The organism is Neobacillus sp. NPDC093127, assembly GCF_044754175.1.
Taxonomy (GTDB): Bacteria; Bacillota; Bacilli; order Bacillales; family Cytobacillaceae; genus Neobacillus.
The window spans coordinates 1-57,671 of record NZ_JBIVOP010000031.1; the positions used below are offsets into that span (position 1 = coordinate 1).

Sequence of the window (57,671 nt, forward strand, 5' to 3'; positions counted from 1 at the left end):
CACACCCGTTCCCATACCGAACACGGAAGTTAAGCTTCTCAGCGCCGATGGTAGTTGGGGCAGGCGCCCCTGTGAGAGTAGGACGCTGCCAGGCACGATAAAAGACAACCTCTAGAGGTTGTCTTTTTCCTTTTTATCTTATAGGACATATACAAAATCAAAAAAAGTACGAATTGTTTTGAAAGAATTCACTTATAGACATACACCCAATCGCTACCAGCGACATATGATATTACAGGATGGGTTTGGAACAAGATAATTCGAAAAATTGTATACAAATTGGTGAATGAGGGCAGAATGGGTGTATGGAGGTGGAGGAATTGAGTTCATTTTTGGCACATAGTCATTATGAGGAAACATGTGTTATTTGCGAAAATTTAAAACCGAAAGGCATACATCTATACACTTCTTTTATTTGTACAGAATGTGAAAATGATTTGATTCAAACAGATACAAATGATCCAAAATATAAATACTTCCTAAAACAGCTTAAAAAAATAACAACTCCGGAAATCTTTTCGTAACAAAGTCCATAACGGGCTTTATTTTTTTGCTTAGAAAAGGGATTTCATTTAAAATGAATAAGACTATTAGAAGGAAGTATGGGAAATGAACTCTCAATTGAAAACACCCTTATTCCAAGCCTTACAGGATCATGCAAACAAACAGCCAATTTCTTTTCATGTTCCTGGACATAAACAGGGCTTGATCAATAAGCCCGAAGCAAATGCTGTATTCAAGCAACTATTACAAATTGACGCAACCGAGCTGTCAGGCTTGGATGATTTACATGCACCGGAAGACGTCATATTAGAAGCAGAAACACTCTTAGCGGAGTTATATCAAACGGAAAAAAGTTTTTTTCTTGTTAATGGTTCCACAGTAGGGAACCTGGCGATGATTATGGCGGCATGTGGGGAAGATGATCTTGTTCTCGTCCAACGGAATTGTCATAAATCCGTCTTGAATGCCTTGAAATTAGCGAAAGCGAGACCTGTTTTTTTAGAGCCGGAATATAATCAGAACTGGAAAGCAGCCGGGGGCATTAAACTTGAAACGGTTAAGGAAGCAATCAACCACTATCCTAATGCAAAAGCGATTATTTTGACCTATCCCAACTACTACGGATTGGTTTATGATTTAGAAGGAATCATTACGGAGGCCCATCTCCATCATATCCCAATACTCGTTGATGAGGCTCACGGGCCGCATTTTATAGTCGGTGGCCCGTTTCCAGCTTCCGCCACCCAAATGGGGGCAGATATCGTGGTACAGTCTGCCCATAAGACATTGCCCGCAATGACAATGGGTTCTTTTTTACATATTAAAAGTCAATTAGTTAATCTGAACAAGGTTAAGGAATACCTGGGAATGTTTCAATCAAGCAGCCCCTCCTATCCGATTATGGCGTCACTAGACATAGCAAGGAATTATTTAGCTGCATATGATGAGAAGGATTTATCTTATCTTTTAACAACGATCACCCACTTTAAGGAGGAATTAAGCAAAATTCCGGCGATTAATGTGTTAGATTTTCCAAATAATCAAGGTGATTCATTAAAGATAACGATTCAATCCCGATGTGGATTGAGCGGTTTTGAGCTCCAAAACAAATTGGAAGAGCAGTCCATCTATCCGGAATTGGCAGACCCATACAATGTGCTGCTTATTCTCCCATTAATAAAAGCAGGACAGAGTTATCCGTTCGAAGCGGCTGCGGAAAAAATAAAACAGGCACTTATTGGTTTACCTATTCAAGAACTAAAGGAAAACATTCATCATGAGGAGAAAAAAATTTCCCACTTAGCTATCCCATATAAAAATATGAATCGGTTTACTGAGAAAGAGGTCCCGATTGAAGAGGCATTAAACCTGGTATGTGCGGAAACCGTCATTCCCTACCCTCCAGGAATACCGCTGCTTTTAAAGGGTGAAACAATTACAATAGACAAGCTTAACCAGCTCAATCGTCTGCTGCAATCCGGGGCCAGGTTTCAAGGAAGTTCTTCGGTTAAAGAGGGCCGGATTATGATTTTTAGCACAACTTAAGATTTTTACAGGTATGGAGGTAATAGTTTAATGACGAGCGGAACATTTATTACATTTGAAGGACCGGATGGGGCGGGAAAGACGACGATCATTCGGATGGTAGCGGAGCAGTTTACTAACGTCCTGCTTACGAGAGAGCCGGGTGGTATTGATATCGCAGAGCAAATCCGCAATGTCATATTGGCGAAAGAGAATACGGCAATGGATCCGCGGACGGAGGCATTACTCTATGCGGCTGCACGAAGGCAGCATTTGATTGAAAAAGTAAAACCAGCGTTAGCTGAGGGGAAGCTCGTCCTCTGTGACCGGTTTGTGGACAGCTCACTTGCCTATCAAGGTTATGCACGCGGGTTAGGGATCGATGAGGTATGGGCAATAAATCAATTCGCGATTGAACAAATGATGCCTGAGTTAACGATCTACTTTGATATTGAACCTGAGCTCGGATTACAACGGATCAACAAAAATAAAGGAAGAGAGATTAACCGGCTGGATTTAGAAGACCTTGAGTTTCACCAGAAGGTTAGACAGGGATATCAGCTAGTAATGGATCGTTTTCCAACGAGAATCATTAAGGTTGATGCATCTGGTTCAGTAAACGAGGTCTATAAGCAAACAATCGAACTGATTAAAAATAAGCTAGCAAAAAAGTAGTAGTCTTCGCTTGAAGGCTGCTTTTTTGCTGTTTATGAAATTATTAATGCTTTTCCAACCTATTACAAATGTAAGCGGGACGATAACCTGTTATAATATAGGGAGTGGTAACTAGATTCGGAAAATTGGAGAGAGGGTGGTTTGATGAAACTCATCATAGCAGTTGTTCAAGATCAGGATAGTAATCGTTTATCAAAGGCATTAGTAGACAATAATTTTAGGGCGACAAAATTAGCGAGTACAGGCGGATTTTTGAAATCGGGGAACACCACTTTTATGATTGGAACTGAAAATATTCGCGTTGATCGTGCCTTGCAGATTATTAAGGATAACTGCAGGTCCAGGGAACAGCTCGTTTCACCGGTTTCTCCAATGGGCGGGAATGCAGATTCCTATGTACCGTATCCGGTCGAAGTCGAGGTTGGCGGAGCAACGGTTTTCGTGCTTCCTATTGAGCAATATTTACAGTTTTAATTGAATTGATATAGTTAGTGAGTGATTAACTTGGTAAAAACATGGGATCAACTAGAAGAATTGCAGCCAGCCGTACTCCGAATGGTAAAAAACAGCTTGGTGAAAAATCGAGTAGCCCATGCGTACCTTTTTGAAGGAATGAAAGGAACTGGGAAAAAGGAAATAGGGTTATTGTTCACGAAGGCTCTATTTTGTGAATCGCTCATTGATGGCTATAAACCTTGTGAGACCTGTCATAATTGCCGCCGAATTACTAGCGGCAATCATCCTGATGTTCATATTGTTGAGCCGGATGGCTTATCCATCAAAGTAGACCAAATCAGAAACCTGCAAGCTGAGTTTTCGAAAAAGGGAGTAGAATCGTTAAAAAAGGTTTACCTGATATCTGGTGCAGATAAAATGAGTGTGAGTGCCTCCAATAGTTTGCTAAAGTTTCTTGAGGAACCGAGTGCAGAAACGGTGGCTATTTTATTATCTGAACAGCCGCAGCAAATGCTGCCAACGATTCTTTCAAGGTGCCAAATTCTAACATTCCAGCCGCTTCCGCCTCAAGTTATGATTAAACAGCTAGTGGAAAACGGCGTTAATCCGGGAAAGGCCCCGCTGCTTGCGGAGCTTACTAATAATATTGAGGAAGCATTGCAATTAAATGTCGATGAATGGTTTGCACAAGCTCAAAAAATAGTGTTAAAATTATATGAGGTGTTGGAGAAGAATTCATTAGAGGCCATGGTAACACTTCAACAAGAATGGTTTCAACACTTCAAAGAGAAAGAACAGCTTCATCGCGGTTTAGAACTTTTTCTTCTTATATTTAAGGATTTACTATATATACAATTAGATAAGCAGGAGCAAATTGTTTTTAAAGCTGATAGTGAGCGCTTAACACAATACGCCTTAAAAACATCCGGACGGCGCTTATCGAATCAAATGTCAGCTATTCTTGATGCAAAACGGAAGCTCGAGAAGAATATGAATCCTCAGCTGATGATGGAACAGCTTGTGTTAAAATTGCAGGAGGGATCTTCATTTGTATGATGTTGTAGGAGTACGCTTTAAAAAGGCGGGGAAGATTTATTATTTTGACCCTGGAGACCTCTCAATTGAAAAGGATGACTTCGTGATTGTCGAAACAGTCCGCGGAGTGGAATATGGCAGAGCTGTTATTGCCCGAAAACAGGTTGAGGAGCATGATGTTGTCCTTCCATTAAAAAAGGTCGTCAGAATTGCCGACCAAAAGGACCGGATGATTGTCGAAGAAAATAAGCAGGCTGCCCAGGAAGCTTATGAAGTTTGTAATGAAAAAGTGAATGAACATCAATTGGATATGAAGCTTGTTGATGTTGAATATACATTTGATCGAAATAAGATTATTTTCTACTTTACGGCGGATGGAAGAGTTGATTTTCGTGAGCTTGTAAAGGATTTAGCAGCGATTTTTCGGACACGGATTGAATTACGCCAGATTGGTGTCCGCGATGAAGCTAAGATGCTTGGCGGTATTGGCCCATGCGGCAGAATGCTCTGCTGTTCAACCTTTTTAGGGGACTTTGACCCGGTTTCAATAAAAATGGCGAAGGACCAAAATTTATCATTAAATCCTACGAAAATATCCGGTCTCTGCGGACGGCTGATGTGCTGTTTAAAATATGAAAATGATGAGTATGAATCTGCGAAAGAAGCGTTACCAGATTTAGGCGAAATCATTGAAACACCCCAGGGTAGAGGGAAAGTAGTAGGATTAAATATTTTAGAACGGGTACTTCAAGTGGAACTTAAGGAACAAGAGCGAGTTCTCGAATATACCTTGGATGAAATCATTAAAGAAGGTGCCTTGTCTATACAATCCACAGATTAATGAGGTGGAAGAAGTGGATAAAAAAGAAATATTTGAGTCGGTAAGTAATATGGAAACACAAATTGGCAGTCTTTATCAGCAGCTTGGGGAATTAAAGCAGCATTTAGCTGAGATACTAGAAGAAAATCATTATTTGAAACTTGAAAATGAGCATTTGAGGCGCCGTTTAGATGTAACCACTGAAGAAAAGAAAAAAACAGAACCTAAAAAGAATGCTGCCAATGCCGAATCCCCTGATGTAAAGCCGTTTGATATTGGGGAAGGATATGATAATCTCGCTCGTCTTTATCAAGAAGGGTTTCATATTTGCAACCTTCATTTCGGGAGCCTGCGGAAGGAAGGCGACTGTTTATTTTGTCTTTCTTTTCTTAATAAGAAATAACCTTAAGGAGGCTGAGAAAATCAGCCTCTCTTTTCATACATTTTTAGCCTAAAGGATGGATTTATGTGGTCAAATTAAAGGAAGATGAACGGCTGGATTATTTACTCGCGGAAGACTTAAGGATAATTCAAAGTCCTTCTGTCTTTGCCTTTTCACTTGATGCCGTTCTCTTGGCACGGTTTGTTTATGTTCCGATCCAGAAAGGAAACTTACTGGATCTCTGCAGTGGGAATGGCGTGATTCCCTTATTTTTGAGTGCAAGAACAAAGGGGCAAATTACAGGTGTCGAAATCCAGGAGCGCCTTTATGATATGGCGGTAAGAAGCATTGCTTATAACGGTCTTGAAAATCGCCTCCAGATGATTCATGGTGATATTAAGGAGATGGCGAAGCGGTTAGGCTATGGAAAGTTTGATGTCATCACCTGTAATCCGCCCTATTTTACGACGCAGGAAGCGGGGGAAATCAATCCAAATGAGCATCTGGCGATTGCCCGCCATGAAATACTTTGTACGCTCGAGGATGCCATCAAGTCCTCTAGTGACTTAGTTAGGCAAGGCGGGAAGGTGGCATTCGTCCACCGCCCGGGCAGGTTAATGGATATCATCACATTGATGCGGAAGTATAGACTCGAGCCAAAGCGGATTCAATTTGTTTACCCGAAAATAGGGAAGGAAGCCAATACCCTCATGATTGAAGCAATAAAGGACGGCAGCCCGGACCTTAAGATTCTTCCGCCTATCATTGTCTATAACGAAAACGATGAATATACAAAAGAAATCAGAGCAATTTTATATGGAGAGTAGCCATCACTATTTTTATGTATTGACATGTTCAGATGACAGCCTTTATGGCGGCTATACGAATAATCTGGAACGGCGGATTAGAATGCACAATGAGGGAAAAGGGGCAAAATATACCCGGGGCCGCGGCCCGGTCCAGTTAACCTACTTTAAAGGCTATCCTAATAAAAGTGACGCCTTAAGGGCGGAATACTATTTTAAGCGATTACCACGGAAAAAAAAGCTTGAGTTTTTATTAAAAGAAAATGGTGATGATCATGTGGCAGCAGAAGAGCTTTGAGAACGAAGAACAGAAAGGAATTCTTTACCTCGTTCCTACACCGATTGGAAATTTAGAGGATATGAGCTTCCGGGCAGTTAGAATCCTAAAAGAGGCAAATCTGATTGCCGCAGAGGATACAAGGAATACGAAAAAGCTGTGCAATTACTTTGACATTGAAACTCCTATCGTCAGCTATCATGAGCACAATAAGGAATCGAGCGGAGAGAAACTGATTCAAAGGGTGAAGGAAGGGTTAAAAATAGCACTTGTTAGTGATGCCGGCATGCCAGCCATCTCTGACCCTGGTTATGAACTAGTGGCAGCTGCGATTGAAGAAAGGGTCCCAGTGGTCCCGTTACCAGGTGCGAACGCGGCTCTAACCTCGTTAATTGCCTCAGGCCTGTCCTGCCAGCCCTTTTATTTCTATGGATTTTTAAACAGGAGCAAGAAAGAGAAGCGGGCGGAATTAGAGGCTTTAAAATGGCAGGCGGCGACGATCATCTTTTATGAGTCCCCGCATCGCCTCAAGGAAACATTGGCCATTATCCAAGAGGTTCTCGGAAATAGGAAGATAGCGATATGCAGGGAGCTAACGAAAAAATATGAGGAATTTATTAGAGGAACGGTTGAAGAAGTAATCGCCTGGGCAAGCCAGGATGAAATACGCGGCGAGTTTTGTTTGATTGTCGAAGGAACGGATGAACAACAGGAGGAAGGGCCAAGCTGGTGGGACGAGTTATCGCTTGCTGAGCATGTCAATCATTATATTTCTGAAAAGGATATTCCTTCGAAAGAGGCGATTAAGCTGACAGCCAAAGACCGGGGCCTTAACAAAAGGGAAGTATATCAGGCCTATCATGTAGAAAATCAAGAGTAAAAAAAGATCCAGCACAAAGTGCTGGATTGTTTTTACTTCGCTACTTCTAAGTTGTTTTGAATTTCTTGAATTAATTGCTCTGCACCTTCACGGCTAAGAATTAATTTACCGCCGGCAAGTGTCATATTATCATCAGAAACTTCACCAGTTACTTGGCAAGTCATATTTGGCTTATATTTTTTTAAGATAATGCGCTCATCATCCACATAAATTTCAAGAGCATCTTTTTCAGCAATACCAAGAGTACGTCTTAATTCAATCGGAATAACCACACGACCTAATTCATCAACTTTACGAACAATACCTGTAGATTTCATTTTTTTCCTATCTCCTCTCGAAACTATAAAGATTATCTATCTATTTTTTATTCGTCATTATTCGACAAATTTTTCATACTTTTATAATACAAGAAATTCCCATATTCGTCAATTATTTTATTTTAAAAAATAAAATATTTTTTTCTTCCGTCCAACCAACTGTTGGTTTACAAGGATAAACGGAATCATTTTGCCAACGGAACCGGTTAATTTAGGTACAGTGGCACTATAAAAATAAACATTTTAAAATTAGTCTTTTCGACAAAATTCTACAATAACCACTCTCTCTATTTATAATGTTTCGCTAGCTCTAACCCCTTTTTGGGTGTATAAGGAAAAATATTTAAATTACTGGAATCCTCTCGGTAACGGTTTCTTGCACAAAAGTTCATTTTTCGGTATATTTTGATGATAGAAGCGGGAAAAAGAGGCAATAATGGTTGAATGGGGTTTGCGCTTTTCCTGTCAGGAGGGAATATAATGGAGGAAAAATTAAAGACTTTTTATCTAACGACACCGATTTACTATCCAAGCGGAAATTTACATATTGGACATGCGTATACGACGGTTGCCGGTGATGCAATGGCGCGTTACAAGCGGCTGCGCGGCTATGACGTTATGTATTTAACGGGTACGGATGAACATGGGCAGAAAATTCAGCGTAAAGCGGAGGAAGCGGGAATTACACCGCAGCAATATGTCGATGGAATTGTGGAAGGCATTAAAGAGCTTTGGAATAAGCTTGATATTTCTTATGACGATTTTATCAGGACTACTGAGGAAAGACATAAGCAAATTGTCGAAAAGATTTTTGCTAGACTGCTCGAACAAGGGGATATTTATCTCGATCAGTATGAAGGCTGGTATTGTACTCCGTGTGAAGCGTTTTATACAGACCGTCAGCTAGTGGATGGGAACTGCCCGGATTGCGGCCGTCCAGTTGAAAAGGTAAAGGAAGAGTCATACTTTTTTAGAATGAGTAAGTATGTCGACCGATTATTACAGCATTATGAGGAGAATCCTGACTTCATACAGCCGGAATCGCGCAAAAATGAAATGATTAATAACTTTATCAAACCAGGCCTCGAGGATTTAGCTGTATCAAGGACAACATTTGACTGGGGCATTAAGGTTCCAGGGGATGCGAAGCATGTTATTTATGTTTGGATTGATGCTTTGTCCAACTATATAACCGCCCTTGGTTATGGAACGGACAATGATTCAAAATACTTGAATTATTGGCCTGCAGATGTCCATCTTGTTGGAAAGGAAATTGTTCGTTTCCATACGATTTATTGGCCGATTATGCTGATGGCCCTTGATGTGCCGCTGCCAAAGAAAGTGTTTGCCCATGGCTGGCTGCTGATGAAGGACGGAAAAATGTCGAAGTCGAAAGGGAACGTCGTTGACCCAGTTACGTTAATTGACCGCTACGGCCTTGATGCACTTCGCTATTACTTATTGAGAGAAGTACCATTTGGCGCCGATGGTGTATTCACACCTGAGGGTTTTGTTGAAAGAATTAACTTTGACTTGGCCAATGACCTTGGAAATCTCCTCAATCGAACGGTTGCAATGATTGAAAAGTATTTTAATGGAGTGATCCCTGATTATGCCGGTTCCGTTGGCGAGTTTGATGAGTCATTGCTCCAAGTAAATCGTGAAACAGTCCTAAAATATGAAGAAGCCATGGAAAAAATGGAATTTTCTGTTGCGTTAACATCGATTTGGCAATTAGTCAGCCGGACAAATAAATATATCGATGAAACGAAGCCGTGGACATTGGCTAAGAATGAGGAAAACAAAGGGGAGCTCGCAAGTGTCATGGTTCACTTGGCAGAATCATTGCGCCGAATCGCGATTCTGTTACAGCCATTTTTAACGCAAACACCAAATGGAGTATTTAATCAATTGGGCATACAGGATGAAAGGTTTAAAGCCTGGGATGGCCTGGATACTTTTGGCGGGATTCCAAGCGGAACAAAGGTTGAAAAGGATGCGCCGCTTTTCCCACGACTTGAAATTGCCGAAGAGGTAGCCTTCATTAAAACAAAAATGCAGGGCGGTGAGGCCGTTCCACAGGCGCCGGCAGCAGAAGAACAGAAAGAGGAAAAGCCGGATGATGTTGCTGAAATCGCGATTGATGATTTCATGAAAATTGATTTGCGGGTGGCGGAAGTTATTCAAGCGGAGCCTGTTAAAAAGACTGATAAACTTCTGAAGCTGCAGCTCGATCTTGGCTATGAAAAACGCCAAGTTGTTTCAGGGATTGCCCAGTATTATAAGCCGGAAGATTTGGTCGGCCGGAAAGTGATTTGTATTACGAACTTGAAGCCAGTGAAGCTGCGCGGTGAATTATCGCAGGGAATGATTCTGGCTGGATCAAAAGACGGCGTATTATCGCTTGCAACCGTTGATCAAACATTGGCAAATGGAGCAAAGGTAAAATAATGTCGAAAATAGAAATGTTCCACGTGTAACAATTTTCGGGACATTTCTATTTTTTTATATGGAAAGGAGTTTAATCTATGTTATTCGACACACATGCACATTTAAATGATAGTCAATATAACGAAGATTTGCTGGAAGTGATTGAAAGGGCGCAACATGAGGGAGTTTCAAATATGGTGATTGTCGGTTTTGATCGGCCGACAATTGAACGGGCCATGCATCTAGCCGAAAGCTATGAATTTATTTACGCCTGCGTTGGCTGGCACCCTGTCGATGCCATTGACATGACCGACGACGATTTAGTATGGATTGAGGAATTGGCTTCCCACCCAAAGGTAGTCGCAATTGGCGAAATGGGCTTGGATTACCAATGGGACAAGTCCCCTAAAGAGATTCAAAAGGAGGTTTTCCGCAAACAAATTCGGCTTGCCAAAAAAGTGAAGCTGCCTATTGTCATTCACAATCGCGAGGCGACCGCAGATATCGTTGAAATCTTGAAGGAAGAAGGGGCAGAGGAGGTAGGCGGCATTATGCACTGCTTTAGCGGCAGCCCAGAAGTCGCAAAGGAATGTGTAAAAATGAACTTTTATATTTCCCTTGGCGGTCCAGTAACCTTTAAAAATGCTAAAAAGCCGAAGGAAGTGGCGGCAGAAATTCCATTAGATAAACTGTTAATCGAAACAGACTGCCCCTATTTAGCCCCGCATCCTTATCGTGGGAAACGGAATGAACCAGGGTATGTGAGGCTAGTAGCTGAGGAAATTGCCGAAATAAAAGGAATGACATTTGCGGAAGTGGCAGAGGCAACGACACGAAATGCTAAAAAAATATTCGCCATAAAGTGATAAAGGAAATTGTCGAAGCGGCAGGAAGCTTGTCTTAATTTTTTCTAATAACAAAAAGTTCTACACGTCTCCTTTTCAACATAGGATAATCATGTCGATAAGTTTCTCTTTGCATTGTTTCCAGTTTTGTGCATAATTAGAAATACATTCACAGGATAAGCAAGGATTGACAGCCGACAACACGATAGTAATAATCTCTCTGAGAAAAAGGAGGCGTTTTTCATCGTATTCAAACACATGAAAAACCTGTTTTCTATGTCTTGGAGCGGGAGATCATTGACCATTGTCTTTGCTAGTTTTATAGTTTTGCTAACAGCGCTCGGGGTTCTTCTGTTTGAAGGATCAAAGAACACTGTTGCAATTACACTTAATGGCGAGCAACAGGTCGTAAAAACACATGCAGAAACCGTCAAAGAATTATTAGATGAACTGGATGTATCACCTCGCTCACAGGACTACTTGTTTCCTAAGACCAATACGAAGGTGAGAGACCACCTTAAGGTTGTATGGAAACAGGCAAACAAGGTTCATATTGTCAAAGACAACGAGGGTAAAACCGTCTGGACGACAGCTGCAACGGTGGCTGAACTCCTAGCAGAGCAGAAAATTGTATTGAAGGAACAGGATCAAATCTCACCTAAACCACAAGCGGCAATAAAAGATAAGATGAATATTGCGATTAAAATCGCTCACCATCTTACTTTTGTGGACGGAGGTAAAGAACAGCAAGTTTGGGCCACTTCGGCTACGGTCGCTGACTTTTTAACGCAGCAGGGCGTCGAGCTAAATGAATTAGACCGAGTTGAACCGTCATTAACAGAAACCATCTCTGAGAATGGTGTTGTTAACGTCATTCGAGTAGAAAAAGTCACCGATGTAGTGGAAGAACCAGTTCAGTTTGCCGTGGTTACCAAAAAGGATGAAAGCTTAGAAAAAGGGAAAGAAAAAATCATAACTCCAGGAAAGCATGGCCGTGTGTCCAAACAATACGAAGTCGTGCTTGAAAATGGCAAAGAAGTTTCTAGGAAACTGATAAGTGAGCAGAATATTGCAGTCAAACAGGATAAAGTGGTGGCTGTTGGAATGAAGGATACGGCCCTGCAGGTATCGCGAGGGGCAGCTGAAACGGGTAAAGAGTTTTACGTGACTGCAACCGCCTATACCGCTTTCTGCAATGGTTGTTCAGGGCGGACGGCAACAGGTCTAAATCTTCGTGCAAATCCAAACATGAAAGTAATTGCTGTCGATCCAAGAGTCATTCCGCTCGGAACAAAGGTGTATGTGGAAGGCTATGGCTATGCTGTAGCGGCTGACACAGGCGGCGTGATTAAAGGGTATAAAATTGATTTATTTATGCCGTCAAATGCGGATTGTTACCGCTGGGGGCGTAAGAAAGTAAAGATAAAAATTTTGGAGTGATTTTTACTCGGATGCAGAGGAGTTAGTTATCCTCTGCATTTTGCTTTTTCACTAAAATTCTTTATACTTACATCGATAGATAATTGATTTTCTTACTTTCATTGTATGAATCAGTTTAATAATATAGACGATGGACATTACAAAAATGTTTCAGTTTTTTTTCAAATTTTTATTTTTTGTTACGGAGGCTTTCGCTTTAACATGAAAATTAAAGAAATTATTGTTGTTGAAGGAAAAGATGATACAACGGCGATCAAAAGGGCTGTTGATGCTGATACCATTGAAACAAATGGGTCTGCAGTAAATGAAGCCACAATTGAAAAGGTTAGGCGGGCCCAGGAAATACGCGGTGTCATCATTTTCACAGACCCGGATTATCCTGGTGAAAAAATTAGAAAGACAATTGCCGCCAGTGTTTCAGGCTGCAAACATGCGTTTTTAGCGAAAGAAGAGGCGATTGCGAAAACAGGTAAGGGTCTTGGCGTTGAACATGCCAGTCCTAAGGCAATCAGAGAGGCCTTGAAGGATGCCCAAATCATGCATGAGTCAATTTCAGAAGAAATATCGCAGGAAGATTTACTGAGCGCAGGTCTTATCGGCGGCGAAGGAGCAAAAGACCGAAGAATCATGCTTGGTAAGCTTTTAAAAATTGGCTATACAAATGGAAAACAACTGCATAAGCGCTTAATGATGTTCCAAATTAGCAGACAGGAATTTGCGGAAGCACTAAGCGTTGTACGTCAGGAGGAAAAAAATGAATAAAGATATCGCTACCCCTGTGAGAACAAGGGCTATTCTCGAAAAGTACGGTTTTTCCTTTAAGAAAAGCCTTGGTCAAAACTTTTTAATTGATACCAATATCTTAAAAAAAATTGTCAGCTTTGCTGATTTGAATGAAAATTCTGGAGCAATTGAAATTGGTCCGGGGATTGGTGCTCTCACCGAACAGCTTGCCCGAACGAGTAAAAAGGTCGTAGCCTTCGAAATTGACCAACGATTATTACCGATTTTAAAGGACACCCTTTCACCGTATCCGAATGTGAACATCATTCATAAAGATGTATTAGAAGCGGATGTCCAAGCTGTATTTGCTGAAGAATTTAGCGGGATTGACGATGTTATGGTCGTAGCCAATTTACCTTATTACGTGACGACGCCCATCATTATGAAGCTTTTGGAGGACAAGCTGCCAATTAGAGGGATTGTTTGTATGCTTCAAAAAGAGGTAGCTGACCGCATTTCAGCCCGGCCTGGGACGAAGGAATACGGCTCGCTTTCCATTGCAATCCAATATTATACAGAAGCAGAAACGGTCATGATTGTCCCGAAAACAGTGTTTGTTCCCCAGCCAAATGTCGATTCTGCGGTAATCAGACTGACAAAACGGGAGCAGCCGGCTGTGACTGTAAAAGATGAAGATTTCTTTTTCCAAATTACAAAATCTTGCTTTGCTCAAAGGAGAAAAACTTTACTCAATAACTTAACAAGTCAGCTGCCTGAAGGGAAACAAAAGAAGGAGGATATCCTCGCTGCACTAAATGTGTGCGGGATTGAACCATCAAGAAGAGGTGAGACCCTTTCCTTAGAGGAATTTGGCCGATTAAGTGATGAATTATACCCTTATTTTCACTAGACCCTATATGGGTCTCAGATTGTCGAGAAAGGGTATACTTGGCAATTATTCATTAATGGATTGTCCCTGCTAACGGGCCTGTTGATTTCCGCTCCGGGCACTCGCTTTCCGCGGGGAGGTCCGGGAGCCTCCTCGGCGCTTTGGCGCCTGCGGGGTCTCCCGTGACCTCTATATCCCGCAGGAGTCGAGTGCCCTCCGCTCCAATCAACAGGGTGGCAAAATAACCTAAAGAATTGCAACACAAAATGGCTCAGTTAACTAAACTGAGCCATTTTTTTATTGACCAACCTCACGGACCCGGATGAGGGAATCAGCATGGTTTGATAAATAAGCGGAGAAATTTCTCTTAATTAGGAAATAGCACTGAAAATAGCTTAAATAGACGGAAAGATTCCGACTATTGACTTGGAAAATGTGAGAATAGGAAATTTTGCTTTGCTTAATCGGAATACCTCCGCTTATATACCCAAGTCCGAGCTCTAATCTGCGCACTAACCGAAAAATCTCCGCTTATTTTAAATATTACTGGTTACTTAATTAAGGTTAACACTTCATCCTAACATATATATCAAATTAATATGTGTTGTGTAGCATTTTTTGTAAGACAAATTGTATACCAAATTGAGGGTAAAATTGTAGGGGGGCGTTATCCTATACAAATTTTTATGTAATTTAGGCACAAATGGCTTTACTCCAATAAAAAATGAGTGTCAATTTCATATGCAAATTGGCACTTTATTTTAACTTACTTTTTTATGTTTGTGATAGGAAACGGAACCCGTTAATCTTCACCACTTTGTTTTTATTATTTTATGTTGAGTGGAAAGTTTAATAATTACCGCACTGTTGATTGGAGCGGAAGGCGGCGAAGACTCCTGCGGGAGTAGTGGGACAGGTGAGACCCCGAAGGCGTTTACGCCGAGGAGGCTCACCGCCCACCCCGCGGAAAGCGAAGCCGCCTGGAGCGGAAATCAACAGTCCCTATCGAACCAGCCAATAAAGCTAAAGAAGAGGGGGCTACCAAAGGTCACTTACCTGAATTTTTGGACAGCCTCATTTTTTTTTCACATGGACACCACTGTTTGCATAGCCTATGAGAGAAACCCTATATGAAAGGCCTTTTTGCTGGTCTTATTGGAGTGACGGCGATGGATATAAACATAAATGATATTGTCGGTAGAAAATCATATAGCTGTGATATTCTATTTCGTGTTATTGATATACGCATAATCAACGGCCAGAAATTTGCCATCCTTTATGGTGAGGATTTCCGCCTGGCAGCAGATGCCCCTTACACTGATTTGGTCGTCATTAATCAAAATGAAAGGGTGAAGCTGAGACAGGAATACAGAACACTTGAGGAACAGTCGTTAAGGCTGTTTACTCAAGATGTGGATTTATTGAAATCCAGGCAGGAATATGATGCCACCAGCGGCTATGTAAAGCCAAGCAGTTATTTCCAAATCCCGGGGAAGGTTCTCCATTTGGACGGGGATCCAGCCTATTTGAAAAAATGTATGGCTTTGTATGAGAAAATTGGCGTTCCTGTTTTGGGCATCCACTGTAATGAAAAGGAAATGGCTGATAAGATTGGTGAATTGATGGACCACTATCGCCCAGATATTATCGTTATCACGGGACATGATGCCTATTCAAAGGCGAAGGGAAAGATGACAGATATTAACGCCTATCGCCATTCGAAACATTTCGTGCAGACGGTCAAGGAGGCACGAAAAAAGGTCCCCCATTTAGATCAACTGGTCATCTTTGCTGGTGCCTGCCAATCCCATTTTGAATCGCTTATTCACGCAGGAGCAAACTTTGCCAGTTCACCATCAAGGATTAATATTCATGCACTCGACCCGGTCTATATCGTCGCAAAAATAAGCTTTACCCCGTTTATGGAGAGAATTAACGTTTGGGATGTCTTACGGAATACTTTAACGGGAGATAAGGGTCTGGGCGGCCTTGAAACAAAAGGAGTGTTACGCACCGGGATGCCCTACCGGCCGATTCAAGAAATGGAGGAATAAGCCTTTAATTACTCAAAGGCTTATTTCTTTTCGGAAGGCCGTGTTAAAGCACATTGTTGATTTTGAGTACAATGTTGATTGGAGTGGAAGGCGCGAGACTCCTGCGGGAGCAGCGGGACAGGTGAGACCCCGCAGGCGCTTTAGCGCCGAGGAGGCTCACCGCCCGCCCCGCGGAAAGCGAAGCGCCTGGAACGGAAATCAACATTCACTTTTAACACAGCATTTTGGAAAAGGGGCGGAGTGTCATGACGATTTGTCAATTTAGCATACATAATCCATTTTAAATAAGGCAACACTAAAAATGTTGAAATTTAGTAGAAAAAGTAGAATAAAAAATGTTGACAATCTTTTTGCAGTACTGATATAATTTATGTTTTTGTTTGACAGAACTATGTCAGTGTGTTATACTTTACATAGTGAGGTGGACCGAATGCCAAAAACCTTAGCCGATATCAAAAAGGCTCTTGACACGAATCTAGGGAAAAGATTATTGCTAAAAGCAAACGGAGGACGCAGGAAGACAATCGAACGTTCCGGTGTTTTAGCAGAAACTTACCCATCTGTTTTTGTTATTGAATTAGATCAAGATGAAAATTCATTCGAGCGTGTTTCTTACAGCTATGCGGATGTATTAACAGAAACAGTGCAAATTACCTTCTACGACGAATCAGCAGCAGGACATGTAGCTTTAAGTTAGTATATAAGCAAAAGGCAGTAAACATAACGTTTACTGCCTTTTGCTATTCTGTAAAAGCCCTTTTATTGGTATGATGAAAATTCCCCTTTATCTCATACTAAGAATGCTGTGGTATGAAAGGGGTTGTTTAGATGGGCAGAAGAAGAGGGATTATGTCCAATCGGTTTAAAGAAGAACTTGCTAAAGAGCTTGGTTTCTATGACGTCGTTCAAAAAGAGGGATGGGGCGGTATCCGGGCAAGGGATGCAGGGAATATGGTAAAGCGTGCCATAGAACTTGCGGAAAAACAGCTGAGCAATCAGAACCCGAAGTAGTAAGTACTAGAAAAGGCACTTCCGCTTTTTATTTAAACAAATCGATACCACAGCTTGGCCAGGGAGATCTCTCTCTGGCCTTAAATTGTTCATTTTTACGCCAATTCACCCCTTTTCCATATGATAAAATAATAAAATTGTTAGGATATATCATATCTAACGTCTTACATTTATCGTTTTGTGGTAAAATAGGACAAAATGTGGATTTTCGGAAATTGGATTATACAGAAGTAGGTGGACGTAGTGAAGCTTTTAGTCAAGGCACCAGCCAAAATAAATTTGGCATTAGATGTTTTACATAAACGTTCCGATGGCTTCCATGAAGTGGAAATGATTATGACCACGATTGATTTGGCAGACCGGGTAGAACTAACCTTATTAAATCAAGATAAAATACATATTCTCTCCCATAATCGCTACGTACCTGATGATCAGCGAAACTTAGCCTATCAAGCGGCACAGCTGTTAAAGAATCGGTTTCAAGTGGAAAAGGGCGTGATGATTTCGATTGAAAAAGTAATTCCTGTTGCTGCAGGGCTTGCCGGTGGCAGCAGTGATGCTGCGGCTACTTTAAGAGGTTTAAATAAGCTTTGGGACCTCGGTTTAACCTTGGACGAATTAGCAGAGCTTGGCTCAGAAATCGGATCGGATGTTTCCTTTTGTGTCTACGGAGGGACAGCGTTGGCAAAGGGGAGAGGGGAACTCATCACTGAGCTGCCTGCACCGCCGACATGCTGGGTGATTCTTGCCAAGCCCTTCATCGGGGTATCGACAGCGGAAGTTTACCGCAGACTTGATATAAATGGTATGAATCATCCGGACATAAAGGAAATGATTGCGGCAATAACTCAACAAAACTATCAAGAGGTTTGCCGAAATCTAGGGAACGTTCTAGAAGATGTCACCTTAAACCTGCACCCGGAAGTTGCGCAAATAAAAGATCAAATGAAGCGCTTTGGAGCAGATGCGGTCCTGATGAGCGGCAGTGGACCAACAGTATTCGGAATTGTCCAGCATGATTCGAGAATGCACCGCATCTATAATGGATTAAGAGGCTTCTGTGATCAAGTATTCGCTGTTCGCTTACTTGGAGAGCGGCACACTCTTGATTAAAGACGTACAATAATGCTACTATCGAGTTAAACATTCGGTTTTGGAGGCCAGATATGAAGTTTCGCCGTAGTGAACGTTTGATTGATATGACGAATTATTTACTGGATCATCCGCGTCAGCTAGTACCGCTTACGGTTTTTGCTGAGCGTTATTCGTCAGCCAAGTCTTCCATTAGCGAAGATTTAGCGATTGTGAAGGAAACCTTTGAACAAAGGGGAATCGGAACCCTGCATACCGTCCCAGGGGCTGCCGGCGGTGTCAAATTCGTCGTTAAAGTAAGCCAAGAAAAGGCAGCACCTTTTGTTGATGAGTTGTGTGAATTAATTGCCAATCCCGAAAGGCTGTTACCTGGCGGCTATTTATATTTAACCGATATTTTAGGAGACCCTCAGGTAGTGCAAAAGGCCGGGCGCATCATTGCCTCCGCCTATGCTGAAGCCAAAATTGATATGGTCATGACCGTGGCGACAAAAGGGATTCCCCTTGCCTATGCGGTCGCAAGTCAACTGAATGTCCCTGTTGTGATTGTGCGGAGGGATAATAAAGTCACCGAGGGGCCAACAGTTAGCATTAATTACGTGTCCGGTTCAGCCAAGAGGATTCAAACGATGGTCCTCTCGAAAAAGAGTATGAAACAGGACTCCCGTGTTCTGATTGTCGATGATTTTATGAAGGCTGGCGGAACGGTAATGGGGATGATCAGCATGCTGGAAGAATTTAATTCCCATTTGGCTGGTATTGCGGTCCTAGTAGAAGATGAAAAAATTCAGGAACGGTTGGTGGATGAATATTTATCGCTCGTTCAGCTGTCAGACATAGATGTAAAAGCGAAGAAGATTAATGTCCAAGCGGGAAATTATCTCAACATTTGGAGGGGTTAATATGAAAGCAATTCAAACAAATCAAGCACCAGCTGCGATTGGGCCTTATTCACAAGGAATCGTAGTGAATAATCTATTTTATAGCTCCGGGCAAATTCCGTTAACAGTTGAAGGAACGATGGCTGCTGGAGATATTAAAGTCCAAACCCATCAGGTTTTTCAAAATTTGCAGGCTGTCCTAAGCGAAGCAGGAGCTTCCTTAGAAACCGTTATAAAAGCAACTGTCTTTATCAAAGATATGAATGATTTTACTGCGGTAAATGAAGTATACGGTGAATATTTCAATGTACATAAACCAGCCCGCTCCTGTGTAGAGGTCGCCCGACTGCCAAAAGATGCGTTAGTTGAAATTGAAGTTGTTGCATTAGTAAAGTAAACAGACATCTTTAATCTAAAGGCTGTGTTAAAGCACATTGTTGATTTTGAGCACATGTTGATTGGAGTGGAAGGCGCCCGCCCCGCGGAAAGCGAAGCGCCTGGAACGGAAATCAACATTCACTTTTATCACAGCCAATCTGAAAAACAAGGACTATTCTACCTAATCTTGTCAGTGAAATGCCGTTTTTTACAAAAGTTCACTAATTTGTCGTAATTTTTCTAAAATATTTTGAATATAAAGAAGGATTCCTGAGTAAAATGTTGAATTTAATTATTTAGCATTTTATCTAACAATAAAGGGTGTGAGCACATGGAAGTAACTGACGTAAGATTACGCCGGGTTAACACGGATGGAAGGATGAGAGCGATTGCATCCATTACATTAGACAATGAATTTGTTGTCCATGACATTCGTGTTATCGACGGAAACAACGGTTTATTTGTAGCTATGCCAAGTAAACGTACTCCAGATGGAGAATTTCGTGACATTGCGCATCCAATCAATTCAGGAACACGCGGCAAAATCCAAGAAGCTGTTTTGGCGGAGTACCATCGTTTAGGTGAATTGGAAGTAGAATTTGAAGAAGCCGGAGCTTCCTGAGGATTTTAACAACTAGGGCCTTTCTTCTCCAGAAGGCTCTTTTTTATTTTTGAAAAAACCTCTATGACACACTATGTTGTTTCCTTTCGCTTTTCCCCCTAAATCTACATAATATTATAAAATTAACCACTTGTTGTTCATTCCTTGAAAAGAGGAGCTATTTACGTTAATATTTTTAATGGATAAAAAGGTTAAATTGGAGGACTGAACATGCATAATCGTTATGCTGTGATTTTGGCTGCAGGACAAGGGACGCGGATGAAATCTAAGTTGTATAAAGTATTACACCCAGTTTGCGGCAAACCAATGGTTCAGCATGTCGTTGATCAAATAGGGAAGCTTACAATTCAAGAAACGGTAACCATTATTGGCCATGGGGCTGAAATGGTGCAAGCCCAATTGGGCTCAAGCAGTCACTATGCATTACAGGAAAAACAGCTGGGCACGGCTCATGCGGTCATGCAGGCTGCGGTCATGCTTGAAGAAAAAGAAGGCGTAACCATTGTTGTTTGCGGGGATACTCCTTTAATAACAGCGGATACGATGGAAGCCCTTTTTAAACATCACGAAGAATTAAAGGCAAAAGCTACCATCCTTACTTCAACACTAGATGATCCGACAGGCTATGGCCGAATCATTCGCAATGAAAATGGTCTTGTTGAAAAAATTGTTGAGCATAAAGATGCAACAGATGCAGAACGGAAGATAAATGAAATCAATACCGGAACCTATTGCTTTGATAACCAAGCTTTATTTCAGGCATTAAGAAATGTTTCTAATGATAATGTTCAAGGCGAATACTATTTACCGGATGTTATTGAAATTCTCAAAAAACAAGGTGAAGTGGTCACAGCCTTCCAAACAAAAGATTTTGCAGAAACATTAGGAATCAATGACAGGGTGGCCTTGGCGGAAGCAGAGCGAATCATGCGGAACCGGACGAATGAAGCCCATATGCGTAATGGGGTGACCATTATTGACCCCCAAAACACATACATAGACACCGATGTTGAAATTGGACAGGATACCGTTATCTATCCGGGAACAATGATAAAAGGTAAAACAATGATTGGTTCCGACTGTAAAATTGGTCCTAACTCAGAAATTGATTCTTGTGAAATTGGCAATGAAACGGTTGTCCGGCAATCGGTAGTCCATAAAAGCTTAATTGGCGCCCATGTCAACATCGGGCCATTCGCCCACATCAGACCGGATTCAACCATTCATGATGAGGTGAAAATTGGCAACTTCGTTGAAATCAAGAAGGCTGTGTTCGGAAACGGAAGTAAAGCCTCACATCTAAGTTATATTGGTGACGCTGAGGTTGGCAGTGATGTCAACATCGGCTGCGGTTCCATTACAGTGAATTACGACGGTAAAAATAAATTCTTAACAAAAATTGAAGATGGTGTCTTTATCGGCTGTAACTCCAATCTAGTTGCCCCTGTTACAATTGGGAAGGGATCATATGTGGCTGCTGGTTCTACAATTACAAAGAATGTACCAAGCGAAGCTTTGTCTATTGCCCGTGCACAGCAAGTCAATAAGGAAAATTACGTTCAAAAGCTTAATTTAAAGAAATAAGCAAAGATAATTGGAGGGCACACATGTCTAATCAATATTTAGATCCGAACTTAAAGGTATTCAGTTTAAATTCGAATATTCCTCTTGCACAAGAAATTGCTAAGTTTATCGGCGTGGAACTTGGAAAATGTTCCGTCTCAAAGTTTAGCGATGGAGAAATCCAGATTAATATTGAAGAAAGTATCCGCGGCTGTGACGTGTATGTGATTCAATCGACCAGCTTACCTGTAAATGACAATATTATGGAATTGTTAATCATGATTGATGCCTTAAAAAGAGCCTCTGCGAAAACAATTAACATTGTTATGCCTTACTATGGCTATGCCCGTCAGGACCGTAAGGCACGTGCCCGTGAACCGATTACGGCTAAATTGATGGCAAACCTGCTTGAGACTGCCGGGGCAACCCGTGTAATCTGTCTAGATTTGCATGCGCCGCAAATTCAAGGATTCTTTGATATTCCAATTGATCACCTGATGGGTGTGCCAATTTTATCGGAGTATTTTAAAAACAAAGAATTGAATGGTGATATTGTGATTGTTTCTCCAGATCATGGCGGGGTAACAAGAGCAAGGAAAATGGCAGAACGCTTAAAAGCACCCATTGCGATAATTGACAAACGCCGTCCAAGACCGAATGTGGCGGAAGTGATGAATATCGTTGGTAACATTGAAGGAAAAGTAGCCATCCTGATTGATGATATTATCGATACGGCAGGAACGATTACACTTGCTGCCAATGCCTTAGTAGAAAATGGGGCGGCAGAAGTATATGCTTGCTGTACACATCCAGTATTATCAGGTCCAGCGATAGAAAGAATTCAAAACTCAAAAATAAAAGAATTAGTTGTCACGAACTCTATTCAACTTCCGGAAGAGAAAAAGACGGATAAAATTATTCATTTATCGGTCGCACCATTAATTGGCGAAGCGATTATCCGCGTCCACGAAGAACAGTCAGTAAGTACGTTATTTGATTAAAAAAATGTTTAGACCTTCCTGTTTTAGGGCAATTTTATATTGATAGTTTAAATAGGAAGGTGACTAAACAGATGAGTACGGTTTTACAAGCAAAGGAGCGGAAGGAATTACGTCGTTCCGCGTTAAAGAAAATCAGAGACAACGGCGGTATTCCTGCCGTAATTTATGGTGCAACGGTTGACAGCAAGCCAGTGTTTGTCAGTTCAATCGATTTAACAAAGACGATAAGGGATGTCGGAAGAAATGGTGTCATTTCCCTTGATGTTGATGGGAACAAGCAAGATGTGGTACTGACTGATTTTCAAGAGGATTTTATCAAAAAGGAAATCATTCATGTTGATTTTCTGGCGGTAAACAAATCCTCGAAGATTAATGTCAATGTCCGGCTTGTCCTCGTTGGTGAGGCTGCCGGGGTTAAAGACGGCGGCGTCCTGCAACAGCCCGTTCACGAGCTATCGATTACTTCTACCCCGGACAATATTCCGCAGCAAATCGAAGCGGATATATCGAACTTGCAGGTTGGAGAAACACTAACCATTGCAGATATACTTTATCAAGGTTCTTTTACCATCAACCATGAGGAAGAGGAAGTTGTTGCATCGATTCTTCCGCCAAGACAGGAAGAGGAAATTAACTCAGGGGAACAACAGGAAGAAGGCCACCCTGATAATGAAGAAGGCAGAGAAACAACTCCAGTTGGGTGAATAGAAAGCGGACGTAACCTACTTAAGGTTACGTCTTTTAGCGCATTGCCAGCTGGATTACTTTTAATAATGGGAGAAAAACAATGTTTCGAAAAATCTTTAACAGGGCGGTTAAACCACATGAGGCAGGGGGAGCTGGAATGAAATTAATCGTTGGATTAGGCAACCCCGGAAAACAATATGAACAGACGCGGCACAACATCGGTTTTGCCGTCATTGACGCCTTAGCAAGCCGATGGAGCATTCCGCTTACACAGTCTAAATTTAAGGGCTTGTATGGGGTTGGTGTTTACAACGGAGAAAAGGTGCTGTTGCTGAAGCCGCTCACGTACATGAATTTATCTGGGGAATCCATCAGAGCAGTTATGGATTATTATCAAATCGATATGGAAGATTTACTTGTTATTTATGATGATCTGGATCTGCCGGTCGGGAAAATCAGGCTCCGGCAAAAAGGAAGTCCTGGCGGCCATAATGGAATCAAGTCAACTGTTGCTCATCTTGGCACCCAGCAATTTAACCGAATTAGGATTGGCATTGACCGCCCGGCGCCGGGGACGATAAGCGTACCTGATTATGTTCTTGGACGGTTTCGCAAAGAGGAAGGGGTTCTCACACAGGAAGCTGTAAGTAAGAGTGCTGAGGCCTGCACAGTCTGGCTGGAGAAACCATTCCTGCAAGTAATGAATGAATATAATCAGTAATTGTTCATGATACAAGCATTTCTTTCATACAATAAAGAAAAACTAAATGGTAGGATTCAAACGATGAAGCAGGTAAAATTAGGTGAATAACTTCTTCCGCTATGGTTAATACTAGTAAGGAATCATAGATTAGGGAGGGATAGTCGTGGCCATCCATTACCATTGTCGACATTGTGGTACGAACCTTGGTTCCATTGATAAAGCATCCATCCATTCAGAAACCCTTGGTCTTCATAAACTAACCGACCAAGAAAGACAAGAAATGGTGGCGTATGACGCAGCCGGCGACATCCACATTACCGCCATTTGCGAAGACTGCCAGGAGGCGTTAGAACGGAATCCCGAATACCACCAATATGATTTCCTTATTCATTAACCAACCAGCTTTGGACTGAACTCCAAAGCGTTTTTCTATTTACATTATACTTAACTAATTGTCTAGCTTCAGGATTTGAATAAGGAGCTTACATATTGCGTTTGAGGAAGGAGGATAAAGGTTGAATGGTTTAAAGTCATTATTTTTAATGCAGGAAGATGTTCACTCCATTATTGCGGGAGTGGAAGAAGGGTTAAAGGAACAGCTGATTGCCGGCTTATCCGGTTCGTCTAGGACGGTGTTAATTGCTTCTATTTACGAACAAATGAAACGGCCAATCATCCTGGTTACCCACAATCTATTACAAGCTCAAAAACTCTATGATGATATTGTCAATCTATTAAGTGACAAGGAAGTTTTTCTTTTTCCAGCTAATGAATTAATTGCAGCTGAGCTAAGTATTGCAAGTCCGGAATTAAAGGCACAAAGAATCGAGGCTTTAAACCACTGGAGTAAGCAAAAACAAGGGATTTTAATTGTTCCGATTGCCGGTTTAAAGAAAATTATTCCTCCTAAGTCCCTGTGGAAACAATACCAGCTGCCGTTAACAGTAGGGGAAGATATCGATATTGATAAAACCTTATATACATTTGTCAAAATGGGCTACGTACGGTCAGAGATGGTCACAACTCCGGGGGAATTTAGTGTCAGGGGCGGAATTATCGATATTTATCCGCTAACGGAGGCTAATCCGCTAAGAATTGAATTATTTGACACAGAGGTTGAATCGATTCGTTATTTCTCTCTCGATGACCAGCGTTCCAAAGAAAAGATTACTAAGATTTCGATTGGACCAGCAACCGAAATCCTCTTGGAAGATGAGAATTATAGCCGGATCATTGGGAAACTTGAAGATGGCTTAGCAAATAGTCTTCGAAAATTAAAGGATGAGAAGGCAAAAATACTGCTGACGCAAAATATCAGCCATGAGCTTGAGCAGTTGAAAAATGGCCAAAAGCCTGACCAGGTCTACAAATACTTATCCTTGGCCTACGACCGGCCTCATAGTTTACTAGACTATCTGCCGAGTAATGGTCTCGTGTTTATTGACGAAATCAGCAGGGTTCAAGAGATGAATGATTCGCTTGTTAAAGAGGAAGCAGAATGGTATACAAGTTTACTTGGCGGCGGAGAAATCATTCATGACCTCCATATTTCCCATGACCTGCCAATGCTCTTGCAAAAAAGAGAATTTCCGCTTCTTTATATGTCCTTGTTTCTACGGCATGTCGCCAATACAAGTCCACAAAATATTATTAATATTTCTTGTAAGCAAATGCAAAACTTCCACGGACAAATGCATCTTTTAAAGGCCGAAATTGACAGGTGGAAGAAGGGCAATTATTCTATTTTATTTTTAGGACCGGACGAAGATCGGGTAAAAAAGTTAGAACGTGTCCTAGAGGACTATGAAATCGACAGCAGTATTTTAAAGGGCGGCCAGCAGCTTTTACCCGGTAAAGTTCAGATTATGAAAGGCAGTCTGCATACGGGCTTCGAACTTTCCATCCAAAAAATAGCTGTCATCACTGAGGAAGAATTATTTAGTAAACGTATGAAAAAGCCTGCCAGCCGGCAGAAGCTATCAAATGCGGAACGAATTAAGAGCTACTCGGAGCTGCGGATAGGCGATCATGTTGTTCACGTCAATCATGGAATTGGAAAATATCTAGGGATTGAAACCCTTGTCATTAACGGAGTCCATAAAGATTATCTCCATATCCGTTATCAGGGTACAGATAAACTGTATGTTCCTGTTGAACAAATTGACCTTGTGATGAAGTATGTTGGTTCAGAAGGAAAAGAGCCAAAGGTTTATAAACTTGGCGGTACTGATTGGAAAAAGGTGAAGAAGAAGGTCGAATCATCCGTTCAGGATATTGCTGACGATTTAATCAAATTGTATGCCGAGCGTGAATCAGCCACAGGCTTTGCCTATTCTCCTGATGGGGATATGCAAAGGGAGTTTGAAACCTCCTTTGCCTACCAGGAAACGGACGACCAGCTTCGCTCCATCCACGAAATTAAAAAGGATATGGAACGGCCTCGGCCAATGGACCGACTGCTCTGTGGCGATGTTGGTTATGGAAAGACAGAGGTCGCGATTCGGGCTGCCTTCAAGGCGATTGCGGACGGAAAGCAGGTAGCGCTTCTAGTACCGACAACCATTTTGGCCCAGCAGCATTATGAAACACTAAGGGAGAGATTCCAAGACTATCCGATTAATATTGGCCTGTTAAGCCGCTTCCGTTCAAAGAAGCAGCAAACAGAAACAACCAAAGGCTTAAAAGCAGGGACGGTCGATATTGTAGTGGGGACACACCGCTTACTCTCGAAGGATATTGTTTACCGCGATTTAGGACTATTGATTGTCGATGAAGAGCAGCGGTTCGGGGTTACCCATAAGGAAAAAATAAAAAAATTAAAGACGAATGTAGATGTCCTAACCTTAACGGCAACACCAATCCCAAGAACACTTCATATGTCGATGCTTGGTGTCCGCGATTTATCGGTTATCGAGACGCCGCCAGAGAATCGTTTTCCGGTGCAGACGTATGTGATGGAATACAATGGATCTTTGGTGCGGGAAGCGATTGAGCGGGAGCTTGCCCGCGACGGACAAGTCTACTTTTTATATAATAGGGTAGAAGATATTGAACGCAAAGCAGAGGAAATTTCCATGCTCGTCCCCGATGCCCGCGTGATCTGCGCCCATGGGCAGATGTCTGAAAATGAATTGGAATCGGTCATGATTAGCTTCCTGGCCGGAGAATATGATGTTCTCGTAAGCACAACGATTATTGAAACCGGTGTCGATATTCCGAACGTTAATACATTGATTGTTTTTGATGCGGACCGTATGGGACTATCCCAGCTTTATCAGCTCCGCGGCCGTGTAGGAAGGTCAAATCGTGTCGCTTACGCCTATTTCACCTACCGCAAGGACAAAGTGTTAACAGAGGTCGCTGAAAAACGTCTGCAGGCGATTAAAGAGTTTACTGAATTAGGTTCTGGATTTAAGATTGCGATGCGTGATTTGTCAATCCGCGGAGCAGGAAATTTATTAGGCGCCCAGCAGCATGGCTTTATTGACTCTGTCGGTTTTGACCTTTATTCGCAAATGCTTAAAGAAGCGATTGAAGAACGAAAAGGAGACCTCGGAGTTGCTGTAGTGAAAAAGTCGGTTGAAATTGACCTTGAGATTGATGCTTATATCCCCGACACCTATATTAAGGACGGACATCAAAAAATTGAGATGTATAAGCGGTTTAGGGGCGCGGTTTCACTCGAGGATATTGCCGAGCTGCAGTCGGAAATGCAGGACCGTTTTGGCGAGTATCCTGACGAAGTTTCTTATTTGTTCCAGATTGCCGAAATGAAAGTGTATGCACTAACTAATGGTGTAGAACAAATTAAGCAGGTTAAACAAGAGGTTACTATTTTTATCAGTGAAGAAGTGACGAAGACCATTGATGGCAGCAAAATCTTCCGCCTCGGCAGTCAATTTGGCCGGAATGTAAATCCGGGAATGGAAGGGTCAAGGCTCAAAATTGTGATTAATAATAAGGAGTACCGGACAACACAATGGCTCCATATTGTTCTTGAAATGATTAAAGGAATCCCGCTGGCTAAAAGGGATAAGGAAAATTCCGTGAAATAAAAGATGATTATTTTTAAACAGTGGGCTTTCTTCCATTTGTTAGACTATTTACTTTATTTGTGAAAAAATATTCCGAATGTGTATAGAACTTTCCAGTTGAAAGATACTAAGTTCAAAGTTGGTGGTTATTTCATTATTAGGAAACAAAGTCAACCACCAAGTTGAAAAATCATCAGATGAAAGTGAGGCAACATTGGATGAAAGCAACTGGAATAGTTCGTCGAATTGATGATTTGGGTCGCGTTGTCATTCCCAAAGAAATACGCAGAACACTGCGTATCCGCGAAGGGGATCCGTTAGAGATTTTTGTTGATCGAGACGGGGAAGTCATTTTAAAGAAGTATTCACCAATAAGCGAATTAAGCGATTTTGCCAAGGAGTATGCGGAAGCCCTATTTGACAGCCTCGGAAACCCGGTATTAATTTGTGATCGAGATACGTATATTGCTTTAGCAGGCAGTTCTAAGAAGGATTATTTAAATAAAAGTATCAGCGATTTAGTGGAAAAAACAATGGAAGAACGGAACTCGGTTCTCCATACCCAGCAGGCAGATATTGCTTTAGCCGATGGAAATGATGAGAGTGTATCTTCCTATACCATTGGGCCGATTATTGCAAATGGCGACCCAATCGGAGCTGTAATTATCTATTCTAAAGAAGGAACCCTAGGTGAAGTAGAACAAAAAGCGGTAGAAACAGCCGCGGGGTTCCTAGCACGACAAATGGAATCATAACTAAAAAAGACAGCCGCGGCTGTCTTTTTTTGTTTAAAGGAAGAGGGTTGGTTCTTTTAAGTCCTTTGGATTTTCCAATAAATGTCTAATTAGCCAAAACCCCTTGAAAAATAGCCAAAACCCCCTGAAAAGTAGCCAAAACCACCTCAAAAGTAGCCAAAGGATTTTTTCGAAGTTGGATAGTCAATAAAAAACCAAAAAAAACGGCCTCTTACTGGCCGTTAATTTTGGAAAAACCAATTCTCCACTAAAAAATCCTTATTCCGATGTAAACTCCAAATCCCTTTTTTAAATCTTAGTCCCATAGTCTATAAATCGCTTAATTTTAGGAAACAGCTTTACCGCATTATTAAAAAACAGGTCTTCATGCGCTTCCCTGGGAATGAGCTCCTTCATCAAATCAATATAGGGCTGCACTTGAACTAATGGCCAGTCCGTACCAAACAGAAACTTCGAGTAATCATCGGTAAAGGCCAGCGCATGTTTCAGATGGTTAAAGAAATAAGGTGACTCCAGCTTTTTCTGCAAATCGTCCCTTGTACCGACAAGGAGCCCAGATAAGTCTGCATACATATTGCGATTCTTATATAAAACCTCAGCACCATCAAGGACCCACGGGTCGCCAAAGTGCGCCATCATGAAATTAATCTCGCGATATTTTACCGCAACTTCATCAAGGGTTAGCGGGTGGGCGTATTTCAGCAGGCCGCGTTCGGAATACGTATCGCCCGTATGAAACACAACCGGCAGTCCATATTTAATCGCCAGCTCATAAACGGGACTGTAGACCTCGTCATAAGCATAGAACGGATAGTAGCCAAGATAAATTTTTATCCCGACGACCTCCGGTTTCACAAGCAGCTCCTCAAGTGCCGCCAATTCTTGAGCGCCTAATCTATACGGGTTAATCCCAGGACAATAACAGATGTTTGCGGGAAGCTGAGCATCTAAATCAAGGCCCATCGGCGTTGCCGTCTCATAATCGGGGAAGCCGTCCGCTTTGGTTTCTGTTAATCCCATGGCAATTCCAAGCACAACGTCCGCATCGCGATACTCCTGCCATAAACCTTCGGATGAATAATCCAGCTTCGATAAATTACTGGCAGTCTCCTTAAAGCTTGAAATATTGGAAAAATGCATATGGGCATCAATAATTCGCATCACTCACACGTCTCCTTTCAATTGCCAGCACCGTTAAAGCGAATATTTTTTATATCTTGGAGCGCATCTTCAGGAACCTTCTCACCATTAAAGAGATAGAAGATCGGTGCCGTCCAATAAGTTTCCCCATGTTGTAAAGACAGCTTTGAAAAGACCGTATGATGGGCTACTTCTTTATTTAGATAAAGTTCCGATTTCCTGGCCTGATAATCAGAGATGACCTGCAGTTTTTCTGGAGCAGCTTCATGGCCAATGATGAAGCTTTGTTTCACATCGATTTCCATCTCACCTTTTCCAAAATACGCTTTCTGACTTGGATAATACTCGACCCAGCTATTTTCCACATTTTTAAAAGCAGCTTGGCTATACCAGCCTTCATTCTTAAAATACTGATTGGTATCTTGCAGAATTTCGGTTGTATGGCACATCACTGGTGCACCCGGCTGCAGTAAATAATATTGATTGTAGATAAGTCCTTTAAAGGATTCATGCTGTAAAATTTGAACCTGGAGCTTAATACCCGTCCAGCGATTTCCTTTGTTATCGGTGATGGTAACAAACCCCGCCGACCGTTCCTCTTTTACAAGGGAATTGCTGGATATGTTTAATAATGCATTGCGAATTCCGCCGGCCCAAGGATTCCACCACGATTTAGGCATAAGTGCAGGGAAGGACGTATCGAGCCACTCGTGCCCCTTATAGGTTAACGAATAGAGGGCAGGGAAAAAGTCCGGAGCCGCTTTAATGCTGACAAGCCCATTATCAACCTCATACACGGGGACCCCATCTTGGACATATTGCTCAGTTTGAATCGCCGTATTGTCTGTGCAAATGATAAGAGAGCGCAGCGAAGATTGCTCCAATTTCAGGTCGGCATTGAGCTTGAGCAGCTTTACCCTTGACCCGCCCTCGAAGTGAAGTGGAAAAACGGCTTCCCTTTTTGCATCTTTTTCGGAAAGATGTTGTTTCTGTTCGGATTCCTGGCCATCCACTTGAATGCTGACTTCTCCGTCCAAATGAGCCAGCCTTACATCTTTATAATGAACTGATGTCTGCCCTTGAACAAACGGATTATGATTCTCTGGGTAAAATTGTGCCGGTTGAGCGGTTGCCGTCTCAACAGCATGAACTTTTTTAAGTGCAAACCTCCTGAAAGCCTCCCAGGTCGGAAATGCGCCCATTGAAAGATAAGTCGGTTGTGTCTTTGCCACCCCCTTGGCCGGAATCACCCCAAGTTTGTGTTCAAAGAATAAGAACCAATGTTCAAATTGAACTTTTGTCTCACTGCTCCAGCAAATCCCGCTAGGAAGAGCAGAATCGCGCTTGAAAATCCAATTCTCATCCAGTTTTTCACTTTGCCAATACTGAATCATTCCGTCCTTCAATTCATTGACTTCAATCATCTGTCCATCATAAGGAAAAACGGAACCGTACATGGACTGGACGAAATTATGACTGTCATTCAGCCAAATTTCCTGCATCAAAGCCGCATCGGCAAGATTATGAATTTGATAATGATGCTCCATCAATCCTTCGGCATACACCTTGGCAATCGAGTGCAGCTGCAGGTCCGGGAATGACTGCGAATGATACACAGCCTTCAGACAAAGCGCCCCTTTTTCTTCAAAAAATTCAATGTGATCGGGCCGCTTTTTCGAGAATTCGCTCGAAAAAGGTTTACCAAGCTTCGGATAGAAAAAGAAAGGTATTTCCTCTTCAGCGGACCCGGCGCGTCCAAAATAAAGGCGGTTATCAAATTTACTTAAGTACACATGAGCGAGTCCGTTATAAGCATGCCAATAGTCGTCACATTCTCCGGTCAATTTGGCGCTCATCCCGTAAAACGCTAAGCCAATTTTTTTGGAAAAATAAATCGTTTCACCTGATTTTTTTACTGCTTTTATTTGAAGTGGCTGCTGATAAAAGCCGTATTCCGTTAAGCGGTAAGGAATCGGGAGAAGTTTCCGTTCTTTTGCTCCCAGCATAATTTGAACCTGCTCATCTGCGAAATCAATAAAGTGCGCTTTTGGCCACGTAAACGAGAATTGCACTTCTTCATTGAAGTGATTCTCCAACTCTAAATAGAGCTCTGAGTCGCTCTCAAGAAAGGGCAGTTCATTTGGAATTTTCGCCGTTACCTTGGCGGGGTATTTGCTATTAATACCAAGCTTGAAGGTCGCTTCTTTCCCATTGATTGTCACTTTAGCGGCCACGGTTGGGTGGGTGCGCCAAATATTTTGTTCTTCCGTAATTTCACCAACAAAGAATCTGCCTTCAACAATCTCTGAGTCCATCACTGTCAGCTGCTTCCCAAAATCAAAGTGGATATTTTGATCGTCGAACCCTTCAATCGCAATAGTTAATGGCTCATTTGTTTTGTTTTCTATCTTGAATTGAATCGGGTATTCTGCACCGAAGATCAGGTCCTGCTGTTCAATTGAGGCAGAGATTAAATATTCGTCAGTCTCAATCAATCTTAGCCCACGGCCTTTTCGTTCATATTCCATCCGCAGCCGCTGCCCATCCTTCTCCCACTTATACTCATAGAAATCAAAGCCGCTTTCTTTCCTGCCATCGGGCTTCACTTCAATTTCCATTTTGCGGTCATGGTACCAATCCGCTTTTTCAAAAAAGCCTTGGACTGCCTCTGTGGTGAGGACCGAGGGGATAAAGTTCATTAGATGAACGGTGTCATCGCGGTTCTCCCAGAAGAATCCGCATTTTTTATACAAGGGAACGGCCTTTATATTGCCACCCCAAGTATAGAGGTCGAGTCTCTGCCAGCCCAGCTCAATGGTTCGTTCGACTGCCTTCAGCACCAGCTGCTTGCCAATCTTTTTCCCTTGGTATTCTTCGCGTACGTTAAGCAATGGGATGTAGAGCGCACCGCTATCCTCACGGTACTCACTGACACCGCAATATCCGGCGACACCATTTTCATCCATTGCTAAATAAGTATTTAGATTAATTGAATTTTCTTCCTGCTGCCGGACACTCTCAGCGGTCGAAATATCATTTCCGCCGCCCCATCCTTCACGGCTATGATTCCACATATCGGCGACCTTTTCAGCTAAATCATGACGATACTCTACGATTTTCATTTGTTAACTCCTCATCCATTTCGTATTTTTTCACTAACCATCCTCGATTACCTCAACGTTTGAAAAATTAGTTAACTGAAAAATGATCATGCTAAAAACCCCCTTTCGTAATTTAGGAAAAGGCTGTGTTAAAGGTGAATGTTGATTTCCGTTCCAGGCGCTTCGCTTTCTGCGGGGCGGGCGGTGAGCCTCCTCGGCGAATTGCGCGCCTGCGGGGTCTCACCTGTCCCGCTGCTCCCGCAGGAGTCTCGCGCCTTCCACTCCAATCAACATTGTGGTCAAATTCAACAATGTTCTTTAACACAGCTTAGGAAAAAATAAAAGACCCTGCAGCTACAAGGTCTTTTGGTCACAAAGCGGCTATTTACCGTTTCGTTAGGAATAGAATGGTAGACTTGTAGGAATGTACAGGTTATTGATCATTAAAATAAGCGCTGACTTTTTCGAAAACATCCTGTACCCCTCCTCCAAAAGGTAATTCTTACCACAGAGATAATTATATAATAAAATATTTGGAAAAGTAAATTAATTTTACAAAATGGATCAAAGGGATGAATTGATATAACAAATTCCTAGTAGCTAGGAAAACTTTGTTGATTCTCCCGGAAAAAGCACTCATTCTGTCCTCATGATTGGCCCATGAGTATAACCATAAGAGCAGTTCATAAAGCCCTTTTCGAAGGAAATCAAGTCATAATGGTTCATGAGAGCAGTTCATAAAGCCTTTTTGAAGGAAATTAAAGTCATAACGGTTCATGAGAGTGATTTATAAAGCCCTTTTGAAAGGAAATCAAGTCATAACGGTTCATAAGAGTGGTTCATAATGCCCTTTTCGAAGGAAATCAAGTCATAATGGTTCATGAGAGTGATTTATAAAGCCCTTTTGAAAGGAAATCAAGTCCCAACGGTTCATAAGAGTGGTTCATAATGCCTTTTTCGAAGGAAATCAAGTCATAACGGTTGATAAGAGAAAGTCTAAAATTTTGTAATTAAATTATTTACAAAAAGTAATGGACATTCCCGATAAAAATACAGTGAAATGGTCCATTGTGTCTTATTGGAGCCCGCTCCGCCTGAAAACACGGGTAAAAGGTATCCAATCACCCTTATTGGAGCCCGTTTCGCCCGAAAACACGGGTAAAAGGTATCCAATCACCCTTATTGGAGCCCTTTCCGCCTGAAAACTCGGAGAAAAGGTATCCAACCGGTCTTATTGGAGCCCGCTCCGCCCAAAAAATTGGAGAAAAGGTATCCAATCATCCATATTAGAGCCCGTTTTGCCCGTTCTCCATTATCCATTAAAACCCCCACTATGCTATAATTACCTCTAGTTTAGTTAGTAGGTGAAGCAATGAAATCCGTGAATCATTCAACTGCGTTGTTCAAAGGCGCGTTTATTTTAACAATTGCCGCACTTCTTACGAAAATATTAAGTGCGTTTTATCGTATTCCTTTTCAAAACATCGTAGGGGATATTGGTTTTTATATATATCAGCAAGTATATCCGTTCTATGGGTTGGCGATTGTCCTGTCGACCACAGGCTTCCCAGTGGTGATTTCGAAGCTATACGCAGAACAAAAGGAGAACGGGGATGATGAAAAATCCCGCCTGCTTCTTTTCGTATCCTTTGTTTATTTACAGATTATCGGCATCCTGTGTTTCCTCATTCTCTATGGCGGTGCTGGACAAATTGCAGGCTGGATGAAGGACCCGCAATTGGCGATATTATTAAGGGTTGTTTCAATTGTATTTTTAATCTTTCCGTTTGTTGCCCTACTTAGAGGGTATTACCAAGCGATAGGCGAAATGGCCCCGACGGCGTTATCACAAGTCGGGGAACAAATCATTCGTGTCTTGACGATTATTTTTCTAGCTTCGCTTTTCATGGAAAAAGGCTATTCCCTTTATTTTGTCGGCGGCGGGGCGATGGTTGGCTCGATTACCGGGAGTATGATTGCCAGCCTCATTTTGTTTATGTTCGTCCGGAAACGTAAAGAATGGAATGTAATGGCTCCAAGCAGGGGGATGTTGCAAAATAACTCGTTGGAAGTGAAACGGATTGTAAAAATGCTCACTTTTCAAGGACTGTTCATTTGTTTAAGCGGAATGCTAATGATCTTTATGCAGCTAGTGGATTCGTTAAATTTATACTCCTTACTTGTAGCAAACGGTACGGAACAGGATCTCGCTAAAAGTTTAAAGGGGGTATTCGACCGCGGCCAGCCATTAATCCAATTAGGAACAGTTGCTGCAGCCTCGATGTCATTAACGCTTGTACCGCTCATAAGCCGCGAGCGATTAGCGGCAAAACCGGAATTCTTAAATCATAAAATTCAAGTAGCGGTTAAGGTAAGCATCGTGATTGGACTTGGAGCTTCAGCGGGTTTATGGGCGATTATCGAGCCTACCAATGTGATGCTGTTCGAAAATGTCAACGGTTCAGCGGTATTAGGGGTCCTTGGTTTTGTTATTCTATTTACCTCGATAATTGCAACAATCATCGCGATTATGCAGGGACTCGGAAGTCTGCTTTATCCTGCAGTAGCAGTGGTAATCACCTTTCCGTTGAAATATTTTTTTAACATGGTCTTCATTCCATTATTCGGAACGATGGGGGCGGCGATATCTTCGCTTCTTGCATTAGGATTGGTCACAGTTTTTCTATTGCTAAAATTTAAAAAAATAATCGCAATCCCGCTGTTTCCATCCCGTTTTTTAAGGATAGTCCTAACAGCGGCGATCACGATGGTTTTGTTTTTAAAAGGCTATTTATTTTTAACGAATCATCTTGTTGCCACAATTGGGTCAGAGCGGCTAGGAGCGGCGGTGCAATCGTTAACTGCTGTTTCGCTCGGCGGCGTCATCTTTTTAGTAATTATCATCAGGGGGAACGTATTTCTTGAAGAAGAATTGGGGCTTTTCCCATTTGGAAGCAAATTACTTCATTTACTCCCACGAAAGGACAGAGATTAAATTATGGTGAAAAAAATCGAAATCGTCGGGTTAGGAGCAGGCGACCTTGAGCAGCTCCCGGTTGGCATTTATAAGAAATTGCTTCACGCGCCGCAACTGTTTTTAAGAACGAAAGAACATCCGGTCATTTCTGAACTCGAAAAAGAAGGACTATCCTATACCTCTTTTGACAGCGTGTATGAAAAATACGATCAATTTGAAGCCGTATATGAGGAAATCGCCCAAACATTATTGAAACTAGCCCAAACGGAAGCGGTGATTTACGCTGTTCCGGGACACCCACTCGTTGCCGAGCAGACAGTGCAGCTCCTTTTGGAATACGGACCAAAGGAAGATGTGGAAATTATCATTGGCGGCGGGCAAAGCTTTCTTGATGCCCTGTTTGCTTCATTGAAAATCGACCCGGTTGAAGGGTTTCAATTGCTCGATGGCACAGCGCTCACAGCCTCCCAGCTGCAAATCGACCAGCATATCATCATTAGCCAGGTATACGACCAGTTCGTGGCATCAAACGTAAAGCTAACGTTAATGGAGAAATTACCGGATGATTATCAGGTGTATATCGTAACGGCAGCAGGAAGTAAACAGGAGCACATCGAAAAACTGCCATTGTATGAATTGGACCGGAATGTTTCAATCAATAACCTTACTTCGGTCTTTGTCCCGCCAGTGACAGAAGAAGAAATTTTATTGAAAAATTTTTCGAAGCTGCGCGCGATTATCGCTGAATTAAGGGGTCCAAACGGCTGCCCGTGGGATAAGGAACAAACCCATGAGTCATTAAAAAAGTACTTAATCGAAGAAACGTACGAAGTCATTGACGCGATTGACAGTGAAGATATTGATCACTTAATTGAAGAACTGGGAGATGTCCTGCTTCAGGTGCTGCTTCATGCGCAAATTGGCGAAGATGATGGGTATTTTTCCATTGATGATGTGATTGAAGGTGTGTCGGCAAAAATGATTCGCAGGCATCCCCATGTGTTCGGAAATGTTATTGCCGCGAATAGTGAAGAAGTCTTGCAAAATTGGCAGGAAATTAAGAAACAGGAAAAAGGAGAAGCACCTTCAGCCATCCTTGAAGGAGTATCAAAGTCGTTACCGAATTTGATAAGGGCCTATGAATTGCAAAGATTAGCGGCAAAGGTTGGCTTTGATTGGCAGGAGATTACCCCTGCTTTGGCGAAAGTGAAAGAAGAGCTCAATGAATTTACCGCTGAATTGGATGGTACTGCAGAAGGCTTCGAGCGTGCAAAAAAAGAATTTGGTGATTTATTATTTGCCTTTGTGAATGTGGCCCGATTCTTAAAAATCCATCCCGAAGAAGCACTTTATGAAACAAATGAAAAGTTTATGCGCCGGTTCCAATACATCGAGGAAAATGTAAAAGCAAGCGGCAGACCGTTTGAGGACTATACGCTTGAAGAGCTCGATCAGTACTGGGACGAAGCAAAACGAAAAGGATTGTAGAAAAGAGGGGAAATCATCATGCGTTTAGATAAGTTTTTAAAGGTTTCAAGATTAATTAAGCGGAGAACATTAGCCAAAGAAGTATCCGATCAAGGCAGAATTGAAATTAATGGGAAAGAGGCAAAGGCCAGTTCCACCGTTAAAGTCGGCGATGAATTAACGATTCGCCTTGGACAGAGAAGGGTTACAGCAAGAATTGACCGAATTCAAGAAACATCCCGCAAAGATGAAGCAGCGGAGATGTATACCATCTTGAAGGAAGAAAAGCTTGGGTCATCAGAGAATCCATTAAGTTAGGCAAGTTCTATTTCCTGCATCCTTCACATACATTTTACATAAAGGTTGTACAAATGATTGTGAGGGATGAAAATGAGCCAATATTATGAAAGTAATACCACAAAAAGCAGTGTTCCGGATCATGATGTCATTATGAGAGGAAGGAAGCTTCTCGATATTACCGGCGTTAAACAGGTGGAGAGCTTTGATAATGAGGAATTCTTATTGGAAACGGTAATGGGATTTTTAGCAATCAAAGGACAAAACCTGCAGATGAAGAATTTGGATGTCGAAAAGGGGATTGTCTCCATCAAAGGGAAGATCTTTGACCTGGAATACTTGGATGAACAGCACGGGGAGAAAGCTAAAGGTTTCTTTAGCAAGTTATTCCGATGACCCTTTCGACACAATTTCTCACGATGCTTTCGATGATTGGAATGGGGTCGTTGTTTGGCGCCATGTTTGATACGTACCAACGGTTTTTAAATCGGCCAAAACGAAAAACATGGATTGTCTTCTGCAATGACCTATTATTTTGGATCATTCAAGCTGTGCTTATTTTTTACACTTTATTTATTATTAATAATGGAGAAATAAGGTTTTATATATTTATAGCGCTTATATGCGGGTTTGCAGCCTACCAGGGCCTGTTTAAAGGGATTTATCTGCAGTTATTGGAGATGGTAATCGAGACGATCATTGCCGTTACTAAGTTTTTGAAAAAAACCTTTCAACTACTCATTTATAAACCTATCCTTGGTCTAATCCAACTGGTTATTACCATCATTCTCGTACTTGGCAGGGGTCTTTATACCCTTGTCAAATTTGTTTTTAAAGTTTTACTATTACTATTAAAAATTATCGTATACCCATTGCAAAAAATAGTATTAATTTTTTGGAAACTTTTGCCGAAAGGTCTTAAAAAAGCCGTCGAGAAGTTATATAATAAAATAGCAGGAAATTTTCAGGGAATCAGGAATACTATTATTAAGTGGATTGATAGATGGAAAAAACGAAAAGAGTGAGGAGGTTACGGGAAATGGGAGCGGAACGAAAAAGAAATGTGTCAAAAATGCAGACAACCTATGTCGCGCAGCAGGAATATGCAGAAATTGCATCAGCCAGGAAAAGGAAATTATTACTTAGACGCCTATCGCTCTTTGTGGTGTTTGCAGGCTTTCTGTCGTATCTGATGATTTCCAGTTATCTTTCCCAAACCACTAAACTTGATGCAAAAATTGCTCAAAAGAAACAGCTTGACACCCAGCTGACTAAATTAAAACAGCAGCAGGAAGTCCTCAATGAAGATATCATTAAATTAAATGATGATGAATACATTGCCAAGCTTGCGAGAAAAGAAATTTTTTTCTCTGGGGAAAATGAAATTATCTTTAATATTCCGGAAACAAAGAAGGAAAAATGAACCATTGTTTAGTCATATTGACACTGAATTTTTACTTTCTGTATAATATAGAGTAAGATTGATTTTTTATTATTTTAAGGAGGAACATTCTTTTTATGTCAATTGAAGTAGGCAGCAAGTTACAGGGAAAGGTAACAGGGATTACAAATTTCGGAGCGTTCGTGGAGCTGCCGGAGGGCTCAACAGGACTCGTCCACATCAGTGAGGTTGCTGACAACTATGTCAAGGATATTAACGATCATCTTAAGGTTGGCGACCAAGTTGAGGTTAAAGTCATCAATGTTGAGAAGGACGGGAAAATTGGCCTATCCATTAAAAAGGCAAAGGATAGACCCGAAGCCCCGCAAAGATCCCACTCACAACGCCCACGTCAAGGCAGGTCAAACGATCGCAATAATCCTAGACCAGAAAACTTTGAATCAAAAATGGCTAAATTTTTAAAAGATAGTGAAGATCGTTTATCTTCCTTAAAGCGCAACACAGAGTCCAAGCGTGGAGGAAGAGGAGCTAGACGGGGTTAACTTGCTGCTTAATTGTTGTCGGATAAAGCAGGTTTCACTAAATATCTTATAGTAAGACAGGTCCTTAGCGGGCTTGTCTTTTTTGTCGTTTCCAAAGCACCAAAATCGACATAAATAAATGTAGTTATGATTATTTGAATGATTATAGTGAAAAGCGTCGAACGATTATTTTAACTTGTTCACTATTTTGACAAACTTTTAAGTCTTTTAATTTTATAATGATCAACAATGATGAATAATAGGGAGTGTGATTATGGAAAAGACAAATGCAAGTTTCATAGAACCGGTTGGGAAAGTTAACCTTCATTCTTCGAAATCGGCCTTGGGGAGTGGACTCGGGAAATTCCATGCGCTGCTCGAGTCCTTTTTTATAAAAAAGGGTTATCTTTTGTTATTCGTGGGATTTTTACTGGGACGAGCCTTAATCCTGGCAAAGCTGACCCCGTTCTGCCTTCCTTTTTTTGCCTCTGTCTATTTAATCAGAAGAGAGCGGGCACCGCTAGCCCTAATCGGACTAGTTGTCGGAGCAGCAACCTTGTCACTTGCAAATGCCGCCTTTACGTTCTCAATTACAATTTTCTTTTTGGTCATTTTCCGGATCAGTCAAAAGTGGCTGACAAATGAAATGAGAGCACTGCCTTTTTTTGTCGGGATTATCCTCGGTATTGGAAAACTGGGTGAAGCGTTTATTCTATCACAGCAATTGGTTCTATATGATTTATTAATGGTCGGTGTCCAGGCAAGCCTTGCCTTCATTTTGACGCTAATTTTTTTACAAAGTATTCCTTTATTAACCTTGAATAAGCGCAGACAGCTGTTAAAAACAGAAGAAATCGTCTGCCTAATCATTATGCTCGCTTCGATTATGACGGGCACCATTGGCTGGCAAGTGTATGATTTGTCGCTTGAACATATTATGTCGCGCTACTTAGTGTTGGTATTTGCCTTTATTGCCGGAGCAACAGTCGGCTCTACTGTAGGAGTGGTGACTGGGTTGATTTTCAGCCTTGCAAGCGTATCAAGCTTCTACCATATGAGTTTACTAGCCTTCTCAGGTGTCCTCGGCGGATTACTGAAGGAAGGGAAGAAAGTCGGTGTTTCCATTGGCCTATTTATTGCCACCCTCCTCATCGGAATGTATGGGGAAGGGGGAGGCTCGTTATTGAAAACTGTATTAGAGTCAACTGCTGCTGTTTTCTTATTCCTCTTAACACCACAAGCTCTTACCTCTAGACTAGCAAAGTATATACCTGGTACACCGGAATACACAGCCGAGCAGCAAAAATATATGAGGAAAATGCGTGACGTAACGGCACAACGGGTTTCGCAATTTTCAAGTGTGTTTCATGCCCTTTCAAAAAGCTTTTCCAAAATGGAAGTCATCCCGGATGAAGCTGAAAATGACCGGGAAATGGATTACTTTATGAGTAATGTAACGGAAAAAACGTGCCAAACATGCTTTAAGAAGGAACAATGCTGGGCAAAGAATTTTAATACAACCTATGCCTATATGGAGGAAATTATTCACGAAATGGATCAAAATGATGGTACAGTCTCTACTAAATTATCAAGAGACTGGGAAAAGCTTTGTACACGTTCGAAAAAAGTATATGAAACGATAGGCCAGCAATTAACCTTTTTCCAGGCCAATCAAAAATTAAAGAAACAGGTTCAGGAGAGCCGGAGGCTTGTTGCTGATCAATTATTAGGAGTTTCTGAAGTAATGGATAATTTCGCGAAGGAGATTCAACGGGAAAGGGAAAATCATCACAAACAGGAGGAGCAAATTATCGAGGCGGTGCAAGGGTTTGGGATTCATATTGAACAGGTGGAAATTTATAGTCTTGATCAGGGAAATGTCGATATTGAGATGTCGGTGCCATTTTGTAATGGCCATGGGGAATGTGAGAAATTAATTGCCCCGATGCTGTCTGACATCCTTGGGGAAACAATTGTAGTTAACAAGGAGGAATGCGCAACCTTTCCGAATGCTTTTTGTCACGTCACCTTCCGATCATCGAAGGCGTTTACGGTGGAAACGGGGGCAGCCCATGCGGCTAAAGATGGAGGTTTGGTTTCGGGTGACAGCTATTCAACCATTGAACTTGGTTTGGGCAAGTATGCGATTGCCATTAGTGATGGCATGGGAAACGGCGAAAGAGCCCATTATGAAAGTAATGAAACACTAATGCTTTTACAAAAAATACTCCAATCAGGGATTGAAGAGCGGACAGCGATTAAATCAATAAATTCTATTCTTTCCCTTCGAACAACAGATGAAATTTTTTCTACGTTAGATTTGGCAATGATTGATTTGAAAAATGCTTCGGCAAAATTCCTGAAAATTGGTTCAACACCAAGCTTCATTAAACGAGGTAAAAAGATCATTAAAATCCAAGCCAGCAACCTGCCAATCGGGATTCTTCAGGAATTTGAAGTCGATGTCGTCAGCGAACAATTAAAAGCCGGCGATCTTTTAGTCATGATGAGTGATGGGGTGTTTGAGGGGCCAAACCATGTGGAGAATTATGATTTATGGATGAAGCGGAAATTATTAGAATTAGAAACAGATGACCCACAGGAAATTGCTGATTTAATCTTAGAGGAGGTCATTCGTTCGAAATCGGATATTATTGATGACGATATGACTGTAACGGTGGCAAAAATAAAACATAATACCCCGAAATGGGCGTCAATCCCTGTCAATAAATTAAAGCGTAATGCGTAACTGCTTATATTGGACGAAACCATCTTAATATATGTATAAATCACTTTAATCCCGTCGAAAATGGTAGCAATACGTTACGTGGAGGGAGAAGGTTATGTATACAGGGAAAATTCGGCAAATCTTATTGATAACAGATGGCTGTTCGAATCAAGGAGAAGATCCAATTGCTATGGCTGCACTCGCGAAGGAACAGGGAATTACGGTCAATGTTATTGGTGTCACTGAGAAGGATATTATAGATGAAAAGGGAATGACGGAAATAGAAGGGATTGCCATGTCCGGCGGCGGTGTCAGTCAGATTGTTTATGCTGAAGCACTCTCGCAAACGGTGCAAATGGTAACTCGGAAAGCGATGAACCAAACGATTCAAGGTGTGGTAAATAGTCAATTACAGCAAATTTTAGGACGTTCGCAAACGATGGAAGACCTGCCGCCAGACAAACGCGGCGAAGTCATGGAGGTTGTCGATGAATTAGGGGAAACTGTCGAATTAGAAGTGTTGATTCTTGTCGATACGAGTGCAAGCATGAAACATAAGCTTCCCACCGTTAAGGAGGCACTGCTTGACCTCTCTCTAAGCTTAAACGCCCGAAGCGGAGAGAACCAATTTTCAGTTTACGTATTTCCCGGGAAAAAGAATGATGTCGAAAAATTGCTGGATTGGACCCCGAAGCTACAATCTTTGACAAGTATCTTTTCGCAGCTGTCGACTGGGGGAATTACCCCAACAGGGCCGGCATTACGGACGGCGCTTTCCTCATTCAGCCAAAAACAATCAATAAGGAGCCTGCTTTCACGTGATGATGAATCATACTTTGAAGAATCAATATAATCTTCGTCCTGGGACCATCATTTCTGGAAAATGGCATGGAAATAACTATACGATTGTAAAAGAACTAGGGTATGGGGCAAACGGGGTGGTGTACCTTGCCAAACACAAGCATTCTCAAGTAGCATTGAAAATGAGTGATAATGGGATGTCCATCACCTCAGAGGTAAATGTTCTGAAATCCTTTGCAAAGGTCCAGGGGTCCCAAACCCTCGGACCTTCTTTGCTTGATGTCGATGATTGGCAATGTAAACAGGGGGGACCGCTTATTTCCTTCTATGTCATGGAATATATTCAGGGCCCTGACTTCCTTTCCTTTTTACATCAAAGGGGAAAATCCTGGACGCTCGTGTTATTTTTGCAGCTGCTTAGTGATCTAGAGGTGCTCCATGAAAACGGCTGGGTTTTTGGTGATTTAAAGCCTGAGAACTTAATTGTCACAGGACCGCCGCCGAAAATCAGATGTATTGATGTCGGAGGAACAACGATGCAGGGAAGGGCGATTAAGGAATTCACTGAGTTTTATGACCGCGGCTATTGGGGGTTAGGTTCACGAAAGGCAGAGCCGTCCTATGATTTATTTGCTGCTGCCATGATCATGATTAACTCTGCCTATCCAAAACGATTTAAGAAAACTTCCGGGGGTATGTTACAGTTAAAAGAAGCAATTCGGCAAAAGCCGGAACTATTGAAATTTGAAAAGGCAATCGTAAAAGCCCTAAAGGGACATTACAGCAATGCAAAGCAAATGAGGGCTGAATTATTAGACGTAATGGTGGATAAACCAATTTCAGGCCCTTCTTTACAGCCCAAAACTGCTGACAGCGGCTCCTCAGTAAAAGGGCAAGTAAAAGTTTCGAAGGCTGGCAAGCCAATGACAAGGCAGACCTACCGAAAAAAGAAGAAAAAGAGCGGCTGGACAGAATTTTTCATTATAGCTTTGGTTCTAGGCATTTTATATGCCTTGTATACTTTTAATAAATTGCTTTAATTCGTGAAACTATTTATTACTTTGTCCGTATATAAAAGATGAAAATGAAAAAATTTCTAGTTCATTAAGCATGCCAATATTTTGATAGCTAATTGGGGTTAGTGGTAAGCTATTGGTATTCTAAAATTTTTTAGGTAAATACTTATGTTTAAGGAACGTGTAATCATATGTTGGAAACAAAGGTTGAGGCCCTTTTAAAGCACCACTCATTTCTGCTTGATAATAAGAAAATTGTCGTTGGAGTTTCAGGAGGACCGGATTCTTTAGCACTGCTTTACTATCTGCAGGGGGAAAAAGTTAAAAGGAATCTATCCATTATTGCTGCCCATGTGGACCATATGTTTCGCGGTCAGGAGTCTTATGAGGATGCCATGTTTGTCAAAGATATTTGTGAACAGCTTGATATTCCCTTTGAAATGGTGCGGGTCAACGTACCTGAAATATTGGAAACAACCGGGAAAAGTTCGCAAATTGCAGCACGAGAGGTAAGATATCAATTTTACCAGAAAGTAATGGAAAAGTATGACTGCCGCTACTTAGCTCTTGGCCATCATGGTGACGATCAAATTGAGACCATTCTCATGAGGTTAACGAGAGGAAGCAGTGGAAAAGCGAGAGCAGGAATCCCATTTTCCCGCCCTTTTTATACAGGTGTTATTTTCCGCCCATTTTTAAGTTTGACAAAGGATGAGCTACAGCAATATTGTCGACACCACCATCTTAGCCCAAGAATAGACCCAAGCAATGAGAAGAATATTTATAGTAGAAATCGATTTCGCAAACAGGTTCTCCCTTTTTTAAAAATGGAAAACAGCCGTGTTCACGAGCATTTTCAACGGTTTAGCGAAGAGCTCCAGACCGATGAGGACTTTCTACATGAGTTAACTGAAAAGCGAATGGAAACAGTAATGATAAAAAGAGAAGAGAGTAAAATTACTCTTGACATTAAAAGATTTCTTGAAATGCCTTTACCTTTACAAAGGAGAGGGATTCAACTAATATTAAACTATCTTTACAAAGAAAAACCTTCTTCTCTTTCGGCGATACATATTGATCAAGTATTTTTCTTAATTCATCATCGTGAACCTTCAGGTGAACTTGATTTTCCCAATGGTTTAAAAGTTATTCGCTCCTATTCACAGCTGTCTTTCCTTTTTACTTCCACTGTGGGGGAAAAATACCTTTTTGAAATAAACGAGCCAGGGAGTATTGTCTTGCCAACAGGAGGGAGTATCCGAATCGATTATTTAGATAAGGAAATCCCTGATACACACCAATACACAGCCTTGTTTAAGGCTTGCAGTATTCAGTGGCCGATTATCATTCGTACAAGGAATAAAGGCGATCGAATGACATTGAAGGGGATGCAAGGGTCGAAAAAGTTAAAGGATATTTTTATTGATCAGAAGGTTCCTGTTCAGGACCGAGATCAATGGCCTGTTATTACGGACAAAACGGATTGCATTATTTGGCTTCCAGGTTTAAAAAAATCTTCTTTTGAAGGTATTGATACATCCACAGAACAATATATACTACTTACTTATGATAAGTAACAATCTTCTAGGAGGCACATTTATGATGAAGCAGGATATTGAAAAGGTGTTAGTTTCAGAAGAGGAAATTCAAGAGAAGATAAAAGTGTTAGCAGCTGAGTTAACAGAAGAATACAAAGATCGCTTTCCGCTTGCCATTGGCGTGCTAAAAGGCGCGATGCCCTTTATGGCCGATTTATTAAAACGGATGGATTGCTATCTTGAAATGGATTTTATGGATGTTTCCAGCTACGGCACCGGGTTTGTATCATCAGGAGAGGTGAAAATCCTCAAGGACCTGGATACATCAGTAGAAGGAAGGGACATATTAATTATCGAGGATATAATTGACAGCGGTCTGACGCTCAGTTATTTAGTCGATTTATTCCGTTACCGGAAGGCAAAATCCATCAAGATTGTTACCTTACTTGATAAGCCTACCGGAAGAAAGAGTGGAATTAAAGCAGATTATGTTGGATTCATCGTCCCAGATGAGTTTGTTGTCGGTTATGGATTGGATTATATCGAGAAATACCGAAACCTCCCATATATTGGTGTTTTAAAACCTGAGGTTTATAGCAATAATCAATAAGGAATAGCTAAATGGATTGGTTTTCCCTTCGATTTGTATAAGCAAACGAATGATGCCAATAATTGAGAGCAATTCCTTGAATTAGTAAGATTTTCTATGATACTATTTAATATAGTTTTTACCCGCGGGAGGAGGTAAGAGATGAATCGGATTTTCCGTAATACCATCTTTTATTTATTAATATTTTTAGTTATTATTGGCGTGGTTAGTTTCTTTAATGGGAGTAATGAACCGACCGATCACATTTCCTATGATAAGTTCGTTAAGCAATTAGAAAATGGTGAAGTGAAAACATTTTCGATGCAGCCTGAACGAGGAGTGTATGAAGTTCGCGGTGAGCTCAATGCAAAAGACAAGAAATTTATAACCTATATTCCAAACAGCGAGAAAATTCTTGCACGAATTGATGCAGCTGATTCAAAAGTGGAAGTAATGCCAGCAAAGGAAACTAGCGGCTGGGTAACGTTCTTTACTTCAATTATTCCGTTCGTGATTATCTTTATTTTATTCTTCTTCTTATTAAACCAAGCTCAAGGCGGCGGCAGCCGTGTGATGAACTTTGGTAAATCGAAGGCAAAGCTTTATAACGATGATAAGAAAAAGGTTCGTTTTAGAGATGTTGCCGGTGCGGATGAGGAAAAGGCTGAATTAGTTGAGGTCGTTGAGTTCCTTAAAGACCCTCGTAAATTCGCTGAATTAGGTGCCCGTATTCCAAAGGGAGTTCTCTTAGTGGGACCTCCAGGGACTGGTAAAACATTACTTGCCCGGGCAACAGCAGGTGAAGCGGGAGTTCCTTTCTTCTCAATAAGCGGTTCTGACTTTGTCGAAATGTTTGTTGGGGTCGGTGCTTCGCGTGTTCGTGATTTATTTGAAAATGCAAAGAAAAATGCACCATGTATTATTTTTATTGATGAAATTGATGCTGTCGGACGTCAGCGCGGAGCCGGACTCGGCGGCGGACACGATGAGCGTGAACAAACGTTGAATCAACTTTTAGTTGAGATGGATGGTTTTGGTGCGAATGAGGGAATCATTATCATTGCAGCAACGAACCGTGCAGATATTCTTGACCCTGCATTATTACGTCCTGGCCGTTTTGACCGTCAAATTACCGTTGATCGTCCAGATGTAATTGGGCGTGAGGCAGTACTAAAAGTCCATGCGCGCAATAAACCGTTAGATGAATCAGTAAATTTAAAAAATATTGCGATGCGTACACCTGGTTTCTCAGGTGCTGATCTAGAGAATTTATTGAATGAGGCCGCACTTGTTGCAGCCCGAAGCAGTAAGAAGAAAATCGATATGGAAGATATCGATGAAGCAACAGACCGCGTCATTGCTGGTCCAGCAAAGAAGAGCCGGGTTATTTCCGAAAAAGAACGGAATATCGTAGCTTTCCACGAGGGCGGTCATACCGTTATCGGATTAGTGCTCGATGAAGCAGATATGGTCCACAAAGTAACGATTGTTCCCCGGGGGCAAGCAGGCGGCTATGCCGTCATGCTTCCTAGAGAAGACCGCTACTTTATGACAAAGCCGGAATTGCTTGATAAAATTACCGGATTATTGGGTGGACGTGTCGCTGAAGAAATTGTTTTTGGTGAAGTTAGTACGGGTGCCCACAACGACTTCCAGCGGGCTACAGGTATTGCCCGCAAGATGGTAACTGAATATGGGATGAGCGATAAGCTTGGACCGCTTCAGTTCGGTCAAGGTTCAGGCGGTCAGGTTTTCTTAGGCCGTGACATTCACAATGAACAAAATTATTCCGATGCAATTGCCTACGAGATTGATCTCGAAATTCAAAGAATTATTAAAGAATGTTATGAAAAGGCAAGAAAGATTCTGACTGAGAATCGTGACAAGCTTGATTTGATTGCTAAGACACTTCTTGAGGTAGAAACACTTGTTGCCGAACAAATCAAATACTTGGTTGACCACGGTCATATGCCTGATTCTTCTGTTACCTTAGAATCTGTAAAAATTGGACCTAAAAAGCCAGGGGATATGAAGGTTAACATTAATACTAAAAAGGATGAGGAAGCGAAAGAGGAGAAATCTTTCCTAGATACCCCACCTGATGACATTGATTACAAGTAAATTGCGAAAAGAGTGCTTCGAACCGAAGCACTCTTTTTTTCGATAGGAAAGTAAACTTTTTCATCAGGAATGGGCTGCTATGCTTCATGAACCGCCTGCCGGCTCGCCAATCGGCAAGTTTTCTTTATCATCAATATACGATTTATGTTATTATGTTTTCAGTGTAGAAAAGAAAAATCGATAAAGTGAGTGATAGCTTTGATTTTCGTATTTGATGTGGGAAATACCAATATTGTCTTAGGTGTTTATCAAGGTGATAAACTTAAATATCATTGGCGGGTGGAAACAAGCCGAAACCGCACAGAAGATGAGTTTGGCATGAGCATAAAAGCGTTGTTTGACCATTCAGGTCTTTCTTTTTCCGATATTAACGGCATTATTATTTCTTCAGTTGTTCCGCCAATCATGTTTGCGTTAGAAAGAATGTGCCAGAAGTACTTCCATGTTAAGCCGCTTATTGTCGGACCTGGGATAAAAACAGGACTGAATATTAAATATGAAAATCCAAGGGAAGTTGGAGCAGATCGGATTGTTAACGCTGTAGCGGCGATTCAAGATTATGGAAGTCCGCTGATTATTGTCGATTTTGGGACAGCAACCACCTATTGTTATGTGAATGAGGAGCGGCAATATATGGGTGGAGCGATTGCACCTGGTGTAGGTATCTCGACAGAGGCGCTATACTCTAAAGCGGCAAAACTGCCGCGAATTGAAATTGCCCGCCCTGAAGGGGTAATCGGGAAAAATACGGTGGCCGCTATGCAGGCGGGGATTGTCTATGGATATGTAGGACAAGTTGAGGGCATCGTAAGGCGGATGATGGAACAGAGCGGGAAGAAGCCAACGGTTATTGCAACAGGCGGGCTGGCCCCGTTAATTGCCCAGGAATCAACGATTATTGATGTGGTCGATCCATTTTTAACGTTAAAAGGATTACAGCTCATCTATAAACGAAATATCGGATAAGATAAGAAAAGCGGAAGTCCAGCAGCCGTTGGGGGCTGAGCTGGACAATTCTCAAAGCCAATATTTTATGCTTTCTTAGCAGCTGAAAAGGGGTCATTTTATGAAGGATTATCTAGTGAAAGCACTAGCCTATGATGGAAATATACGCGCTTATGCAGTAAGGACGACAGAAACAGTGAGTGAGGCGCAGCGTCGGCACCGCACATGGCGGACAGCTTCAGCCGCGCTTGGCCGTGCGGTGACCGCAGGGGTGATGATGGGTGCGATGCTTAAGGGTGAGGACAAGCTTACAATTAAAATAAACGGCGGCGGGCCAATCGGGCAAATTGTTGTCGACAGTAATGCCAAAGGCGAAGTCCGCGGCTATGTGACCAATCCAGAGGTTGATTTTGAATCAAACGAGCATGGCAAGCTTGATGTCCGCCGCGCGGTTGGCACCGATGGCTTGCTGTCAGTCGTCAAGGATGTAGGGCTCCGCAACTTTTTCTCTGGCCAGGTTCCACTTGTTTCAGGAGAATTAGGAGAGGACTTCACCTATTATTTTGCGACATCGGAACAGGTACCTTCATCGGTTGGTGTCGGTGTGTTAGTTAACCCTGACGATACAATTTTGGCGGCAGGCGGGTTTATTTTTCAATTAATGCCAGGCACTGAAGAACCCGTTATTGCCAAAATGGAGGAACGTTTACAAACGATTGCCCCCATCTCTACATTAATTGAACAAGGCCTAACACCTGAGGAAATCTTAGAAGAACTTTTTGGAAAAGAAAATGTAAAGGTATTAGAAACAATGCCGGTACAATTTGAGTGTAACTGCTCTAAAGAGCGCTTTGCTAATGCCATTGTTGGCTTAGGCGCTGCGGAAATAAATGCGATGATTGAAGAAGATGGACAGGCCGAGGCACATTGCCACTTCTGCAATGAGAAATATCATTTTTCGAAGGAAGAATTAGAAGCACTGAAAAAGGATGCCAAATAATCCTTTGATATGGAAAAGGGGCGGAGCGCCGCAAAAACGAATCAGTATAGACAAGTTTAGCTAGTAATATACATTTTATACTTTCGATAAAGTGAATCCATGCTCTGCTCACACCGCCTTTATTAGGTGACTAATACTGGTTCTCTGAATTTATTTTCCATGGTAAATAGTGGCGTGTGACGCCATATGAGTTTTGTTAGGGGTGAAGAGGTTGGCGAGGAAGCAGCTTTGGATGGTTATTGCCGCTCTTATTATGGTTAATTGCCTGACTGTCGCTTTTTTCCTTTCAAAGGCGAGTGAGACAAGCGGAACCATGAGCAATGAAGAGGCAGTGGCAACGGTGGGAAAAAAGGCAATTTCAAGACAGGATTGGCTGAATGAATTAGAATCCAGATACGGAAAAGACATATTAAAAGAAATGATTGATCAAATGGTCGTTAACGAAATAGCGGCAAAATATCATATAAAAGTATCTGACCAAGAGGTTGAACGGGAATTTAGAATGCTCCAAGCCACCTCTAATTCTTTTAGCCAAAAGAACCATAAGAATGAGAAACAATGGAAGGAACAAATTCGGCAGAGCCTTCTATTAGAGGAACTTTTGACAAGAGATGTCGTAGTTTCGAATAAAGAGTTGAAAAGCTATTATGATAAAAACAAAACGCTTTTCGATGTACCGGTCACTTACCATCTATCCCATATCATTGTTAAAACCAAGGGAGAGGCAGAAAAGGCTTCAAAGGAGTTAGCGAATGGTTCAAGTTTTGCTGCGTTAGCAATGGAACGTTCTATTGAAGAGTTTTCAGCTAATGAAGGCGGAGATATAGGCTATATTAGCGAAGAGGATGAACGTTACCCGGAGCAGTATATCGAAACCGCTAAAAAACTAAAGACTGGAGCTTATAGTAAGCCGTTCAAGGTGGAACAAGGATATGCCTTACTGAAGCTTGAAGCGAAAATAAGCGGGAAAAAATATAGTTACGATGATGTTAAAGAGCAAATTCGCCGGCAAATTGCCCTTGAGCAAATCAAAACACCCGTCTCAGCCTCAACTTTTTGGGATGAAGCAAAGGTGGACTGGTTTTACGACAGTAATAAAAAGGCAAACTAAAAGCGCAGGAAATTTCTGTGCTTTTTTTTATAAAATGGAAGTTTAAAGAATATTGTTAATTTTGAGCACAATGTTGATTGGAGTGGAAGGCGCGAGACTCCTGCGGGAGCAGCGGGACAGGTGAGACCCCGCAGGCGCTTTAGCGCCGAGGAGGCTCACCGCCCGCCCCGCGGAACGCGAAGCGCCTGGAACGGAAATCAACATTCCCTTTTAACACAGTCAAAAAAATAAGAAATCACGATGCAAAAAGATTGACAAAACAAGTATAAAACTGGTAAATTCAATATAAATCCAATCAAAATACTCGGAATAGGGGTGCTTGTAATGCGTGTTGCAAATTCAGTGGCTGAATTAGTCGGCCAGACTCCAATTGTTAAGCTAAATAGATTGACAGATGAAAACAGTGCAGAGGTTTATTTAAAGCTTGAATATTTTAACCCGGGGAGCAGTGTCAAGGATCGGATTGCCTTAGCGATGATTGAAGCTGCTGAGGACCAGGGATTAATCAAGCCTGGGGTTGATACAATTATTGAACCAACAAGCGGAAATACGGGCATCGGCCTGGCAATGATTGCGGCGGCAAAGGGGTATAAGGCCGTGTTTGTTATGCCAGAGACCATGAGTTTAGAGAGACGAAATCTGCTTCGCGCTTACGGGGCTGAGCTAGTGTTGACACCTGGACCAGAGGGTATGAAAGGTGCTATTGCTAAAGCGGAAGAACTTGTCAAAGAACACGGCTATTTTCTGCCTCAGCAATTTAAGAATAAAGCCAATCCTGAGGTTCATCGTAGAACAACAGGAAAGGAAATTGTAGAACAAATGGATCAGCTGGATGCATTTGTATCAGGAATCGGAACAGGCGGAACAATTTCAGGGGCCGGCAGTGTGCTCCGTGAAAAATTCCCGGATGTTAAAATTTATGCAGTCGAGCCAACGGATTCAGCAGTTCTTTCCGGCGGAAAACCAGGCCCGCATAAGCTTCAAGGTCTTGGCGCAGGATTTATCCCTGACACCTTAAATACAAATATCTATGATGAAATTATCCAGGTGGGAACAGAAGAAGCATTCGAAGCCTCCCGCCGTGCCGCAAAAGAAGAAGGGATTCTAGGCGGAATTTCTTCAGGGGCAGCAATTTATGCAGCATTAAAAGTTGCAAAGGAATTAGGAAAAGGCAAAAAAGTGCTTGCAATTATTCCTGATAACGGAGAACGCTATTTAAGCACACTGCTTTATCAGTATGATGTGGAATAGAAACAAATTGGAGGCGTTGGCGATTGCCAACGCCTCTATTTTTATGTGGAAAAGGGGCGGAGCGCCGCAAAAACGAATCAGTAAATCCAAATTTAGTGGAGATTATACGATTACCGCTTCGAATTGGGCGAAGCGCTGCTCTGCTCACACCGCCTTTATTGGCAGAATGTATCTCTGAATAAGTTTTCATAGTAAATGGTGGCATAGAACCTATATTAGTTTTGGAAATTAATAAAAGCTTCATGTATGATAAATGAGTGAAAACAAGCGAAGGGGGAATCGGAATGAAATCAACTCAAGAACAGATTCAATGCGGCCCATATACATTGGATTTTACGAAAAAAACAATTGTGATGGGCATTTTAAATGCCACGCCAGATTCCTTTTCGGATGGCGGCGAATATAATCAAATCGAAACTGCAGTAAAGCGGGCGAAGGAGATGGCAGCGAACGGGGCGGACATCATTGATATCGGCGGTGAATCCACACGTCCCGGCTTTGCTGCTGTTTCTGTAGAAGAAGAGCTCGAACGCGTAATTCCAATTATCAAGGCTATTTCCCGCCATGTTCAAATCCCAATATCGATTGATACATATAAAGCAGAAGTAGCGAAGCAAGCGATTGAAGCAGGTGCCCATATCATTAATGATATTTGGGGAGCGAAAGCGGATGAAAAGATGGGAAGCGTTGCCGCGGAGTACAATGTCCCCATCATCTTAATGCATAACCGTCATAATCGAAACTATCGTGTATTCGTAAGAGATGTCTTCAATGACCTATATGAAAGCATCGCCATTGTTAAACAAGCCGGAGTCATCGATAATAATATTATCCTCGATCCCGGTATCGGATTTGCCAAGGACTATCAAGAGAACCTGCTCATGATGCAAAACTTAGATAAACTGGTAATGCTCGGGTATCCCGTTCTATTAGGGACATCACGTAAAACAATGATTGGCCAGGCATTAAATCTTCCAGTTGAAGAGAGAATGGAAGGAACAGGTGCAACCGTTTGTTATGGGATTCAAAAGGGCTGTCAGATCATCCGCATTCATGATGTTAAGGAAATGAGCAGAATGGCAAAAATGATGGATGCTATGATGGGGAAGGGTGAAATCATTGGATAAAATATACGTAAATGGGATGGAGTTTTACGGCTACCATGGTGTTTTTCCGGAAGAAACTCGACTAGGTCAAAGATTTGCTGTCGATTTAGCCGTTTCTGTTGATTTGAAAAAGGCAGGGGAATCCGATGAAATAGAACACTCTGTCAATTATGGCGAGCTGTATGAAGTGTGCAAAGAAATTGTCGAAGGAAAGCCATATAAGCTTGTTGAAGCTGTGGCAGAGAAAATTGCCGGAAGTGTCCTGACGGGATTCCCGCTCGTATCAGAGGTCACGGTAAAAGTCATCAAACCAGACCCGCCGATTCCTGGCCATTATAAGTCCGTTGCCGTAGAAATTACAAGGAGAAGATAAAAAGTGGAAAACACAGCATTTATTGCCCTTGGCTCGAACGTAGGAAACCGTTATGATAATATAACGAGAGCAATCAAACTTTTAACCAGTGATTCGGTAACTAGGTTGGTAACTTTCTCCTCTATTTATGAAACAGATCCGGTCGGCTATGAAGATCAGGATTTATTTTTAAATATGGTGATTAAGGTTATCACTGATTTGGATGCTCATGAATTATTAGCTAAATGTTTAAAAATAGAACTGAATCTTGGGAGAAAGAGGGAAATAAAATGGGGTCCGCGGACAGTAGACCTTGACATTCTGACTTTTAACCAAGAAAATATTGAAACAGAGAAGCTTATTGTTCCGCATCCGAGGATGTTAGAGCGGGCATTTGTGCTTGTGCCGCTTTTAGAATTGAAGCCAAACTTTTCGTGGATGGAAAAGCCTCTTGAAGCAGCGCTGGCTGAATTACCTGATAAAGAAGGAGTCCGAATATGGAAGCAGAAAAGTGGGGAAGACGTATTCGAGCCTATCGGAAGCTGAAAGGTTACACACAGGAGAGCTTTTCGAAGGAACTAGGTGTATCAGTATCGATTTTAGGAGAGATTGAAAGAGGAAATCGCCTGCCTGCAGGTGACTTACTAGAAAGAATTGCTCATTCCTTAAAAATAACTATAGATGATTTAACACCGAAAGAATAGGAGGTGGATTTTTGTTAAAAATCGGTAATATTGAAATGAAGAACCCTGTTGTCTTAGCACCAATGGCTGGTGTCTGTAACTCGGCATTCCGTTTAACGGTTAAAGAGTTCGGTGCCGGTTTAGTTTGTGCGGAAATGGTCAGCGACAAAGGGATTGTTTTAAAAAATGAAAAAACGATGAATATGCTGTATATTGATGAGCGTGAAAAACCGTTGAGTCTGCAAATTTTTGGCGGGGAAAAGAAAACGCTGGTTGAAGCGGCTAAATTTGTTGACCAAAATACGAATGCTGATATTATCGATATCAATATGGGCTGTCCTGTTCCGAAAATCACCAAATGTGATGCAGGTGCAAAATGGCTGCTTGATCCCAATAAAATCTACGAAATGGTGTCTGCGGTTGTGGCAGAAGTGGAAAAGCCTGTAACCGTAAAAATGCGGATGGGCTGGGACGCGGAGCATATCTTTGCCGTCAAAAATGCCCAAGCGATTGAGCGTGCAGGCGGAAAGGCAGTAGCCCTTCACGGCCGTACGCGTGTGCAAATGTATGAAGGAAAAGCAAATTGGGACATTATCCGTGAAGTTAAACAGTCTGTTACCATTCCGGTCATCGGTAATGGAGATGTCCAAACACCACAGGATGCCAAAAGAATGCTTGATGAAACCGGCGTTGACGGGGTCATGATTGGCAGAGCGGCATTAGGCGACCCGTGGATGATTTACCGTACCGTTCAGTATCTTGAAACAGGTAAGTTAATGGCGCCGCCATCTGTTCGTGAAAAAATCGATGTCTGCATCCTTCATTTGGATCGGTTGATTGCCCTGAAAAATGAACATATAGCAGTTCGGGAAATGCGTAAACATGCCGCCTGGTATTTAAAAGGAGTCCCCGGTAATGCGAGAGTGCGTAATGCCATCAATGAGTGTGATACGCGTGACCATTTAGTTTCCATCTTAAATGATTTAGTCATCGAGATGGAAGAAAAGGAGCAAAGCCAGGCAATTGTTGGTTAAGTTTGACTTGCTTTAGGCTGATGTTCTATCCTATTTATGATTACCGATGGAAGCTGCCAGTGGGATAACTGGCAGTTTTTATTCTATAAAGAACTTTTTTGGTGTCTGAAATCTTAAGATTGTGTAAAATAATAGAGTATGCAAAAAAAGTAATTATGCGTGTGTTTACATAATTAAGAAATTAATGGAGTTGATAGTGTTGAGTCAGGAAGAATTAAACGATCAATTAATGGTCAGACGTGAAAAAATGAATTCGATGCGTGAAAATGGTTTAGATCCATTTGGTAAGCGGTTTGACCGTTCCCACTACAGTGCTGAATTGGTTGAACAATATGGACAATTGGAAAATGAAGAGCTTGACGGGAAAAACATGACGGTTAGTATTGCCGGCCGCATCATGACAAAGCGCGGAAAAGGGAAAGCAGGCTTTGCCCACATTCAAGATTTAAAGGGGCAAATTCAAATCTATGTTAGGCATGATGCTGTAGGAGAGGAACAATATCAAATTTTCAATTCCGCTGACTTAGGAGACATCATCGGGGTAACTGGAACTGTATTTAAAACCAAAATGGGTGAACTCTCGATAAAAGTTAAAGACTTTACCTTCTTATCTAAAGCTCTTCGTCCATTACCGGATAAATTTCATGGACTTAAAGATGTTGAGCAGCGTTACCGCCAACGTTATTTAGATTTAATTATGAGTCAAGAAAGTAAACAGACCTTTATTTCCCGGAGCCGGATCATTCAATCAATGCGCCGCTATCTGGATAGCAAAGGTTATTTAGAAGTCGAAACGCCAATGATGCATGCAATTGCTGGCGGTGCATCTGCACGTCCATTCATTACGCATCATAATGCCCTTGATATGGAATTATATATGCGGATAGCCATTGAACTTCATTTGAAACGTTTAATCGTCGGCGGTCTCGAAAAGGTTTATGAAATCGGCCGTGTATTTAGAAATGAGGGCGTATCGACCCGTCACAACCCTGAGTTTACCATGATTGAACTTTATGAAGCCTATGCAGACTATCGTGATATCATGAGCCTTACGGAAAACTTAGTTGCCCATATTGCTCAAGAAGTAGTCGGAACAACAACCATCCAATATGGTGATTATGAAGTAGATTTAAAACCAGAGTGGAAAAGACTTCACATGGTCGACGCTATTAAAGAATTTACCGGTGCGGATTTCTGGAAGGAAATGAGTGTTGAAGAAGCTCGCGGACTTGCCAAAGAACATGGAGTGGAAATTAACGATAAAATGTTATATGGTCATATCGTTAATGAATTCTTCGAGCAGAAGGTAGAGGAAAAGTTAATTCAGCCAACCTTTATTTTTGGACATCCAGTAGAGATTTCACCGTTAGCTAAGAAAAATGATGAAGACCCGCGCTTCACCGATCGTTTTGAATTGTTTATCGTAGCCCGTGAGCATGCAAATGCTTTTACCGAGCTTAATGACCCAATTGACCAACGGGAACGGTTTGAAGCACAGTTAATGGAACGTGAACAAGGTAATGATGAAGCCCACTTGATGGATGAAGACTTTGTTGAGGCGTTGGAATACGGTATGCCGCCAACAGGAGGCTTAGGAATTGGAATTGATCGCTTAGTTATGCTATTAACGAATTCTCCGTCTATTCGTGATGTGCTGTTATTCCCATTAATGCGCCATCGTTAAGGATGGTAAAGTGCCGGCCGTGC

General features: G+C 41.8%; 56 protein-coding genes and 1 rRNA gene. 54 read left to right on the plus strand and 3 right to left on the minus strand.

Annotated features, from left to right (window positions below; all coding sequences use genetic code 11):
* From rrf to rsmI, 11 genes are all read left to right on the plus strand, one after another.
* Positions 1–94, plus strand: a 5S ribosomal RNA gene (gene rrf / locus ACIQCO_RS25970); the annotation flags it as partial.
* A 211-nt stretch (positions 95–305) separates the two neighbouring features.
* A complete protein-coding gene (locus tag ACIQCO_RS25975) occupies positions 306–524 on the plus strand; it encodes a sigma factor G inhibitor Gin (RefSeq protein ID WP_400434784.1) in 219 nt (72 codons plus the stop codon).
* An 85-nt stretch (positions 525–609) separates the two neighbouring features.
* Complete coding sequence (locus ACIQCO_RS25980) at positions 610–2,049, plus strand: aminotransferase class I/II-fold pyridoxal phosphate-dependent enzyme (RefSeq protein WP_400434786.1); 1,440 nt, start codon at positions 610–612, stop codon at positions 2,047–2,049.
* A gap of 30 nt (positions 2,050–2,079) precedes the next feature.
* Entirely contained in the window at positions 2,080–2,703 is a 624-nt protein-coding gene (gene tmk / locus ACIQCO_RS25985; protein WP_400434788.1) for a dTMP kinase, read from the plus strand.
* 144 nt (positions 2,704–2,847) lie between these two features.
* Positions 2,848–3,177 (plus strand): cyclic-di-AMP receptor, encoded by a 330-nt coding sequence (locus tag ACIQCO_RS25990; protein ID WP_400434790.1) that lies wholly within the window; start codon positions 2,848–2,850, stop codon positions 3,175–3,177.
* Between the two features lie 30 nt (positions 3,178–3,207).
* Entirely contained in the window at positions 3,208–4,215 is a 1,008-nt protein-coding gene (gene holB, locus ACIQCO_RS25995) for a DNA polymerase III subunit delta' (protein ID WP_400434792.1), read from the plus strand.
* Positions 4,208–5,035, plus strand: a complete 828-nt coding sequence (locus ACIQCO_RS26000) for a PSP1 domain-containing protein (protein ID WP_400434794.1) — start codon at positions 4,208–4,210, stop codon at positions 5,033–5,035. The genes holB and ACIQCO_RS26000 overlap by 8 nt, the downstream gene beginning before the upstream one ends.
* A complete protein-coding gene (gene yabA, locus ACIQCO_RS26005; protein WP_172800886.1) occupies positions 4,989–5,417 on the plus strand; it encodes a DNA replication initiation control protein YabA in 429 nt (142 codons plus the stop codon). Before ACIQCO_RS26000 ends, yabA begins: the two co-directional genes overlap by 47 nt.
* Before the next feature lie 65 nt (positions 5,418–5,482).
* On the plus strand, positions 5,483–6,223 hold the full coding sequence (locus ACIQCO_RS26010) for a tRNA1(Val) (adenine(37)-N6)-methyltransferase (RefSeq protein ID WP_400434796.1): 741 nt from the start codon (positions 5,483–5,485) through the stop codon (positions 6,221–6,223).
* Positions 6,213–6,500 (plus strand): GIY-YIG nuclease family protein, encoded by a 288-nt coding sequence (locus ACIQCO_RS26015; protein WP_400434798.1) that lies wholly within the window; start codon positions 6,213–6,215, stop codon positions 6,498–6,500. Before ACIQCO_RS26010 ends, ACIQCO_RS26015 begins: the two co-directional genes overlap by 11 nt.
* Positions 6,478–7,359, plus strand: a complete 882-nt coding sequence (gene rsmI / locus ACIQCO_RS26020) for a 16S rRNA (cytidine(1402)-2'-O)-methyltransferase (protein ID WP_400434879.1) — start codon at positions 6,478–6,480, stop codon at positions 7,357–7,359. Before ACIQCO_RS26015 ends, rsmI begins: the two co-directional genes overlap by 23 nt.
* A gap of 32 nt (positions 7,360–7,391) precedes the next feature.
* On the opposite strand, the gene ACIQCO_RS26025 is transcribed toward rsmI, so the two are convergent.
* Positions 7,392–7,676: a transition state genes transcriptional regulator AbrB gene (locus tag ACIQCO_RS26025; RefSeq protein WP_024026429.1), complete on the minus strand. Its 285-nt coding sequence runs from the start codon at positions 7,674–7,676 to the stop codon at positions 7,392–7,394.
* Between the two features lie 480 nt (positions 7,677–8,156).
* Between ACIQCO_RS26025 and metG the strand changes: the two genes are divergently transcribed.
* The 19 genes from metG (at position 8,157) to spoVT (ending at position 28,784) form a co-directional block, all read left to right on the plus strand.
* A complete protein-coding gene (gene metG / locus ACIQCO_RS26030; protein WP_400434801.1) occupies positions 8,157–10,127 on the plus strand; it encodes a methionine--tRNA ligase in 1,971 nt (656 codons plus the stop codon).
* Positions 10,128–10,204: 77 nt separating this feature from the next.
* A complete protein-coding gene (locus ACIQCO_RS26035) occupies positions 10,205–10,972 on the plus strand; it encodes a TatD family hydrolase (RefSeq protein ID WP_400434803.1) in 768 nt (255 codons plus the stop codon).
* Positions 10,973–11,209: 237 nt separating this feature from the next.
* Positions 11,210–12,391 carry a ubiquitin-like domain-containing protein gene (locus tag ACIQCO_RS26040; RefSeq protein WP_400434805.1) on the plus strand — a complete coding sequence of 394 codons (1,182 nt, stop codon included), beginning with the start codon at positions 11,210–11,212 and terminating at the stop codon, positions 12,389–12,391.
* A 201-nt stretch (positions 12,392–12,592) separates the two neighbouring features.
* A complete protein-coding gene (rnmV, locus tag ACIQCO_RS26045) occupies positions 12,593–13,153 on the plus strand; it encodes a ribonuclease M5 (protein ID WP_400434807.1) in 561 nt (186 codons plus the stop codon).
* On the plus strand, positions 13,146–14,024 hold the full coding sequence (gene rsmA, locus ACIQCO_RS26050) for a 16S rRNA (adenine(1518)-N(6)/adenine(1519)-N(6))-dimethyltransferase RsmA (protein WP_400434809.1): 879 nt from the start codon (positions 13,146–13,148) through the stop codon (positions 14,022–14,024). Before rnmV ends, rsmA begins: the two co-directional genes overlap by 8 nt.
* Positions 14,025–15,172: 1,148 nt before the next feature.
* Positions 15,173–16,057 carry a sporulation peptidase YabG gene (gene yabG / locus ACIQCO_RS26055; RefSeq protein WP_400434811.1) on the plus strand — a complete coding sequence of 295 codons (885 nt, stop codon included), beginning with the start codon at positions 15,173–15,175 and terminating at the stop codon, positions 16,055–16,057.
* A gap of 430 nt (positions 16,058–16,487) precedes the next feature.
* Positions 16,488–16,754 carry a biofilm formation stimulator Veg gene (gene veg, locus ACIQCO_RS26060; protein ID WP_400434813.1) on the plus strand — a complete coding sequence of 89 codons (267 nt, stop codon included), beginning with the start codon at positions 16,488–16,490 and terminating at the stop codon, positions 16,752–16,754.
* Positions 16,755–16,885: 131 nt separating this feature from the next.
* Complete coding sequence (locus tag ACIQCO_RS26065; protein WP_400434815.1) at positions 16,886–17,068, plus strand: small, acid-soluble spore protein, alpha/beta type; 183 nt, start codon at positions 16,886–16,888, stop codon at positions 17,066–17,068.
* Positions 17,069–17,311: 243 nt separating this feature from the next.
* Positions 17,312–18,181 (plus strand): 4-(cytidine 5'-diphospho)-2-C-methyl-D-erythritol kinase, encoded by an 870-nt coding sequence (ispE, locus tag ACIQCO_RS26070; protein ID WP_400434817.1) that lies wholly within the window; start codon positions 17,312–17,314, stop codon positions 18,179–18,181.
* Between the two features lie 53 nt (positions 18,182–18,234).
* Complete coding sequence (gene purR, locus ACIQCO_RS26075; RefSeq protein ID WP_400434819.1) at positions 18,235–19,062, plus strand: pur operon repressor; 828 nt, start codon at positions 18,235–18,237, stop codon at positions 19,060–19,062.
* Between the two features lies 1 nt (position 19,063).
* A complete protein-coding gene (locus tag ACIQCO_RS26080; protein ID WP_400434821.1) occupies positions 19,064–19,438 on the plus strand; it encodes a RidA family protein in 375 nt (124 codons plus the stop codon).
* A gap of 312 nt (positions 19,439–19,750) precedes the next feature.
* Positions 19,751–20,041, plus strand: coding sequence for a septation regulator SpoVG (gene spoVG, locus ACIQCO_RS26085; protein ID WP_003347151.1), 291 nt, complete (start codon positions 19,751–19,753; stop codon positions 20,039–20,041).
* Between the two features lie 210 nt (positions 20,042–20,251).
* Positions 20,252–21,625, plus strand: coding sequence for a bifunctional UDP-N-acetylglucosamine diphosphorylase/glucosamine-1-phosphate N-acetyltransferase GlmU (gene glmU, locus ACIQCO_RS26090; protein ID WP_400434824.1), 1,374 nt, complete (start codon positions 20,252–20,254; stop codon positions 21,623–21,625).
* A gap of 23 nt (positions 21,626–21,648) precedes the next feature.
* Positions 21,649–22,605 (plus strand): ribose-phosphate diphosphokinase, encoded by a 957-nt coding sequence (locus ACIQCO_RS26095; RefSeq protein WP_400434826.1) that lies wholly within the window; start codon positions 21,649–21,651, stop codon positions 22,603–22,605.
* Positions 22,606–22,676: 71 nt separating this feature from the next.
* Positions 22,677–23,309 (plus strand): 50S ribosomal protein L25/general stress protein Ctc, encoded by a 633-nt coding sequence (locus tag ACIQCO_RS26100; RefSeq protein WP_400434828.1) that lies wholly within the window; start codon positions 22,677–22,679, stop codon positions 23,307–23,309.
* Positions 23,310–23,449: 140 nt separating this feature from the next.
* Complete coding sequence (pth, locus tag ACIQCO_RS26105) at positions 23,450–24,013, plus strand: aminoacyl-tRNA hydrolase (protein WP_400434881.1); 564 nt, start codon at positions 23,450–23,452, stop codon at positions 24,011–24,013.
* Positions 24,014–24,158: 145 nt separating this feature from the next.
* Positions 24,159–24,389 (plus strand): anti-sigma-F factor Fin, encoded by a 231-nt coding sequence (gene fin / locus ACIQCO_RS26110; RefSeq protein WP_400434830.1) that lies wholly within the window; start codon positions 24,159–24,161, stop codon positions 24,387–24,389.
* A gap of 121 nt (positions 24,390–24,510) precedes the next feature.
* Entirely contained in the window at positions 24,511–28,050 is a 3,540-nt protein-coding gene (gene mfd / locus ACIQCO_RS26115) for a transcription-repair coupling factor (RefSeq protein ID WP_400434832.1), read from the plus strand.
* A 197-nt stretch (positions 28,051–28,247) separates the two neighbouring features.
* Positions 28,248–28,784 carry a stage V sporulation protein T gene (gene spoVT / locus ACIQCO_RS26120; protein WP_066094523.1) on the plus strand — a complete coding sequence of 179 codons (537 nt, stop codon included), beginning with the start codon at positions 28,248–28,250 and terminating at the stop codon, positions 28,782–28,784.
* 288 nt (positions 28,785–29,072) lie between these two features.
* On the opposite strand, the gene ACIQCO_RS26125 is transcribed toward spoVT, so the two are convergent.
* A complete protein-coding gene (locus ACIQCO_RS26125) occupies positions 29,073–29,945 on the minus strand; it encodes an amidohydrolase family protein (RefSeq protein WP_400434883.1) in 873 nt (290 codons plus the stop codon).
* 17 nt (positions 29,946–29,962) lie between these two features.
* Positions 29,963–33,046 carry a GNAT family N-acetyltransferase gene (locus ACIQCO_RS26130; protein ID WP_400434834.1) on the minus strand — a complete coding sequence of 1,028 codons (3,084 nt, stop codon included), beginning with the start codon at positions 33,044–33,046 and terminating at the stop codon, positions 29,963–29,965.
* A gap of 1,351 nt (positions 33,047–34,397) precedes the next feature.
* On the opposite strand from ACIQCO_RS26130, the gene ACIQCO_RS26135 reads away from it, so the two are divergent.
* From ACIQCO_RS26135 to lysS, 24 genes are all read left to right on the plus strand, one after another.
* Positions 34,398–36,020, plus strand: a complete 1,623-nt coding sequence (locus ACIQCO_RS26135; protein WP_400434835.1) for a putative polysaccharide biosynthesis protein — start codon at positions 34,398–34,400, stop codon at positions 36,018–36,020.
* A 3-nt stretch (positions 36,021–36,023) separates the two neighbouring features.
* Positions 36,024–37,490 (plus strand): bifunctional methyltransferase/pyrophosphohydrolase YabN, encoded by a 1,467-nt coding sequence (gene yabN / locus ACIQCO_RS26140; protein WP_400434837.1) that lies wholly within the window; start codon positions 36,024–36,026, stop codon positions 37,488–37,490.
* Between the two features lie 18 nt (positions 37,491–37,508).
* Positions 37,509–37,787, plus strand: a complete 279-nt coding sequence (locus tag ACIQCO_RS26145; protein ID WP_400434839.1) for an RNA-binding S4 domain-containing protein — start codon at positions 37,509–37,511, stop codon at positions 37,785–37,787.
* Between the two features lie 72 nt (positions 37,788–37,859).
* The gene (yabP, locus tag ACIQCO_RS26150) at positions 37,860–38,162 is read left to right on the plus strand and encodes a sporulation protein YabP (protein WP_066094540.1); all 303 of its coding nucleotides are present in this window, start codon (positions 37,860–37,862) and stop codon (positions 38,160–38,162) included.
* Complete coding sequence (yabQ, locus tag ACIQCO_RS26155; protein ID WP_400434842.1) at positions 38,159–38,791, plus strand: spore cortex biosynthesis protein YabQ; 633 nt, start codon at positions 38,159–38,161, stop codon at positions 38,789–38,791. The genes yabP and yabQ overlap by 4 nt, the downstream gene beginning before the upstream one ends.
* A 14-nt stretch (positions 38,792–38,805) precedes the next feature.
* Complete coding sequence (locus tag ACIQCO_RS26160) at positions 38,806–39,189, plus strand: FtsB family cell division protein (RefSeq protein ID WP_400434844.1); 384 nt, start codon at positions 38,806–38,808, stop codon at positions 39,187–39,189.
* Between the two features lie 95 nt (positions 39,190–39,284).
* The gene (locus tag ACIQCO_RS26165) at positions 39,285–39,710 is read left to right on the plus strand and encodes a S1 domain-containing RNA-binding protein (RefSeq protein ID WP_400434846.1); all 426 of its coding nucleotides are present in this window, start codon (positions 39,285–39,287) and stop codon (positions 39,708–39,710) included.
* 253 nt (positions 39,711–39,963) lie between these two features.
* Positions 39,964–42,438 (plus strand): stage II sporulation protein E, encoded by a 2,475-nt coding sequence (spoIIE, locus tag ACIQCO_RS26170; protein ID WP_400434848.1) that lies wholly within the window; start codon positions 39,964–39,966, stop codon positions 42,436–42,438.
* Between the two features lie 94 nt (positions 42,439–42,532).
* On the plus strand, positions 42,533–43,270 hold the full coding sequence (locus ACIQCO_RS26175; RefSeq protein ID WP_400434849.1) for a vWA domain-containing protein: 738 nt from the start codon (positions 42,533–42,535) through the stop codon (positions 43,268–43,270).
* On the plus strand, positions 43,239–44,258 hold the full coding sequence (locus ACIQCO_RS26180) for a protein kinase domain-containing protein (protein WP_400434851.1): 1,020 nt from the start codon (positions 43,239–43,241) through the stop codon (positions 44,256–44,258). Before ACIQCO_RS26175 ends, ACIQCO_RS26180 begins: the two co-directional genes overlap by 32 nt.
* 167 nt (positions 44,259–44,425) lie before the next feature.
* Complete coding sequence (gene tilS / locus ACIQCO_RS26185; RefSeq protein WP_400434853.1) at positions 44,426–45,811, plus strand: tRNA lysidine(34) synthetase TilS; 1,386 nt, start codon at positions 44,426–44,428, stop codon at positions 45,809–45,811.
* A 25-nt stretch (positions 45,812–45,836) separates the two neighbouring features.
* Positions 45,837–46,382, plus strand: a complete 546-nt coding sequence (hpt, locus tag ACIQCO_RS26190) for a hypoxanthine phosphoribosyltransferase (RefSeq protein WP_483874179.1) — start codon at positions 45,837–45,839, stop codon at positions 46,380–46,382.
* Between the two features lie 141 nt (positions 46,383–46,523).
* Complete coding sequence (ftsH, locus tag ACIQCO_RS26195) at positions 46,524–48,482, plus strand: ATP-dependent zinc metalloprotease FtsH (protein WP_400434857.1); 1,959 nt, start codon at positions 46,524–46,526, stop codon at positions 48,480–48,482.
* 198 nt (positions 48,483–48,680) lie between these two features.
* A complete protein-coding gene (locus ACIQCO_RS26200) occupies positions 48,681–49,448 on the plus strand; it encodes a type III pantothenate kinase (RefSeq protein ID WP_400434859.1) in 768 nt (255 codons plus the stop codon).
* A gap of 100 nt (positions 49,449–49,548) precedes the next feature.
* Positions 49,549–50,427, plus strand: coding sequence for an Hsp33 family molecular chaperone HslO (gene hslO / locus ACIQCO_RS26205; RefSeq protein ID WP_400434861.1), 879 nt, complete (start codon positions 49,549–49,551; stop codon positions 50,425–50,427).
* A 202-nt stretch (positions 50,428–50,629) separates the two neighbouring features.
* Positions 50,630–51,538, plus strand: a complete 909-nt coding sequence (locus ACIQCO_RS26210; protein WP_400434863.1) for a peptidyl-prolyl cis-trans isomerase — start codon at positions 50,630–50,632, stop codon at positions 51,536–51,538.
* 324 nt (positions 51,539–51,862) lie between these two features.
* On the plus strand, positions 51,863–52,789 hold the full coding sequence (cysK, locus tag ACIQCO_RS26215) for a cysteine synthase A (RefSeq protein ID WP_400434865.1): 927 nt from the start codon (positions 51,863–51,865) through the stop codon (positions 52,787–52,789).
* Complete coding sequence (locus ACIQCO_RS26220; protein ID WP_400434867.1) at positions 52,779–52,967, plus strand: hypothetical protein; 189 nt, start codon at positions 52,779–52,781, stop codon at positions 52,965–52,967. Before cysK ends, ACIQCO_RS26220 begins: the two co-directional genes overlap by 11 nt.
* A gap of 106 nt (positions 52,968–53,073) precedes the next feature.
* Positions 53,074–53,916, plus strand: a complete 843-nt coding sequence (folP, locus tag ACIQCO_RS26225; protein ID WP_400434869.1) for a dihydropteroate synthase — start codon at positions 53,074–53,076, stop codon at positions 53,914–53,916.
* Entirely contained in the window at positions 53,909–54,268 is a 360-nt protein-coding gene (folB, locus tag ACIQCO_RS26230; RefSeq protein WP_400434871.1) for a dihydroneopterin aldolase, read from the plus strand. Before folP ends, folB begins: the two co-directional genes overlap by 8 nt.
* Before the next feature lie 3 nt (positions 54,269–54,271).
* Positions 54,272–54,793 carry a 2-amino-4-hydroxy-6-hydroxymethyldihydropteridine diphosphokinase gene (gene folK / locus ACIQCO_RS26235; protein WP_400434873.1) on the plus strand — a complete coding sequence of 174 codons (522 nt, stop codon included), beginning with the start codon at positions 54,272–54,274 and terminating at the stop codon, positions 54,791–54,793.
* Positions 54,745–54,951: a helix-turn-helix domain-containing protein gene (locus tag ACIQCO_RS26240; RefSeq protein ID WP_066094593.1), complete on the plus strand. Its 207-nt coding sequence runs from the start codon at positions 54,745–54,747 to the stop codon at positions 54,949–54,951. The genes folK and ACIQCO_RS26240 overlap by 49 nt, the downstream gene beginning before the upstream one ends.
* 11 nt (positions 54,952–54,962) lie before the next feature.
* The gene (dusB, locus tag ACIQCO_RS26245; RefSeq protein WP_400434875.1) at positions 54,963–55,964 is read left to right on the plus strand and encodes a tRNA dihydrouridine synthase DusB; all 1,002 of its coding nucleotides are present in this window, start codon (positions 54,963–54,965) and stop codon (positions 55,962–55,964) included.
* 199 nt (positions 55,965–56,163) lie between these two features.
* On the plus strand, positions 56,164–57,648 hold the full coding sequence (gene lysS, locus ACIQCO_RS26250; protein ID WP_400434877.1) for a lysine--tRNA ligase: 1,485 nt from the start codon (positions 56,164–56,166) through the stop codon (positions 57,646–57,648).
* Positions 57,649–57,671 lie beyond the last annotated feature (23 nt).

Coding starts and splice junctions, on each gene's coding strand:
- tilS (WP_400434853.1), top strand. CDS start 44,426: ATGTTGGAAACAAAGGTTGAGGCCCTTTTAAAGCACCACTCATTTCTG.
- veg (WP_400434813.1), top strand. CDS start 16,488: ATGCCAAAAACCTTAGCCGATATCAAAAAGGCTCTTGACACGAATCTA.
- yabG (WP_400434811.1), top strand. CDS start 15,173: ATGGATATAAACATAAATGATATTGTCGGTAGAAAATCATATAGCTGT.
- ACIQCO_RS26145 (WP_400434839.1), top strand. CDS start 37,509: ATGCGTTTAGATAAGTTTTTAAAGGTTTCAAGATTAATTAAGCGGAGA.
- ACIQCO_RS26035 (WP_400434803.1), top strand. CDS start 10,205: ATGTTATTCGACACACATGCACATTTAAATGATAGTCAATATAACGAA.
- rnmV (WP_400434807.1), top strand. CDS start 12,593: ATGAAAATTAAAGAAATTATTGTTGTTGAAGGAAAAGATGATACAACG.
- ACIQCO_RS26220 (WP_400434867.1), top strand. CDS start 52,779: ATGTGGAATAGAAACAAATTGGAGGCGTTGGCGATTGCCAACGCCTCT.
- spoVG (WP_003347151.1), top strand. CDS start 19,751: ATGGAAGTAACTGACGTAAGATTACGCCGGGTTAACACGGATGGAAGG.
- hslO (WP_400434861.1), top strand. CDS start 49,549: ATGAAGGATTATCTAGTGAAAGCACTAGCCTATGATGGAAATATACGC.
- ACIQCO_RS26025 (WP_024026429.1), bottom strand. CDS start 7,676: ATGAAATCTACAGGTATTGTTCGTAAAGTTGATGAATTAGGTCGTGTG.
- spoIIE (WP_400434848.1), top strand. CDS start 39,964: ATGGAAAAGACAAATGCAAGTTTCATAGAACCGGTTGGGAAAGTTAAC.
- hpt (WP_483874179.1), top strand. CDS start 45,837: ATGAAGCAGGATATTGAAAAGGTGTTAGTTTCAGAAGAGGAAATTCAA.
- ACIQCO_RS26100 (WP_400434828.1), top strand. CDS start 22,677: ATGAGTACGGTTTTACAAGCAAAGGAGCGGAAGGAATTACGTCGTTCC.
- yabN (WP_400434837.1), top strand. CDS start 36,024: ATGGTGAAAAAAATCGAAATCGTCGGGTTAGGAGCAGGCGACCTTGAG.
- ACIQCO_RS26175 (WP_400434849.1), top strand. CDS start 42,533: ATGTATACAGGGAAAATTCGGCAAATCTTATTGATAACAGATGGCTGT.
- ACIQCO_RS26040 (WP_400434805.1), top strand. CDS start 11,210: ATGAAAAACCTGTTTTCTATGTCTTGGAGCGGGAGATCATTGACCATT.
- ACIQCO_RS26015 (WP_400434798.1), top strand. CDS start 6,213: ATGGAGAGTAGCCATCACTATTTTTATGTATTGACATGTTCAGATGAC.
- ACIQCO_RS26065 (WP_400434815.1), top strand. CDS start 16,886: ATGGGCAGAAGAAGAGGGATTATGTCCAATCGGTTTAAAGAAGAACTT.
- ACIQCO_RS26240 (WP_066094593.1), top strand. CDS start 54,745: ATGGAAGCAGAAAAGTGGGGAAGACGTATTCGAGCCTATCGGAAGCTG.
- ACIQCO_RS26165 (WP_400434846.1), top strand. CDS start 39,285: ATGTCAATTGAAGTAGGCAGCAAGTTACAGGGAAAGGTAACAGGGATT.
- ACIQCO_RS25990 (WP_400434790.1), top strand. CDS start 2,848: ATGAAACTCATCATAGCAGTTGTTCAAGATCAGGATAGTAATCGTTTA.
- yabQ (WP_400434842.1), top strand. CDS start 38,159: ATGACCCTTTCGACACAATTTCTCACGATGCTTTCGATGATTGGAATG.
- rsmA (WP_400434809.1), top strand. CDS start 13,146: ATGAATAAAGATATCGCTACCCCTGTGAGAACAAGGGCTATTCTCGAA.
- pth (WP_400434881.1), top strand. CDS start 23,450: ATGAAATTAATCGTTGGATTAGGCAACCCCGGAAAACAATATGAACAG.
- metG (WP_400434801.1), top strand. CDS start 8,157: ATGGAGGAAAAATTAAAGACTTTTTATCTAACGACACCGATTTACTAT.
- glmU (WP_400434824.1), top strand. CDS start 20,252: ATGCATAATCGTTATGCTGTGATTTTGGCTGCAGGACAAGGGACGCGG.
- tmk (WP_400434788.1), top strand. CDS start 2,080: ATGACGAGCGGAACATTTATTACATTTGAAGGACCGGATGGGGCGGGA.
- ACIQCO_RS26160 (WP_400434844.1), top strand. CDS start 38,806: ATGGGAGCGGAACGAAAAAGAAATGTGTCAAAAATGCAGACAACCTAT.
- ACIQCO_RS25975 (WP_400434784.1), top strand. CDS start 306: ATGGAGGTGGAGGAATTGAGTTCATTTTTGGCACATAGTCATTATGAG.
- ACIQCO_RS26130 (WP_400434834.1), bottom strand. CDS start 33,046: ATGAAAATCGTAGAGTATCGTCATGATTTAGCTGAAAAGGTCGCCGAT.
- purR (WP_400434819.1), top strand. CDS start 18,235: ATGAAGTTTCGCCGTAGTGAACGTTTGATTGATATGACGAATTATTTA.
- ftsH (WP_400434857.1), top strand. CDS start 46,524: ATGAATCGGATTTTCCGTAATACCATCTTTTATTTATTAATATTTTTA.
- ACIQCO_RS26095 (WP_400434826.1), top strand. CDS start 21,649: ATGTCTAATCAATATTTAGATCCGAACTTAAAGGTATTCAGTTTAAAT.
- yabA (WP_172800886.1), top strand. CDS start 4,989: ATGAAATCATTAAAGAAGGTGCCTTGTCTATACAATCCACAGATTAAT.
- ACIQCO_RS26180 (WP_400434851.1), top strand. CDS start 43,239: ATGATGAATCATACTTTGAAGAATCAATATAATCTTCGTCCTGGGACC.
- folP (WP_400434869.1), top strand. CDS start 53,074: ATGAAATCAACTCAAGAACAGATTCAATGCGGCCCATATACATTGGAT.
- rsmI (WP_400434879.1), top strand. CDS start 6,478: ATGTGGCAGCAGAAGAGCTTTGAGAACGAAGAACAGAAAGGAATTCTT.
- cysK (WP_400434865.1), top strand. CDS start 51,863: ATGCGTGTTGCAAATTCAGTGGCTGAATTAGTCGGCCAGACTCCAATT.
- ACIQCO_RS25980 (WP_400434786.1), top strand. CDS start 610: ATGAACTCTCAATTGAAAACACCCTTATTCCAAGCCTTACAGGATCAT.
- ACIQCO_RS26125 (WP_400434883.1), bottom strand. CDS start 29,945: ATGCGAATTATTGATGCCCATATGCATTTTTCCAATATTTCAAGCTTT.
- ACIQCO_RS26135 (WP_400434835.1), top strand. CDS start 34,398: ATGAAATCCGTGAATCATTCAACTGCGTTGTTCAAAGGCGCGTTTATT.
- yabP (WP_066094540.1), top strand. CDS start 37,860: ATGAGCCAATATTATGAAAGTAATACCACAAAAAGCAGTGTTCCGGAT.
- spoVT (WP_066094523.1), top strand. CDS start 28,248: ATGAAAGCAACTGGAATAGTTCGTCGAATTGATGATTTGGGTCGCGTT.
- ACIQCO_RS26080 (WP_400434821.1), top strand. CDS start 19,064: ATGAAAGCAATTCAAACAAATCAAGCACCAGCTGCGATTGGGCCTTAT.